35 protein-coding genes are annotated in these 47,044 nt (G+C 46.1%); 12 read left to right on the forward strand and 23 right to left on the reverse strand.

The window, feature by feature from the left end:
- The 6 genes from AC06MN_RS03735 to AC06MN_RS03760 all read left to right on the forward strand — a co-directional run.
- On the forward strand, nucleotides 1-333 hold a 333-nt coding region (locus AC06MN_RS03735; RefSeq protein WP_475671012.1), incomplete at its 5' end, for a T9SS type A sorting domain-containing protein.
- Between the two features lie 142 nt (nucleotides 334-475).
- The gene (locus AC06MN_RS03740; protein ID WP_475671013.1) at nucleotides 476-1,978 is read left to right on the forward strand and encodes a hypothetical protein; all 1,503 of its coding nucleotides are present in this window, start codon (nucleotides 476-478) and stop codon (nucleotides 1,976-1,978) included.
- Nucleotides 1,979-1,990: 12 nt separating this feature from the next.
- On the forward strand, nucleotides 1,991-3,265 hold the full coding sequence (locus tag AC06MN_RS03745; protein WP_475671014.1) for a T9SS type A sorting domain-containing protein: 1,275 nt from the start codon (nucleotides 1,991-1,993) through the stop codon (nucleotides 3,263-3,265).
- 176 nt (nucleotides 3,266-3,441) lie between these two features.
- The gene (locus tag AC06MN_RS03750; protein WP_475671015.1) at nucleotides 3,442-5,214 is read left to right on the forward strand and encodes a tetratricopeptide repeat protein; all 1,773 of its coding nucleotides are present in this window, start codon (nucleotides 3,442-3,444) and stop codon (nucleotides 5,212-5,214) included.
- A gap of 671 nt (nucleotides 5,215-5,885) precedes the next feature.
- Nucleotides 5,886-6,179, forward strand: a complete 294-nt coding sequence (locus AC06MN_RS03755; protein WP_475671016.1) for a nucleotidyltransferase family protein — start codon at nucleotides 5,886-5,888, stop codon at nucleotides 6,177-6,179.
- Nucleotides 6,163-6,510 (forward strand): HepT-like ribonuclease domain-containing protein, encoded by a 348-nt coding sequence (locus AC06MN_RS03760; protein WP_475671017.1) that lies wholly within the window; start codon nucleotides 6,163-6,165, stop codon nucleotides 6,508-6,510. The genes AC06MN_RS03755 and AC06MN_RS03760 overlap by 17 nt, the downstream gene beginning before the upstream one ends.
- Before the next feature lie 14 nt (nucleotides 6,511-6,524).
- On the opposite strand, the gene AC06MN_RS03765 is transcribed toward AC06MN_RS03760, so the two are convergent.
- Nucleotides 6,525-6,947 (reverse strand): SPOR domain-containing protein, encoded by a 423-nt coding sequence (locus tag AC06MN_RS03765; protein WP_475671018.1) that lies wholly within the window; start codon nucleotides 6,945-6,947, stop codon nucleotides 6,525-6,527.
- Nucleotides 6,948-7,185: 238 nt separating this feature from the next.
- Here AC06MN_RS03765 and ruvB point away from each other — a divergent pair, with 238 nt between their 5' ends.
- Complete coding sequence (gene ruvB, locus AC06MN_RS03770; protein WP_475671019.1) at nucleotides 7,186-8,220, forward strand: Holliday junction branch migration DNA helicase RuvB; 1,035 nt, start codon at nucleotides 7,186-7,188, stop codon at nucleotides 8,218-8,220.
- Nucleotides 8,221-8,652: 432 nt separating this feature from the next.
- Here ruvB and AC06MN_RS03775 read toward each other — a convergent pair whose 3' ends face one another.
- The 4 genes from AC06MN_RS03775 to dnaG all read right to left on the reverse strand — a co-directional run bounded on the left by AC06MN_RS03775 (nucleotide 8,653) and on the right by dnaG (nucleotide 14,017).
- Entirely contained in the window at nucleotides 8,653-9,351 is a 699-nt protein-coding gene (locus AC06MN_RS03775; protein ID WP_475671020.1) for a ComF family protein, read from the reverse strand.
- A 3-nt stretch (nucleotides 9,352-9,354) separates the two neighbouring features.
- Complete coding sequence (locus tag AC06MN_RS03780; RefSeq protein WP_475671021.1) at nucleotides 9,355-10,098, reverse strand: peptidase associated/transthyretin-like domain-containing protein; 744 nt, start codon at nucleotides 10,096-10,098, stop codon at nucleotides 9,355-9,357.
- 145 nt (nucleotides 10,099-10,243) lie between these two features.
- Nucleotides 10,244-11,986 carry a dipeptidase gene (locus AC06MN_RS03785; protein ID WP_475671022.1) on the reverse strand — a complete coding sequence of 581 codons (1,743 nt, stop codon included), beginning with the start codon at nucleotides 11,984-11,986 and terminating at the stop codon, nucleotides 10,244-10,246.
- Nucleotides 11,987-12,064: 78 nt separating this feature from the next.
- The gene (gene dnaG / locus AC06MN_RS03790; RefSeq protein WP_475671023.1) at nucleotides 12,065-14,017 is read right to left on the reverse strand and encodes a DNA primase; all 1,953 of its coding nucleotides are present in this window, start codon (nucleotides 14,015-14,017) and stop codon (nucleotides 12,065-12,067) included.
- Between the two features lie 244 nt (nucleotides 14,018-14,261).
- Between dnaG and AC06MN_RS03795 the strand changes: the two genes are divergently transcribed.
- On the forward strand, nucleotides 14,262-16,643 hold the full coding sequence (locus AC06MN_RS03795) for a T9SS type A sorting domain-containing protein (protein ID WP_475671024.1): 2,382 nt from the start codon (nucleotides 14,262-14,264) through the stop codon (nucleotides 16,641-16,643).
- A 166-nt stretch (nucleotides 16,644-16,809) separates the two neighbouring features.
- On the opposite strand, the gene AC06MN_RS03800 is transcribed toward AC06MN_RS03795, so the two are convergent.
- The 5 genes from AC06MN_RS03800 to AC06MN_RS03820 all read right to left on the reverse strand — a co-directional run bounded on the left by AC06MN_RS03800 (nucleotide 16,810) and on the right by AC06MN_RS03820 (nucleotide 22,924).
- The gene (locus tag AC06MN_RS03800) at nucleotides 16,810-17,646 is read right to left on the reverse strand and encodes a virulence RhuM family protein (RefSeq protein ID WP_475671025.1); all 837 of its coding nucleotides are present in this window, start codon (nucleotides 17,644-17,646) and stop codon (nucleotides 16,810-16,812) included.
- 143 nt (nucleotides 17,647-17,789) lie between these two features.
- Complete coding sequence (locus AC06MN_RS03805) at nucleotides 17,790-19,007, reverse strand: 6-phosphofructokinase (protein WP_475671026.1); 1,218 nt, start codon at nucleotides 19,005-19,007, stop codon at nucleotides 17,790-17,792.
- 241 nt (nucleotides 19,008-19,248) lie between these two features.
- Complete coding sequence (locus AC06MN_RS03810) at nucleotides 19,249-22,215, reverse strand: GH92 family glycosyl hydrolase (RefSeq protein WP_475671027.1); 2,967 nt, start codon at nucleotides 22,213-22,215, stop codon at nucleotides 19,249-19,251.
- 5 nt (nucleotides 22,216-22,220) lie between these two features.
- Nucleotides 22,221-22,520, reverse strand: coding sequence for a hypothetical protein (locus AC06MN_RS03815; RefSeq protein ID WP_475671028.1), 300 nt, complete (start codon nucleotides 22,518-22,520; stop codon nucleotides 22,221-22,223).
- Nucleotides 22,508-22,924, reverse strand: a complete 417-nt coding sequence (locus AC06MN_RS03820) for a hypothetical protein (protein WP_475671029.1) — start codon at nucleotides 22,922-22,924, stop codon at nucleotides 22,508-22,510. Before AC06MN_RS03820 ends, AC06MN_RS03815 begins: the two co-directional genes overlap by 13 nt.
- Before the next feature lie 340 nt (nucleotides 22,925-23,264).
- Between AC06MN_RS03820 and AC06MN_RS03825 the strand changes: the two genes are divergently transcribed.
- Nucleotides 23,265-24,752 (forward strand): T9SS type A sorting domain-containing protein, encoded by a 1,488-nt coding sequence (locus AC06MN_RS03825; protein ID WP_475671030.1) that lies wholly within the window; start codon nucleotides 23,265-23,267, stop codon nucleotides 24,750-24,752.
- Between the two features lie 82 nt (nucleotides 24,753-24,834).
- Entirely contained in the window at nucleotides 24,835-26,877 is a 2,043-nt protein-coding gene (locus AC06MN_RS03830; protein WP_475671031.1) for a T9SS type A sorting domain-containing protein, read from the forward strand.
- Between the two features lie 499 nt (nucleotides 26,878-27,376).
- On the opposite strand, the gene AC06MN_RS03835 is transcribed toward AC06MN_RS03830, so the two are convergent.
- The 9 genes from AC06MN_RS03835 to AC06MN_RS03875 all read right to left on the reverse strand — a co-directional run bounded on the left by AC06MN_RS03835 (nucleotide 27,377) and on the right by AC06MN_RS03875 (nucleotide 39,281).
- Nucleotides 27,377-28,891, reverse strand: a complete 1,515-nt coding sequence (locus AC06MN_RS03835; protein ID WP_475671032.1) for a sensor histidine kinase — start codon at nucleotides 28,889-28,891, stop codon at nucleotides 27,377-27,379.
- Nucleotides 28,892-28,941: 50 nt separating this feature from the next.
- Nucleotides 28,942-30,459: an RNA polymerase factor sigma-54 gene (gene rpoN / locus AC06MN_RS03840; protein WP_475671033.1), complete on the reverse strand. Its 1,518-nt coding sequence runs from the start codon at nucleotides 30,457-30,459 to the stop codon at nucleotides 28,942-28,944.
- 132 nt (nucleotides 30,460-30,591) lie between these two features.
- Nucleotides 30,592-31,998: an asparagine--tRNA ligase gene (gene asnS, locus AC06MN_RS03845; protein WP_475671046.1), complete on the reverse strand. Its 1,407-nt coding sequence runs from the start codon at nucleotides 31,996-31,998 to the stop codon at nucleotides 30,592-30,594.
- Between the two features lie 372 nt (nucleotides 31,999-32,370).
- The gene (locus AC06MN_RS03850) at nucleotides 32,371-32,808 is read right to left on the reverse strand and encodes a DUF5362 family protein (protein ID WP_475671034.1); all 438 of its coding nucleotides are present in this window, start codon (nucleotides 32,806-32,808) and stop codon (nucleotides 32,371-32,373) included.
- Between the two features lie 121 nt (nucleotides 32,809-32,929).
- A complete protein-coding gene (locus tag AC06MN_RS03855; protein ID WP_475671035.1) occupies nucleotides 32,930-33,118 on the reverse strand; it encodes a hypothetical protein in 189 nt (62 codons plus the stop codon).
- Nucleotides 33,119-33,152: 34 nt separating this feature from the next.
- Nucleotides 33,153-34,835 (reverse strand): energy-dependent translational throttle protein EttA, encoded by a 1,683-nt coding sequence (ettA, locus tag AC06MN_RS03860; RefSeq protein ID WP_475671036.1) that lies wholly within the window; start codon nucleotides 34,833-34,835, stop codon nucleotides 33,153-33,155.
- Between the two features lie 146 nt (nucleotides 34,836-34,981).
- Complete coding sequence (locus tag AC06MN_RS03865) at nucleotides 34,982-36,157, reverse strand: glycosyltransferase (RefSeq protein ID WP_475671037.1); 1,176 nt, start codon at nucleotides 36,155-36,157, stop codon at nucleotides 34,982-34,984.
- Nucleotides 36,158-36,609: 452 nt separating this feature from the next.
- Nucleotides 36,610-37,827 (reverse strand): glycosyltransferase family 4 protein, encoded by a 1,218-nt coding sequence (locus AC06MN_RS03870; protein ID WP_475671038.1) that lies wholly within the window; start codon nucleotides 37,825-37,827, stop codon nucleotides 36,610-36,612.
- 5 nt (nucleotides 37,828-37,832) lie between these two features.
- Complete coding sequence (locus AC06MN_RS03875) at nucleotides 37,833-39,281, reverse strand: LptF/LptG family permease (RefSeq protein WP_475671039.1); 1,449 nt, start codon at nucleotides 39,279-39,281, stop codon at nucleotides 37,833-37,835.
- Between the two features lie 238 nt (nucleotides 39,282-39,519).
- Here AC06MN_RS03875 and AC06MN_RS03880 point away from each other — a divergent pair, with 238 nt between their 5' ends.
- Complete coding sequence (locus AC06MN_RS03880; RefSeq protein ID WP_475671040.1) at nucleotides 39,520-41,253, forward strand: GIN domain-containing protein; 1,734 nt, start codon at nucleotides 39,520-39,522, stop codon at nucleotides 41,251-41,253.
- A 176-nt stretch (nucleotides 41,254-41,429) separates the two neighbouring features.
- Nucleotides 41,430-41,741 carry a hypothetical protein gene (locus AC06MN_RS03885; RefSeq protein WP_475671041.1) on the forward strand — a complete coding sequence of 104 codons (312 nt, stop codon included), beginning with the start codon at nucleotides 41,430-41,432 and terminating at the stop codon, nucleotides 41,739-41,741.
- Between the two features lie 38 nt (nucleotides 41,742-41,779).
- On the opposite strand, the gene AC06MN_RS03890 is transcribed toward AC06MN_RS03885, so the two are convergent.
- Genes AC06MN_RS03890 through AC06MN_RS03905 form a run of 4 tightly spaced genes read right to left on the reverse strand, consistent with a single transcriptional unit; the run spans nucleotide 41,780 to nucleotide 46,850 of the window.
- A complete protein-coding gene (locus AC06MN_RS03890) occupies nucleotides 41,780-42,946 on the reverse strand; it encodes a THUMP-like domain-containing protein (RefSeq protein WP_475671042.1) in 1,167 nt (388 codons plus the stop codon).
- Nucleotide 42,947: 1 nt separating this feature from the next.
- On the reverse strand, nucleotides 42,948-46,031 hold the full coding sequence (locus AC06MN_RS03895; RefSeq protein WP_475671043.1) for a hypothetical protein: 3,084 nt from the start codon (nucleotides 46,029-46,031) through the stop codon (nucleotides 42,948-42,950).
- Between the two features lie 7 nt (nucleotides 46,032-46,038).
- Nucleotides 46,039-46,404, reverse strand: a complete 366-nt coding sequence (locus AC06MN_RS03900; protein ID WP_475671044.1) for a hypothetical protein — start codon at nucleotides 46,402-46,404, stop codon at nucleotides 46,039-46,041.
- An 8-nt stretch (nucleotides 46,405-46,412) separates the two neighbouring features.
- Nucleotides 46,413-46,850 carry an NUDIX domain-containing protein gene (locus AC06MN_RS03905; RefSeq protein WP_475671045.1) on the reverse strand — a complete coding sequence of 146 codons (438 nt, stop codon included), beginning with the start codon at nucleotides 46,848-46,850 and terminating at the stop codon, nucleotides 46,413-46,415.
- Nucleotides 46,851-47,044: the final 194 nt, after the last annotated feature.

Genomic DNA, 47,044 nt, shown 5'->3' on the forward strand with positions numbered 1-47,044 from the left:
CACATCGTGACGAGTGGCACAAAGTATGACTATTCCGGGACGGTGTCCGGCTTTTTAAGCATCATCCATGATGAAACCGCCGATGTGGAGGAAAACGGTTGGGTTGTCCGCCCCTACCTCATCTATCCAAACCCGGTGAAAAACAGGCTTTCCATACATTTTTCGCCTGATGTGAAATTAGAAAGCATTGAGATTTTCGACCTGCAAGGCCGCTGCGTGGCAAATTCGCACACCGCTGAAATGGATGTGGCAAACCTACCTGCGGGGCAATATGTGGCAAAAATCACCCTTGAAGGCGGAAAGGTTTATTCGGACAAGGTGGTGAAGGAATGAATGTAGAGACGTTGCTGCAACGTCTCCAAAGAATAACAAAATGCTAATTATTAGAGACGTAGCACGCTACTTCTCTACAGGACAATCAATTAAATCTAATAATTTTAGAAAAATATCAACTAACACTTAAAATACACGGCCTATGAAAAAGTTTACCTTAATCTTCGCTCTCAGCCTGATGAACCTCATGGCCATCGGGCAAATCGTTCCGCCTTACTCGAACATCAACATTAATAATGTAGACATGCGCATTACGGGTATCGGCAGCAATTTCATCCTCTCGATAGACGACAACTTGCAGCAAAGCAACGCCTGTATCAAACATGAAGTTCCAGTTGGTAGCGGCTGCTCAACCATTTTCCAGAACGCCATTTGGATTGGCGGCATGGATAGCAACGACTCGCTGCATTTTGCAGGATTCCGTTTTCAGCAAGTCGGTGACGACTATTGGTCTGGCCCGCTTCGTTTGGCCGATGCCTCAACCGATTTGATGACCGTCTTAAAGCATCATCACGTTTGGAATGTCACGCGCGAGGAAATCGAACAATTCCGTCAGCACTATGCCGATGCAAACTACCAGATTCCTGCCGACATTCTTTCATGGCCTGCTCATGGCGATGAAGGCTTTGCCGAAAACCTCGCTCCATTTGTCGATGTCAATGGCGACGGACGTTACAATCCTGCAGATGGCGATTATCCCGACATCTGCGGCGACCAATGCCTGTATTACATCTATAATGACACATTCAACACGCACACCGAAAGTGGCGGCAAAAAAATCGGCGTTGAGATTCACGGCATGGCATACGCCTATTCCGCGCCCGAAAACGAAGCCTTGAACAACACCATCTTCTTCAATTACAAGTTCTTCAACCGTTCATCGGAAAACTATCACGATGTTTTCGTTGGCATTTTCGATGACTTTGACATCGGTTACGGCTGGGACGATTTCGTAGGTTGCGATGTTCAGCGAGGCGCATTTTTCGGCTATAACGGCGATGACGACGACACCGACCCGCAGGGCGAACATCAAGGTTATGGCAGCAACTGGCCCGTGCAGGTTTGCACCGTTCTGGCCGGTCCATACATGGATGCCGATGGCCGCGACAATCCTGATTATGACGGCGATTGCAACACGCTTTTCAACGATTCCTATCCTCTTGACAAATACGCCTACAACGGCTTCAATTTCGGCAATGGTGTTGTTGATGATGAGCGGCTTGGCTTATGCCACTTCTGCTACTTTGGCAGTTCTCCTGTGCCTAACGTCGACCCTTCAAATGACGTACAGTCCTACTTGTCAATGTCCATGCCTTTCCCTTATCATAATAATATTGGTCCCGATTGCATGTTTGCTTTCCCTGGCGACAGCGACCCTTGCAATTTCGGCACAAACGGCATTCACCCAAATGGAGGCTACAACCAAAACGGCCTCTACTGGACAGAAGAAGAACAAGGAGATACACCAAGCGACCGTCGTGCTTTTGGGTCAGTCGGCCCATTCACATTGAATGCAGGTGCGGTCCAGGAACTTGATTTCGCCTACACTACTGTGTTCAGCAACGAGACCCAAACACAGATGCAGCGCAAAGGTGCCTTCATCGACCAAATCAAGGATTTTTTCAAGAGTAATTTCACAAAATAAAGACTTAATATTATGAAAAACATATACTTAACAATCGTTTTGCTGGCCATGAGCCTTGGCACAATGGCACAGACATCCGTTTGGGATGGCAAACGCGAACTTTGGACACGCGGCGATGGTACGGAGGAATCGCCTTACCTGATTGAATCGGCTCAGAATCTGGCATTTTTGTCTTACATGTGCGCATGTGGTTTCGACACCTACGAAATGTATTTCAAACTTACGACCAATATTGATTTGAACGGCAGCGAGGATTTGCCTTGGCAACCGATTGGTGGGATTATGTTCACGGATTTCGAAACAGGATGTTCGTCAAGATCACAAACGGCAGATAATGCTTTTCACGGCCATTTCGATGGCGATGGACACCGAGTCTACAACATTTATGTCGATGCCTACAACAGCGGACTATTCGGGTCAGTCTATACCCAAAACGCTTCCATTGAAAATGTGAAAATAGTAAACGGTTATATCCAAGGTGGAAGAACAGCCGGCGGAATTGCTGGTCTTTGCAATGGTAGAATCCGCAACTGCATGAACGGAGCAGAAATCCACAGCGACATGTACGCAGGTGGCATTGCTGGCAGTATTTCGGACAGCATTTCTGAATGTTATAATGAAGGAAAAGTTGTTGGAGAAACCGCTGGCGGTATTGCAGCCATCTTATCAGGAATAGGGCCAAAAACTGTCATCAACTGCTATAACATTGCCGACATAAATGCAAGTATGGCATCTGGTGGAATAGTCGGATTTGAAATGGGAAAAATTTCGATAAAAAACTGCTATAATGTTGGAAATATCAGTTGCGACAGCATTTACGCAGGTGGCATGATAGGATTACAAGACGCTCAAACCGACACAATAGTCAATTCCTATTACCTAAACACTTGTGGTGCAGAAGGTTCTGGCATACCCAAAAACGATGATGAAATGCGCAACCGCGCTTTTGTCGATTTGCTGAACAACGAAACCGATGTCTGGTGCTTCGACCAAAACAATGTGAATCACGGCTATCCGATTTTAGGCTTCAACGATACGGATGTCGCTGAATCACAGTCAGAAACTTTCGGCATTTATCCGAATCCGGCCTTCACGACTTTGACCGTTGAAAACGGAAACGCATCGGAAATCAGTGTTTTCAATGCACTTGGGCAAAAGATAAAGCAGGTAACGGCACACGGCGAAAAAACCATCATAGATGTTTCAGATATGCCAAACGGACTTTACCTCATCATGTTAGGCGGAAAATCGGCTTCGGTTACACAACGTTTTATTGTAACACATTGAAGATTAGGATAATAAACTTTTTTGCATTTGCTTTGACATCCTGACTTATTGATTAGGATTCATGTTGTGCGGGCGGCCACGAGGCCGCCCGTTTTTGTTTATTTTCACTAAATTTACTCTTTTTGTCAATCTAAGCAATTGTTTTATTATTTTTACCGCTCAAAATCTGACAGCCCATGAAAACTAAGGCACTCATATTTTCATTTTGCTTATTGACGCTCGCTTTTTTTGCCTGCAAACGACAGACCAACACCTTCTACCCTTTCACCGAGGAGGAATCGCCCTTGCATTATTCGGCTTTCGACAAGGCCAACGCCCTGATGACCCTGCACCCCGACAGCGCCATGCTCATTCTCATGGGTGTCCACGATTCCGTGAGCCTGCACACGCTCAACCGACCCGATTATTTCGAGTTCCTGCTGCTCACCAACGAAGCCGCCACGCGCGGTCCAGTCGACTCTTTCCTTTTTGCGCAAATGCCTCGCATTCAGCATTTTTATGATAGCCTTCACCAGAAATATCCCGCTTCCGATGCACTTTCGCTCTTTTTGGCAAAATCCTATTACTGCATCGGCAACAACGAAGGCCACAGTGAACGCCCCGTGACGGCTTGCGAAAACTATTTTCAAGCCATCAGCCTGGCCGAAGAAGTCGATGAAACGCATTATCCTTTCGTAAATGATTTCATCGCATTGACTTATAACAGATTAGGCATAATTTTCTACGACAACGAATCATGGTCGATTGCCATTGACAACCTGAAAAAAGCCAACCTTTATTTCGACAAAAGAGACATGAAAATCGGTTCGGCATTCAACTATGAAACTATAGGTGAAATATTCTATCAGGCTGGAAATCAAGACAGTGCTTTATATTATTTCCAGATTGCCGACACCGCCATTGCAAAAGTCACCGATGTGGCCACCGATTTCAAAATCAGCCAGACCCTGATTGACAACAAGGCACGCTCCACATTTAGCATCGGCGAAAAGGAAGAAGCCTACAAAATGCTATATAATGCCATCGCCACATCGCCTGATGACATGGAACGCAAGCCCCACTACGGACTGCTTGCCGAGTTGTATTTCATGGATTCTCAGTATGATAGCGCATTGTTTTACTACGAAAAAAGTTTCCCTTTCAACCCATACGAGCGTACACGTATGCTGAACAATACCATTTCGCTCTGCTACAAAATGGGCGATTTCCAGAAAGCCGCCTACTATGCCACTTTCCTTGGTGAAGAAGTGGAGCGTTCCGAAACGAAACTCGCTCTGGTTCAGCAACATGAAAAGCACGTCAAAGATATGGAACTGCAAACGCAGCACGACACATCGTTGCGCAACAGCCTGAAAAACTACCTTTTCATGTTCATCGTGTTTGCCCTTATCGTGGTTTTGCTGCTGTTTTTCTACAAACGGCTTAAAAAACTGATGGTCAGCAACAAAACACAGCATCAGCAATCGTTGAGCGAAAAGGAAAAGCAGCTCAAGCACAAGGAGCAGGAACTGGAAATGACCAAGAAAAAACTCTCGTTCAAGGAAAAGCCAGGCGACTTTGCAGGACGCAAGGCACTTTTCGACCAGGAAGCCATCGTGTTGAAAATAAACAAATTGATTGAAAAAGCGAATGTCATGGCAAAAACCTTAAGCAGCCACGATGAAGCCTTGCTGAAAGACAAGGATGTCATGGAGCTGGTGAAAGCCGCCAATCAGAATTTCGATGATTTCTCCACTTTGCTGATGAAAGACTTCCCTCGCCTGACCATAAACGATGTGCGCTACTGCTGCCTGTTCTTCATGGGCGCAAAACAAATGGAAGCCGCCGCCCTGATGGGCATTTCGCAAAGTGGTGCCAACCAAAAATACCATCGTCTGCAGGAAGTGTTCGGGACCAAAGACCCTCTGGATTATTTCCTGAACGATTATTTCAAGAAAATCTACGGATAAGCTCCCAAAACCGTGTTTTCAATTTTTTGTTGTAACAATTTGATATTCAATTTGTTGTAACAATTTACTTATAATTACTTATAAATTTTATAATTAACAGAATTACAGTTAGTTATAAGAATTTACTTATAATTACTTATAAACTTTTTGGCCAAAATCTATTGACAAAATTTTGATGTCGACGTATTTTTGCATCAACAAAAACGCTCATTGAGCCTGTCGAAATGGCGGATGGAAAAGTGATAAAAAGAATGTCCCTTCGACACCGTCACACCCTTGAAAAAGGGTGTCAGGGAGCAACAACAGATCAACAAAATAAACAAAATAACAATTCAACAAACATGCAACAGTTTCGCGAAATATCATATATCTCCCGTAGAGGCGTGATGTCAGGCACGCCAATGTCAATCGCGCCTCTACTTTATTCGGATAATAAGTGCTTTGCTTTACATATATACGTCAGAACAGGCAACGCCAGTTGCCGCAAAGAAAAAAGTTCTTTTCATTGAGTATTGTTTGATTATTAGGTGTTTTTCGATAGGTTTGGGGCTCCCGCTTCAAACCTATCATTTTTCTGAAAGGTTTAGGTTGGTGACAAAACAAGAAAAATTCAGGACAAATTACATCGTTTCTCAAACACAATTGTTATTTTTGCGGCATAATAATTCAGAATGGACACTAACACCATTGATATAATAAGGAATTACTTCAAGTCGCAACCTGTTGAAAAAGCTTGGTTGTTTGGATCGTTTGCCCGAGGCGAGGAACACTCTGACAGCGATATTGACATTATGGTTGTTTTTGTTGATGGGGCGAAAATAGGATTCCGATTCGCAGGCATGGTTTGTGAACTTGAAGACTTGCTTCAGCGCAATGTCGATCTTGTGGTGGAAGGTTCTCTTTTGCCATTTGCTGCTGCCAGTGCCGAACACGACAAAAAACTGATTTATGAGAGAGCCAATTAGAGACAAAGGCAGATTGGAACATATTCTCGAAGCCATCAATAAAGCTCAGGAATACACCAATGGCATCAGCAAGGAACAACTGCTTGCCGATTCGCTGCGTACCCATGCAACAATCTATAACATTCAAGTGATAGGCGAAGCCGTCTATAAGCTTTCAACCGAATTTAAGGCGAACCATGCCGATACAAATTGGCGACAGATTGAAAAAATGCGACACATTCTTGTCCACGATTACTATCAGATCAATATGGACATTTTGTGGACAATCATAACAGATGACTTGCAACCGCTAAAAGAACAGGTGCTACTTTATATCTCAGAAATGCCTTAGGGAAAACAAAGGTTTCATTTCTCCTCAGTATTCATTTGAATCTTAGGCTGATAAATAATGTCGGAAGTGACGAAAGCCTCGCGGAACTGCGGCTTGATGCGGCGCAGACATTTTTCAGCCTCGACACGATTGCGGAAATCACCGACACGAAGACGGAAATATGGCTCGGCGTAAGTGAGATAAACCGGAATGTCAGGGAAAGCATTTTCAAACTTGCGCTTCATGGCCTCGGCATGTTTCAGGGCTTCGTTGCCGATTTCCATAAAAATATGAATGCGATAACCATTCGATGAACTGTCGATGGAATAAAGCTGTTTCTGTTTCTGAATCAAGGTTTCAATCTTCGAATCTTGACTAACATTCAGTGAACCACGATTTTGCGCATTACTCACGATGGCAAGCACAAGTATGAAAAGGAGGAATCCGAAACGTTTCATTGTCGTATTATTTTCAGTCTGCAAAATTACACTTTTTTATTATAAGTAGATGAGTAAAATTAGTTTACATATTGAAAACGAGGCAGCGAGATCACGAGACAACGAGGTCACGGGGATACAGGACATCTCGAAATCCCGAAGCCCCGAAACCTCGAAATCCATATTGAAGTTTAAATTTGAACAGTTACTTATGTGAAAATCCAATGAAAATCGTATTTTTGTGGCGAAATAACAAACGATGAACAGTAACCTCGACGCAAACGGATCACACCTCTCAAAGGCCGAAAAGGATTTGGAAAACGTCCTTCGTCCCGATGCCTTCAGCAGCTTTGCCGGACAAAAGCAAGTTGTTGACAATCTGCGTGTTTTCGTGAAAGCAGCGGCACAACGCGGTGAGGCTTTGGACCACACCCTACTTCACGGCCCGCCCGGATTGGGCAAGACGACATTGTCGCACATCATTGCCCACGAATTGGGCGTTGGCATGAAAATGACTTCAGGTCCCGTATTGGACAAACCTGGCAATCTGGCCGGTTTGCTCACCAGTCTTGAGCCAAACGATGTGCTTTTCATCGACGAAATTCACCGTTTGAGTCCCGTCGTGGAGGAATATCTTTACTCCGCCATGGAGGATTTCCGCATCGACATCATGATTGAGACAGGCCCAAGCGCACGCAGCATTCAGATTGAACTGAATCCTTTCACGCTGATTGGCGCCACCACGCGCAGCGGCCTATTGACGGCACCTCTGCGCTCGCGCTTCGGCATCAATTTGCGCTTGGAATATTACGATGCCCAGACTTTGTCGAAAATCGTGAAACGCTCAGCGGGCATTCTCAACGTGCCGATTGACGACACGGCGGCTTTCGAAATAGCACGCCGCAGCCGTGGCACGCCGCGTATCGCCAATCTGCTCTTGCGCCGTGTGCGCGATTTCGCCCAGATTCAAGGCAATGGCCGCATCGACATCGAAATTGCACGCATCGGCCTTACGGCTCTGAACGTCGACGAACACGGTCTCGACGACATGGACAACAAGATTCTCACTACGATTATTGATAAGTTCAAAGGCGGTCCTGTGGGCGTCAATACCATTGCAACCGCTGTGGGCGAAGACCCGGGCACCATCGAGGAAGTGTGCGAGCCTTTCCTCATTCAGGAAGGTTTCATCATGCGCACCCCGCGCGGCCGCGAATGTACCGATTTGGCTTACAAACACTTGGGCAAGACACGCTATTCAAGAACAGGTGATCTGGACTTGTTCAATCAATGATTTTATCAGAGCATTTTTTTAAGGATGAGAGAAACATGCAGGAAGTGTTTGCCAATGCGTTACGAAGATTCTGTATGCAAGCGCACTTTTGAAATAGAGATCTATCGAATTGTTTGAGCCAATTCTTTTTTCTGAACATATCGCCAAAATTAATTGGAATAACATCTAAAACTCTCTAATTGACTACGTTGAATCCTCGATTTCTCAAGTCCTTAATAAAAAAAAGGAGATGTAGACCTTTGTACGTAGGCTAGATGAGACTTCAATTTTGACAACTATAGATGAGGTCGGTGAGGTGGTTTCGGGTGTTTCAACGCCTCGATAAAACTCTGCGGTCACAAGCTCAGTATTCACTTGTTGAGACGGAGAAATGGATGAAGGAATGATAAAGATAGAGAGACGTAGCACGCTAAGTCTCTACACACAAATCAATCAATTCCCTGCGCAAGCCGCCGTAGCCGCGCTAATAGTGATGCCTGGAATGTTTTCAAATTTGTGGGCGCACGATTCAAGCGTGGCGCCCGTGGTCAGCACGTCGTCGATTAATAGAATGTGCTTGCCTTGCAGTTCTTCGGCGTGGCAGACCTGGAAAATGTCTTTCACATTCTGAAAACGTTCTTCCTTCGATTTTTTTGTTTGGGTCGAGGTGTTCACCACACGAATCAGGTATTTGTCGCCAATGGGAATGCCCGTGGTTTCGGAAATGCCGCTGGCTATCATCATGCTTTGGTTGTAGCCGCGTTTTTTCTCACGTTTTGGGTGCAAGGGAACGGGCACGAGATAATCGATGCCTTGGAAAAGCGGTGCATCCTTGATGCTTTCGCCCAACTGCTGGCCGAGGAAAACGCCGGCTTCCCAGTTGCCTTTGTATTTTAGTTCGTGAATCAGATGCTGCACCTTGCCTTGCTTGGCGAAAAAGAAACACGCCGTGACGGCATGAAATTTCACGCGGCCATAAAAACCTTGTGCTAAAGGGTTTTCTGGGTTCTTTTCGTAGCCTGTCTTGGGCAAGAGATAACGGCATTTCAGGCAGACGGTCTCCTCGTCTTTCAGCAAGGCATCGCCGCAAGCCGCACACACGCGCGGATAGAAAAGGTTAATGATGCAATCGAGCCATTCGCGGAATTTCATGATTTATTCTCCTAAGCGTATGTATTTCTTTTCCGATTTCTTTTTCTCGGGCTTCTTGTCTTCCTCATCGCCAAAATCATAGATTCGGTAATCGACGGAATAATCCAACGAGTCGGGCAAGAGTTCGTCGGTTCGGCCTTGTTCTCTCAGCACTTCGTTGAACATGCGCCTGTTGCGCAGAATGCGTGCCTGCCGACGGGCTTTTGCGTTGTATTTGTCGTAAAGGAACTGCAGCGGACTGGCCGTAACGGTCGGCATTCCGTTGTTGTTCACTTTCGGATGTCGTGTCCAGTAATCGTTGAGGTCTTCGTTCAGACGCTGAATTTCGCGTGGCAAGGGGATGGTCGGCATGTTGATGACCATTTCCTTAAAGGTGTTGTAGTCGTAATACGGCTTAATGTTGACCTCTTTCAGAGTGATGGTGTCGTGCGTGAGACGAATCAACAAAGTGTCATTTCCAGCCATTGTTGAATCCACGGGAATCAGTCTTCGCGAATAACCCACGCAACTCACCCAAAGCGTATCAACTTTTTTTGTCGGGACAAAAAACTCGCCGTTGCGGTTCGAGATGGTCCCGCAATGTGCCATCTTACTGATGACATGTGTGTTACGGACAGGAAAAAGACTGTCGGATGTAACCACATAACCGAAAATATGGAAGCGGTCGTTGTGCAAGGCATCTTCGCCCTGCGCCCATGCAAAATGGCAGCACGACAAAAGCAACGCTATGATGAGAAACCGCTTCAACTGATTTGAAATTTGGTGGTAAAAATACAACAAAAAACAAACGGAGGCTTTGTTTTTTTATTGCAACGCAAAATACAAAATGCCCATCTCGGTTGAGGTGGGCATTTGTCAGTTCAAACAATCAGCGTAAGCCAGCTTACAGCTATTAGTAAGCCTTATATTTATCGCCTGTCTTTTCAATCAGGATGCGGTAGTATTCATCACTATATTTCGGGTGTTCGCTGCTGATAGGCGTATACTTGTGATTCGGTTCATTAGGAACGGCTGTGTTGAGGTTGCCGTCCATGTATTTCATGAACAGGTCATGGTAGAGGTTTTTCCAAGTCTTGCAAAGTTTGGTGGCTTGGTTGTTGGAAAATTCGGTCAGCAGGCGGATGGCTTCCTTTTGGTTTTTGCAACCGTTGGCTCTGTTGTCCATGGCCGGAACTGTGTTATTCACCCAATCGGATTCTAATTTTGATTGTTCCTTTTCGATTTCAGGATGGATGTAGTCGTATTTGGTGTAGGCCCAGTTGCTCATCTGGTTGAAAATCCAGAAAGCGGAGGTCTCTGACCATTCGCTCATCGAGCCGTTGCCAACTCTGAAACATTCGGGAATTTCGGTCATGCAGGTATACATTGGGCAGTAGACGCAGTTGTCGGCATCGTCAACGCCGAACCAAATGATGCCGCCGAGTGGGGCAGGGTAGTAGCCACGGCATTGTGCCACGAATGAGAAACCGGTCTGTTGTGTAGCAGTAGTGCGTTCGTGAACGTAAGCAACGCCATCGACTTCCCAATCCATTGGGCGCCAACGATATGGGCAGTGGAACGGACCGGCACCGACATCTTGCGACATGTCTAATTCAGTGCCTTCCAAATGGTCGCGCATAAAGTCCATCACGTCGAGCACGCTGACTTTCTGCTTAGGCTGCACCCAAAGAGGCATGCGGTTGGTTGGGAAGTTGGCCGGGGTCTGGCACATGCCTGCCGTGTAAGGCTGGGCACGCTTGATGTTACGGCCGGTGGCATAGTCCCAGTATTCGTTCATGTTGTCAACGACTTTGTTGAACATGGCCCAAACGCGCAGGTCGCAGCCACGGACTGTACCAAAATCAGCCGGGCAATACACATCCGAGAATGAGAATTGTGCATCAGGACCATCATAGAGTTTGTTTTCCTTTGCAAAACTGATGACATCGTCGGCATAAACGCAATCGATGTTGGCATCCTTGAAGAGCTTGTCGATGTTCTTGTAGGTGATGCTGGTCTTGCATTTTCTTGAAGCCAACGGGAAAGTGGTGATGCGGGCTTGGTTGGCGTGACCTGAGACATAGCCATCGGGGATGCGGCGGGCGACCCAAACGGCGCCTTTGTTCTGTTTTCCTTTGCCAATCATTTCAAGAATCCAGCATTCTTCGGTGTCGGCGATTGAGAAGGATTCGCCTTCGCTGACATAACCGTAGGTTGCAACCAAATCGCCCATGATTTTGATGGCTTCGCGGGCAGTCTTGGCACGTTGCAAAGTGATGTAAATCAGGCTGCCGTAGTCGATGATGCCTTGACCTTCCCAAAGACATTCAAGGCCGCCGTAAGTGGTTTCGCCAATGGCGACTTGCCATTCGTTCATGTTGCCGACCACATTATAGGTGTGTGCCACCTGTGGAATCTGACCGCAGAACATGCCGCCGTCCCAGTCGTAGACATCGAGCATAGTGCCTTCAGGATAGTCGGCTGCTGGATAGTGATAAAGTTCGCCGTAAAGCACATGCGAGTCGGCGGCATACGAAATCATGCAGGAACCATCGGTTGATGCGCCTTTGGTAATCAGGAAGTTGGTGCAGGCATTGGCCTTTGGCAAAGCCACGGTCAAGACCAACGCAAGAAGCAGGAATAATGTTTTCTTCATTTTGCTATAATTTTAATTATTGTTCGATTATTGGGGACAAAGATAGGGTTTTATTCTGAATGGTGGAAAATTAACCACTCATTTTGCAATGACAATGCCCAACTCCTTGTTGAGTTTCAAACGGATGTCGTCGTAATCCTTCTTTTGCTTCAGCAGCATGAATTGGTCGGCGATGTCATCGGCAGTCTTCAGTTTTTCCTCGATTTCCTTTTGCCGGCTTTCGATGATGAGGTCTTTGTAACGGTAAATGGTTGACTGAACGGCCATTTTCAGCACATCTTCCTCTTTCTTCACGAAAATGCCGTGCTTCTCCCATTGGTCTAATTTGTAGGGCGTTGAGAGCAAATCGGCGGCCAATTGCGCAATGTCGGGGTCTTCGTGCGAAACGAAAAACTGGTCATTGGGAATGTTGTTGTCATCGATGGCCTGATTGAAAATGTTGAAAATCTTGCGGTTGGTTTCGTTTATGAAGGCGATGCCGTCGTTTAGTATGTCATCAACAATGAGCTGTGCGATGGAAAGTTGCTCCGTGACCAGATTGCCGTTTTCGTCTTCGCGTTCTTCCGAAAAAAAAGTGTTGCCATACATGAGCAGGAATTTCACCAGTTCGCGTTCCTGATAATAACCGGCAGGCAGTTGTTCCTCAATGTGTTCCTCTTCCTGCTTCGGCGCGACGGTTTTTTCATCGGGCAAAGCCTCGCCTTCCTGCCCAAGTTCTTTCTTGAACTTGGCTCTCAGCAACTTGTTGAGTTCGTTGGTGAGGGTCTGCTCAGGCATGTCGAGCAATCGGCTGCACTCCTTGACGTATGTGACGCGGAAAATATTGTCAGGGATGACGGAAATGGTCTCCACAATGTCGCGAATCACCTGGCCGCGCTTAATCGGGTCGTTTTCAGCATCTTTCAGCAGCAATTCCGTCTTGAAACGCAAAAAATCCTTGGCATTGTCGTGCAGATACTGCTTGACTTCATCAACTGAAAAATCCTTTCCGAAAGTGTCGGGGTCGTGTTCGGGAGGCAGCACCACCACGCGCACGTTCATGCCTTCGGCCAGAATCATGTCAGTGCCACGCAAAGCGGCATGCAATCCGGCGGCATCGCCGTCGTAAAGCATGGTGATGTTTTTCGTGTAACGTTTCACCAGCTTGATTTGCTCCATGGTCAGCGAAGTGCCTGAACTTGCCACAACATTCTCGATGCCAATCTGATGCATTCGCAAGACATCGAAATAGCCTTCCACCAAAATGCAACAGTCCTCTTTCACAATGGCCGATTTGGCGAAATAAATGCCGTAAAGCGTGTCTTTCTTTTGGTAGATTTCCGATTCAGGCGAATTGAAATATTTGGCAATCTTCTTGTCGGTGAACAAAGTGCGGCCACCGAAACCAACCACCTTGCCCGTCACATTGTGAATCGGGAACATGACGCGGCCATGATAGAAATCGTAAAGGCCGTTCTTGCCTTCCTTTGTGAGGCCCATTTCCATGAGCAACTCCTTGGAATAGCCGTTTTTGATGGCGTGCGAAGTGAAGGCATTGTCGGGCAGCGGACAGTAGCCCAACTGAAAACGTTCGATGATGGGATTGAGGAAACCGCGCTCGCGGAAATAAGCCAGTCCGACCGTTTTGCCTTCGTCGTTATTCCACAGTGAATCAGTGAAGTACTTGTTGGCAAAGTCGTTGATGTTGAACATTTTCTCGCGGTGGCTCTGCGCCATGATTTCGTCCGCCGAAAGTTCCTTTTCCTCAATCTTGATGTTGTATTTCTTGGCCAGATAGCGCAAGGCCTCGGGATAAGTGAAATGCTCGTGTTCCATAAGGAATTTGGCGGAGTCGCCAGCTTTGCCACAGCCGAAGCATTTGAAGATGTTGCGTGCTGGATTCACATTGAAAGATGGCGTCTTCTCGTTATGGAAAGGGCAGCAGCCAATGAGATTCGACCCGCGTTTTTTCAAGGTCATAAACTCACCGACAACTTCCTCAATGCGAGCGGCTTGCAATATTTCTTCAACTTTTTCCCTTGGAATGGCCATGATTGAAAATTTGATGGCAAAAATAGTGTTTTTTTCTTTTGGTCGTAATTTGAGAGAAAGCTATTGGGTGTTGTTTCAATATGAAAAAAGATTTGCAAATTTAATTTAACGCAGGTTCGATATAAGCAATCGAAAGATAGTCAGCAGCTTATTGCGCTTCCAATTTCGGGAGCCTTTTTTTATGCCCAATTTTCAAAAAAGACTATCTTTGCAGCATTATTTTGAAAATTCAAATTCTATCAACATGAAAAAGATAATCATCACGCTCAGCATCATTGCACTGGCCATCAGCAACATGATTGCAGGCCCTGTCGACCAACAGACCGCCCAGCGCATTGGAGAAAATTTCCTGAAGACCACTTCGCTTGGACAAAAGGCGGACATTCAGCTCAATCTCGTTTCGGCAGCCCTTACCAAAGGCGCAATCGATTACTACATCTTTAACCTTAAAGGCGAAAAAGGCTTCGTCGTTGTTTCGGGCGACGACCGCGTGAAACCGATTTTGGCCTATTCCACTGAAGGCAGCTACTCGACAACCGATGTCGCTGATGGTTTCCGTTTTACTTTGAACAGCTATCGTGAAGAAATTCAGTATGTCAGAGAGCACAACATTGCCGCCACGCCTGACATCGTTGCCGAATGGCAGTCTATTGAAAAGACAGGTTACATTCGTCAAAACCGCAACCAGAGAAGCGTTGACATTCTTTTGGAAACCACTTGGAATCAAAACTATCCTTACAACAGCCAATGCCCTGAAGACGAAGGCGGCAACAACGGTCATGTCTATGCAGGTTGCGTGGCAACGGCTATGGGACAAGTCATCAACTACTACAACCACCCGACCCGCGGCACAGGCTCGCACAGCTATACGCCTGGCGGTTGGGGCTACCCAAGCTATCCAACACAAACCGCCAATTTCGGCCAAACCGACTATCACTTTGAACTCATGCCGCACGACCTCGATTCGCTCAGCACCGATGAAGAGATATTTTACGTTGCCCAACTGCTGCATCATCTCGGCATCTCCGTCGAAATGATGTACGGTCCCAATGGCAGCGGTGCCTATTCCGAATATGTGCCGGATGCTTTGCACAGTTATTTTGGTTTCACCAACGGCAACCTCATTTATAAAGACGGCTACTGGGGTGGCGGCTACACCAACCAGGAATGGGCCGAAGCTCTGAAAGGTGAGCTTGATCAAAGCAGACCTGTCTATTATGCCGGCCAAGATGATAGCGGCAACGGCGGTCACGCCTACGTTTGCGACGGCTATGATGGAAACGACTACTTCCACTTCAACTGGGGCTGGAGCGGCCGCGATAATGCCTTCTGCGCCATCGGTGCCCTGAACACCACCAAATATGCCTTCAACTCATCAAACAACGCCATTCTCGACCTCTATCCTCAAACCGAGAACTACAACCAACGTCCTGATAGAATCGAAAAACTTGAAATCACAGAAAACGACAGTCACAATGGTGTCACATTGACTTGGAACAATCCTGCCAACGACCTCAGCGGCAATGCCTTGACTTCAATCGACACGGTTTTTGTCCGTCGCAATTTCGAAGTCATTGCCACTTTCACCAATGCTGAAGTAGGTGCCGAAATGAGCTACAGCGACATCGTTCCCGAAAGCCGCATTTATGAGTATTCCGTTTTCGTGAAAAACAGCGTTGGCGCCAGCATTCCGGTTTACCAGAAAATCCTCATTGGCGAAAAATGCGACATGCTCTTTCAACTGAACGACTCAGGCAACGATGGCTGGAAAGGTGCCGCCATCTCCGTCGTCGACGAAAACGACAACCGTATTGCCATCATCACCATGGAAGATGGTACCGAACAGTTGAAAAACGTGCCGCTGCTGCGTGGCAACTTGCGTTTCTTCTGGAATCACGGCTGGTACCATACCAACGAACAATACGACACCGATTTTGAATGTTCTTTCCGCGTCATGGATGCCGAAGGCAACGAAATCTTCGTCTCGCCAAGCGAACTCACTGACGGCGAACTCTTCGCTTATAATAACGATTGCGAACAACCTTTGGATTGCTCCGCACCAGAAAACCTGACGGGAGAATTTTTCATTACCTTCGAAGAGCAGGGCGTGCTTTTAACCTGGACAGCCACCAATTCAGCAAACCGTTATTTCGTTTATCGTAGCGTTGACAACGAAAACTACGAAAGGATTGCCGAAGTCGAACCTGGCAATTGCGGTATGATGGACTATTTCGACGACATGGCTGGATATCAACAGGCTTCTTTTTATTATCGGGTCACAGCCTTCTACAGCAACGGTGACGAGACCTGCGAATCGGAGCCAGCACATGCTCTTTATGAGCCGGAAAACGATTATGTCTATATCTATTTCATCATAGAAGCTGTTGAGGAGAATGATGCAGAGGCAAATGTTTATCCCAACCCGACAAACGGATTGCTCAACATCAATGCCAACGGTCTGCAGCACATCACCATCACCAACCTGATGGGACAAATCGTTTGCGACCAAAACGCTGATGCTGATTTCATTACAATCGACATGAACCAATATGGCAACGGCGTTTACATGGTTCGCATCGAAACTGCAAACGGCATATCACTGCAAAAGGTGAATGTGATGAAATAACCTTTTTGCGTTCCGTAGAGACGTTTTGCAAAACGTCTCTACACGCGGCAACAAATGAAAAGGCCGAGATTCTACAGAACCTCGGCCTTTTGTTTTTCAGCCAACGAAACAATGCCATGCCAATCAAATTGTGAGAAAAAATGGAATAAGCGATATTCTTAAACAATCAAGGATTTAATCGGCCAATGATTTCATTTGCAGGCATCTCCATCTTTGAGAAGGCAAACCAGCGCTTACCCAAGTCTTTAAGGGAAGCACCTATATGAAATACATTATCGTCAATTATCAAAAACCTGTCATGTGACTTCGCAAAAACATGCAATTCTATTGCTTCAAATTGGGCATTGTGTTTTTTCAGGGCTTCGGCAAATGATGGCGACACTTTCTGCGTGTAGATTTCTGCACTAACCTCTTTGCTTCGTTCCGCTAACTGAAGCAAAACCGTTTCATCCACATAATTATCAATCAGCACAATGCAACGTTTTGCAGAACGAATCAAGCCATTGACAAAGCCGAAAGGTTCCAACATATTGCCATCATAAAAGATGCCCTCAACAGGAGGCAACGATGTACGCACAAAAAAGTCAATCTTATTTTCGGTCTCGGCGACTCGCTGTTCCAACCTCTCGAAGCGTTGGTTGATTGAATAACCACGCAACAAGTAGTCTTTCAAAACTTTATTTGCCCACTGGCGGAATTTTGTCGCATTTATGGAATTAACACGATAGCCAATAGAAAGGATTGCATCAAGATTATAGTATTTGACTTTATAAGTTTGTTTGCCATCATTACCCATATATTCCAAAATGGAATATGTGCTACTTTCTTGCAATTCTCCCGAAGAATAAATGTTTTTCAAATGTTTTGAAATAGCAGGCTGTCCCACATTAAACAGACTCGCAATTTGAGCCTGTGTTAGCCAAACCGTCTCGCCCTCAAGTCGTACTTCAAGCTTTATTTCCTCGTTAGGCTGATATAATATGATTTCGTTTTTCGCGTCCATTCAAATGGCTGATACTATGACATACTCTCAGTATTTGCTTTGCAAAGATAAACATTTTCAGTTTACCGAACTTTCTATGGAAAGATTTCAAAAAAACGAGGCTCTCAGGAACCTCGTTTTTTTCATTATTCAGCCAGCGAAAATTACCATTTCAAAATCTTTTTGAAATCGTAATCTTCTGGCGTTGGCAGATAATCCTTGGCCTGAATGTAATCGTTTGGCGAGATGTACTGCAGACCATCGTTGAAAATCAGTTCAGCCTTCGGGCCGTTCAGGTTGACGAGACGCGGCTTAATCTTGCCGTTTTCGTCTTCCACATCCTTCAGGTAAAGCGGCAGAATTTCACCCTTCGGGTTGGTCGTCACCATGGCGCCGGTAACGCCTTGGTCGAAGAGTTTCTTCACGCCGTAGCCCAGCAACGAACAGTATGTCAAATCGTAGCCGTTAGGTTCGACGCAGCGGATGCCGTAACCGATTTCAACCGGACGGCTCTTCACATTCAGACCTAACATCTTCAGATGCTGCTGCAGCAACACATTGAAAATATGAGCCTTACTGACATTACCCAACTCAGGATGGCCATGTTCGTCGTAGGTGAAAGCCACGCCTGATTTCTCGATTTCATCGTCACTCATGAAGTGGAACACGCCTTCGCTGATGACCACGACACCGTAATTGACGCCCAAAAGTTTGCGCTTCACGATGGAACTCACCACCAACTTGATGATGGCATCGAAAGTGACTTCCGTCTTGTTGAACATTTCAGGGATGACCACCATAGGGCAATGGCAGGCCGAAGTCATGCCGAATGCCAAGTGACCAGCCTCGCGGCCCATGGCCGAAACCACAAACCAGTTGCCGCTGGTGCGGGCATCTTCGTAGATGGTCTGCACCAAATGCACGGCGGCATCCTTTGCGGAATAATAGCCGAAAGTAGGGCTGCCTTCTGGCAAAGGAAGGTCGTTGTCGATGGTCTTCGGGACGTGAATGTTCTGGATTTTCACATTGTTGCCTTCCAAAAACTTGGAAATGCGGTTAGCCGTCGAAGCCGTATCGTCGCCGCCAATGGTGACCAACAGTTTCACGTTGTTCTTCACGAAGAAATCCGTGTTGAATTCCTCGTTTTTCGGTTTGTAGCGGCTCATTTTCAGGGCAGAACCACCTTGTTTCAGAATTGCGTCGGCATAAAGGAAATCCATGTCAACGACATCGGGATTTTCCCTAAAAAGGTTCTTGTAGCCTTCGTTGAGGCCAAGCACGCGGTAACCATCCTTCAGGAAGGTCTTAGCCACCGTGCTGACTACCGTATTGATACCAGGGGCCGGACCACCGCCAGCCAAGATAACTACTGAGTCTTTCATGCGATTAAGTATTTAGTAATTGTTATTGTGTTTCAAAATAAAAAAGTTCAAAATTGTTCAAAAAGACCAAAATGAGATTCCCACCTTCGCGGGAAATGCTTTGCATTCGACGTAGTCAATGACGGCCTCAAAAAAAAGGCCGTCAAAGCGTCTAAAAAATCAATTGTCTAATTAATGTCAAAATATCAAAGAGTCTAATTGTCAAACAGTCTAATTGTCTAATCGTCCAATTGTCCACAAATCACTCGATTATGATTTCATCGCAGAACAACCACGCCTTGTCGCCAGCGCCGACATGCCAATCGGGGCAAACGCCCAGATTCTTTGCCACCATCTTGATGTAGCGTGTTTCACATTCCGGACGCACTTCCATTTCCTGAACGTAGGAACCGAGTTCATCCTCCGGCAGCGTGTTTTTCACCTTGCCAACGCTCTTGAAATTCTTTCCGTCGTCAGAAATGAAATATTCGACTTCGGTCGGCATGAAAATCCAAGAATCCTGATCCTGGAAGAAACTGCCAGCCACACGGTTCACCCTTTGACTGAGGCCCAAATCGATGGTTGCCACCAAGTCGACACCATGATAACCTTGCCAGCCGCCCGTGCGGAAATTCTGTCCGCCACGCAAACGGTCAATCAAAGCCTTGTCGCCACCTGCCTCATACTGGTTGGAATAAGCACTTTCGACCGTTACAATACGCTGCGCATCAATATAATGATAGTGTGCATCGACAGGTCTGCTCCAGCGGCCATCCTGCAAAGCGGCAACCGTGATGACGGTGCTTTCCTTCACATAGAAAGGCTCGGTGTAAAGCATGGCATTTTCATTCGGTGCCGTTTCATCCAAGGTGTAGTAAATCTGAACGCCTTCAACCGGATGGCTCATCGAGACCAAAAGACTGTCGAAGAAGGTATCCGATTCGGCATTAATCGTCGGGACAATGACGATATTTTCAGCGGGGATACGCATCACCGGACAGTTTTCAGGTTGCGTTGCCCATTGCGAATCAGGATTGTCGGTCATGGTGAAAACCAATTCGCCGCCAGCATACACTTCGTCGAAATAAATGTAACTGCGGTCCAAAGCCTTGCCGTTGAGTTTCACCGACTTCACATAACGGTTGTGAATGTCAAGATTCTCGGCAAGAACCGTAAACTGCTTGCCGTTTTCGAGGCTCAAAGTCACGCGGTCGAAGCGCGGCACACCTAAAACATAATAACCCGAACCAGGCGTAGCCGGATAGAAGCCCATGGCGCTGAACACAGCCCAAGCCGACATCTGGCCGCAGTCTTCGTTGCCCGAATAGCCGTCGCGTTCATCGGTATAGAAATCGTCCATCACCTGATTCACATACTTTTGCGTCATGGTCGGACGACCGATGAAATTATACATGTACACCGTGTTGTGACTCGGCTCGTTGCCGTGGGCATATTGGCCAATCAAACCCGTGATGTCGGGCTGCACGCGTCCCGAAAGTTCAACCGAAGTAGTGAACAATTCATCCAACTTCTTGCCATAGGCTTCCATGCCGCCCATCATGTCGATGTGCGTGTTGACATCCTGCGGCGCAAAGAAACCATATTGATAGGAATTGGCTTCCGTCAAAGTGAAATTCACCTGACTTGGGTCGAAAGGATGCATGAAGCCACCATTTCTGCGGCCTTGGAAGAACTGATTTTCAGGATTGTAGATATTCTTATAGGATTGTGCCCTTTCATAGAATTCATTGGCGATTTCGGTCTTGCCCAAATCCTCGGCCATGCGTGCCACGCACCAATCGTCGTAGGCATATTCCAGTGTCTTTGAGGTGCCTTCGCCTTCCATGTCAATTGGTAGGAAACCATATTGCGCGTATGGCTTCAAACCGAAAGCATCGCGTTTCGAGCAAGCCACCATGGCATCCAAAGCCTTTTCGGCATCGAAATCGCGAATGCCGTTGAAATAAGCATCGGCGATGACCGGAATGGCGTGATTGCCAATCATGCAATAGGTTTCGTTGGCAGCCAATTCCCAAACCGGAAGCACGCCCCCCGTCTCGTAATTATTAATAAAGGTGTTGATGAAATCGAGGGTGCGTTCGCGCTGCATCAGGCTGAACAGCGGGTGCAGACTGCGGAAAGTGTCCCACAATGAGAACACCGTATAAATCGGTCTTTCCGACTGATGGACCTGCAAATCGTGGGCGCGGTAACGGCCATCGGCATCGCTGAAAAGGTTAGGCGCGACCATGGTGTGATACAAAGCCGAATAGAAAACGGTCTTGTCGCTTTCCGAATTGCCTTGCACATCGTAGCGTTTCAGTTCGGTATTCCATCTGTCGTAGGCTTTCTGTGCCAAAGCATCGAAATCGAAATCGCCATCGGCAAGTTCATTCTTCAAGTTGTTCTTCGCACCATCCACATCGACGGCTGACAAGGCGATACGCATCACGATCTGCTCACCTTCCTCGGTATCGAAATCGAAATAAGCCTTGATGTTGTCGCTTTGCAAAGTGCCATCGTTATCAGCAATGGCGCCGTGGTCGAACATCGAATAAGCCTTGAACGGCTTTGAAAATTCGGCATAGAAATAAAGGTATTGGTCTTTTGCCCAGTCTCTTGTGCGGCGGAAACCGCTGATAGCGTTTTCACCTTCAATGGTCAGTGAGGATTCGTAGACATCCTCGTCATCGACGCCTTCCACCAAATCGAGCAGCACATGGGCATCAGCCGATTGCGGGAAAGTGTAGCGGTGCATACCCACGCGGTCGCCCGTGGTGAGTTCCACCTTCACATTATAGTCATCCAAAAGGACAGAATAATAGCCCGCCTTGGCATCCTCGTTTTCATGATTGAATGATGAACGATAACCCGTCTTGGTATCTTCGGCAATGCCTTTGTCCAGTTTCACTTCGCCGACAACAGGCATGAAACGGAAATCGCCATAATCGGCGCAACCCGTGCCGCTAAGATGGGTGTGGCTGAAACCCAAAATGGTCTTGTCGGAGGTGTGATAGCCCGAACAGCCGTCCCAGTCGTTCATACGCGTATCGGGGCTAAGCTGCACCATGCCGAAAGGCACCGTAGCGCCAGGGAAAGTGTGGCCGTGGCCGCCAGTGCCGATAAACGGGTCGACGTAAGCAGCGGCATCTTCAATAGGATTGACTTCTTGTTTTGTCTGACATGCTGCCAAAATGAGGAGCATCAAAGGGAGGATAAGTTTATTCATATCAATTAGTTATTATTGTTCATTTTTGAATAGATAATATCAACCACATGCAATTCTTTGCCTTTCACATAATATAAGACAGACGACTTTGGATGTGTTGGCATGATTCTGTATTCAACAGCATTGATGATTTTATAAAATTTTCCAATACCAGGTGATGTGGCAATTGAACTCAATGCGTCATTAATATTATTGATAAACGTTCTTGCAAATTGTTCACCATATCCATTGTTCTTGTACCATTCCAACGTGTCCATAACAGCCATTATTGCAGCTGGTTCCCATATTATGCTTAATGATTCCATGAATCAAGCATTTTATCAATTTCACACATCATTTGCTCATGAGGCAGACCGCCCTTCTGCTCAAACTCTTTCCTTGCTTCACCAATCGCTTCATCCAACGCCTCCTCCGAATCGTAAACATGGATCGGCATCGGTTGCCCGATGAAATAATTGTGTTCTTCCAAATAGGCAATGCGCTCAGCATCATAATGTTCCAAGGCATATTTTCTGGCCCGCGAAACTTTCTCATTAAACTGCCGTTTCATTTCTCCTTTCAGAAACACGAAAACATTATTCAGCACATTCATATCTTCCTGCGTCTCAACATAACTGATAATCTGCGAGCGCAATGCCGAAATGTCGCTGACAGTATAATATGGAGCAGCCGGTTCACCTACCATCGATTCATTTTCATTGTATTCCATAGCACCTATTATAATAATTTGCAAAACTACATAAATTTCCGAGTCTTGCAAACGAAATAATAAAACTACTCATGCAAGGTAGGAATGCAGACTTCCCCTCTCCTTGTCCAGACTGTAAAAAAACATTAATTTATCCATAATTTATCCATATATCATCCATTACTCACCCAATAATTAATGGTTATCTATGTGTTAATAATCGTTAAATTATGTATTAATTCCGACTCCGTCATAGTCTGGTCTGGCTTGGGGGATTATCTGGCAAACAGGTGAGCAAAATAGGCTTGCGAAGCAATAATAATTTCATAATTTTGCAAAGAATTTAAAAAATCATACTTCTATGAAAAAATTATCCCTTGTCGTAGCACTGCTACTCGCCAATTTCACTTTGGCTCAAGCCCAATGGATCAGTCCGGGCAACGGAACGACCTACACAATGGCCAGCCTCGCCGATGACAGCGAAGGCTGCGTCGAATTTGTTGAAGGAGGCACCTTCCGCATCAACAACGACCTCACCATTTCGGAAAACGACAGACTGGTCATTGCTGATAACGAAGACATCGTTTTGGTCAACGACCAAGTCACCGTCACCATTCAAGGTTCGTTCAGCTGCCAGCATCACGACAGTTATGTCGAAATTAAGGCTGAAAACGATGGACACTACAACCTGCGTTTCGAAAACGCCACCGGCTGTCTGCTCAACGGCATCAAGTTCAAGTATGGCGGCGGTTTCATGATCATCGAAAGCGAGGTCGTTTTCAACGACTGCTATTTCGTTCACTTCAACACGCAATCGAACAATGCAGCCGTCAACTACATGAATTGCGGCCCTGTTTTCAAAGGCTGCACCTTTAAAAACAACGACGGCGCTGCCATTGCATCAGGCGTGAACGTCAACGGATCGCCAACCATCACAGATTGCTATTTCTTCAACAACGTCATCACCAACCAGAACCTGCCGCAGATTAATCTCGGTCCCGGAGCCGAAGACTCCATCCGCATTGTCGGCAACACCATCGAAGGCAACCACTACAGCATGTCGGGCGGCATCGCCATCACCGACCTGATGGGAACTGGCAGCACCAAAGTCCTGCTCAAAGGCAACGAAATCAAGAACAACCGTTACGGCTACAACCAGCAGGGCATGGTCATCAGCTCGCTCATCACCGACAACCTTTTCATCGACAACGATGCAGAGGTTGACCCGATGAACGGCGGCAGCGGCATCAGCATCTACGGCTATTCGACCGACATGAAAGCCAAGTTGCGCCGCAACACCATCACCGGCAACCAGTGGGGCATCACCGCCATCTATTACAACGACATCGACATGGGCACCGAAGACGACTGGGGCTACAACATCATCAGCGACAACCACAACGACGGCTATGGTGAGGATGCCGTTTTCGCCATCTACAACAACAGTTTCAGCGACATCAGCGCCATTGGCAACTATTGGGGCACTGATGATGAAGCCGAAGTTGAAAACGTAATCTACCACTTCCCCGATTTAGGCGAAGGCTACGGCACCGTCACCTACCTTCCTTTCCTTCAGGACGACCCGACCAGCGTCAGCCAACACTTTGCCGCCAATTGTGGAATCAACGTGTTCCCTAACCCAAATCAGGGCAGATTCACCATCAACTGCATGGCAGGAAACGCCCAAATCGACATCTTCAACACGATGGGACAGCTTGTATTTACTGGGCAACTCAAGGAAGGCGACAATTCCATCGACCTCAGCCACCTGAATTCTGGCATGTATTTTGCAATGGTAAACGGCAATGAAATAATTAATCAAAAAACAACCATATTAATTACCGAATAAGAAAAAAGCACTATATTTGCAACCCATTACATACGAATGTAAACACACTATCAACAATTTAATTAATTAAATTACAAACAAAATGAAAAAAGTATTGTTACTTTCCCTCATCCTCGCAGTAGGTATGACCGGCTTCGCACAGACGAAGAATCAAGCAATTAAGGCTCCTAAGCTGAAGGTTGGCACCGCCGACGTTCACAAGAGAGCAATGGGCAAACAGGAAGCTGTTCAGGCTTACCAGTATCTGCCATCATCAATCAGCGTCGCCAGCACAAGATACGAAGAATTGTGCGAATTCGAAACAATGATTACGAACTACGACCTTCAAGGCAATGGTTTCGTTGCTAACCGTATGGCTCGCTTCCAGGATGGTACCGTTGGCGTAACCGCTACTTTCTCACTCGCTGGCACCGCTGCCGCTCCTGACCGTGGTACAGGTTACAACCTCGTTTTGCCTGATGGCGAATTGCTCTTCCCTGATGGCCCAGAAGCACGCATTGAAGAAGAAAAGACCGGTTGGCCTTCATACGCACAGTGGGGCGAAGACGGTGAAATCGTCGTTGCTCACACCAGCGTCGGCACCATGGTTTGCTACACCCGCGAAAAGAAAGGCGAAGGCGAATGGACAAGACACGAAATTCCGAACCCAAGCCTCGGCGCTACCGCTGAAGAATTGACTTGGCCAAGAGTCATCACTTCAGGTCCTAACCACAACATCATCCACGTCATCGCTGCTGACCAGGATTCAGACAACACGGCTATCACTTACACTTACTATGCAAGATCAACCGATGCTGAAAACTGGGAAGTCGGCTTCATGCCTACCCTCGAAGAAGACGGCGAAGAAGGTCTCTACAGCGCTGACTACTATGCACTGGCAGCCAACGGTAACACCGTTGCCATCCTGCTCACCGGCGACGTCATGGCTCACACCTACATCCTGAAATCAACCGATAACGGTGAAACCTGGAATAAAATCAAGGTTTGGGACAACCCATACGCTGGCATGGACTGGGAAACCGACGAAGCATCACTCTTCGGTGAAGACAATGCAATGTATGGCCCAGAAACAGGTGCCATCTGCATCGACAACAACGGCATGGTTCACGCTGCTTTCTCAAGCCACCACTACTTCCATCCTGAACTCGGCACATCATACCAATTCTATTATGGCATGTCAGTCGACGGTATCTTCTACTGGAACGAAGAAATGTATCCAAACGGCACTGTCACTCCTCCAGTTTGGGACTATGACGGCGACGACGGTCACGTTCACGTTGAAGGCACCAGCCACGACTGCTTCCGTTTCTGGTGGCCAGCTGACAATGCAGGCGAATACATTGTCCGTAACTTCGACCAGCCAATCGCTGGTTTCATTGATCCAGTTATGGCTTCAGAATGGAACAACGACAGCTTCTACTATGAAGACTACTACGGCTACTGGCAGGGCGCTTCAGCTCTTCCGGCAATCTGCGTTGACGAATCAGGCGCTATCGCTATCGCTTTCAGCTGCCCAGACGGCAACCGCCAACTTTACGATGCCACTTACTATTACAGAGGTGTTTTCATGAGCTACATTGATGTTCCTTACACTATCGGTGATGCTTACGACGAAGAAAATCCTGGTGGCTGCTACTACTACAACGAAGAATGGCTTATGGAAGACTTCATGCACATGCAGGAAGAATGCGTTGCTGTCAGCTCAATTCAGAACACCACCAACAAGGAATTCTGGATTTCTTACCAAGGTGACGCTCTCTGCGGTTTCGGTATCGGCAACTCAGCTACACAAGGTGGTATCGACGACAACACCATTTGGGCCATGAAAGTCATTCCTGCTATTCCTAACCTCAGCACAAACGAAGCTGTCAACCCATTGACTTCAATCAAGGTTTATCCTAACCCTGTAACCGATGGCAATGCTACATTCGAAATCAACGCTGCACAGGCTTCAGAAATGAACATCGCTATCTACAACATCACTGGCCAGAAGGTTATGGAAAAGACCGTCAACGCTGCTCTTGGTTACAGCCAAGTCAACCTCAGCAACCTCAACAGCGGCATCTACTTTGCTACTGTCAAAGCTAACGGTTTTGAAAACACTGTTAAGTTTGTTGTGAAATAAGTGACACAATAATAACTTTCTAAGAAAGGAGGCCGGAAGGTCTCCTTTCTTTGTTTATGCAACTATATACTTGTAGACCTTCGGATTTCATCGAGTTGCCACCTGCCAATTAATAAGACTTCGGCAACCAACATAGGTTAAATAAGTAGGGGAGCAAAATTAGTTTACATATTGGTTCGGGGCTTCGACATCGTCACACCCTTGGAAAAGGATGTCAGCAACCTGATTTGCAGCTCATTGAGCCTGTCGAAATGAGAAGGTGTTTTTGCAAATTAATTATGAATAGTTACTTAGTAAATAGTTGCCATAATCATTGTAAATTCAATGGCTTCTGAAGAATTAAACGAAAAGTGCTATACTTTGGAAGAATCGAAACGGCTGCTGACTGAATTTTCATCCTGAAAATTGTTTCGGTGTATTGTAAGTGACTCAGAAATTGAATAGGTAGAGACCTAGCGTGTTATGTCTCTATTTTTTTGAGATAATGTGATGGAAAAACTCATACTGTCTTTTTCAAGACAATCCTAAACGTAGTTCCTTGATTGACAACGGAATTCTTGACGAAAATCTTTCCTTTGTGGTATTCTTCGATGATGCGTTTTGCCAACGATAAGCCCAAGCCCCAGCCACGTTTCTTGCTCGTGTAGCCCGGATTGAAGACTTGCTTCCACCTTGATTTTGTAATGCCTTTGCCCGTGTCGCTCAGGTCAATGATGATTTGTCCGTCTTCTTCAAACAGGTCTAAGGTGATTTTTCCATGGTCGCCCATAGCATCAATGGCGTTTTTGGTGAGGTTTTCCAGCACCCAGCGGAAAAGCGATGGTATCAGCGGCACGATGAGTTCGTCATTCGGCATATTGATTTCAAACTCGAATTTCTTTGAGAAGCGCTTTTGGAGGTAATCCATTGTGTCCCAAACCAGTGCAATGATGTTTGTCGGCTCAAGCACAGGCACTGAACCGATTTTCGAGAAACGGTCGGCAACGATTTGCAGCCGTTCGATGTCTTTTTCCATTTCGTTAGTCCCGACAAATGGCTCTTCCTGCATCTTCATCAGTTCAATCCAACCCATAAGCGATGAAAGCGGCGTGCCGAGTTGGTGCGCAGTTTCCTTGGCCATGCCGGCCCACACTTGGTTTTGTTCCGAACGGCGTGCATAACTGAAAAGCATGTAGGCGATGAAGAGGAACAAAGCCACGACAACTATCAGAATGATAGGGTAGTAGCGCATCTGGTTGATGAGGTCGGAAGTGCGGTAGAAAACGTAGGTTTTCCCTTTGTCGATGGATTCAACCTCAATGGGCTGGTTTTCGTCGCGCATGGCTGCAAGTTGTTTTTCGACATAATCGCCGTTTTGCATCAAGGCGGAGTCTAAGTTGCCGTAACTGATGATTTTCGTCAGATCTTCATTTATGACGATGACTGGTGCGCCAACCGAATTGGTCGTGATGTCATTCATGAAACCATCGAACATCTCATCCAAAACAGCCTTTAACTCGGTGTAAATCAGCGACTCGTTGTAATACAGCCATTGCACTTCGGTAAAACCGGTATTGATTTTTATTGGCTCGAATTTCGAGTAGGCCTGTTTCATTTCATCATCGAAATGCGTTTTGCCTTCTTGCGATGCGGGTAGGTTGCTCGAAAACATGATATTACCATGGTTGTCGGTAATGACAAGCGGGATGCTGATGTTGTTTCGGATGATGTCTAAATAGATGCCAGTGTTGTCATTTCGGCTGAAATCGAGCACTTCGTGATAAGCCTTGGCAAGCAGTTCCACGCGGAGTTGTTCCTGTTCGCTGACATCGCCGAAAAACTCTTCGGTGTATTTCATCATTAGCGCGTGCTGCTCCATGGCTTCGGCCCACAGTTTTACCTGATTGCTTTCCTGCCGCGCAATGGATTTCACCAGATTGTTGGTGTACCACAGCGAAGCACCCACAATCATCAAAGCGAAAACGGCCAAAATCCATTTCCAATGCTTTTTCTTTGTATAGAGATTCGCTTTCACGATATGATAAACGTGATCCTGTCCGCTTTATTGCATTATGCGGCAGGACTTTAGATTTCTTTTCTCATGCGGGCGACGGGGATGCCAAGCTGTTCCCTGTATTTCGCCACGGTGCGGCGTGCAATCGGATAGCCTTTATCTTTCAGTATTTCCATCAGGGCCTCGTCGGTCATAGGCTTTTTCTTGTCTTCTTCGTCAACGCAATCTTGCAGGATGCGCTTGATTTCGCGTGTCGAAACCTCTTCGCCTTCGGTGTTGGTGATGCCTTCGCTGAAGAAGAATTTCAGCAGGAAAACGCCGTAAGGTGTCTGAACGTATTTGCTGTTCGCCACGCGCGAAATGGTGGAAATGTCAAGTTCGACTTTGTCAGCTATATCCTTAAGAATCATCGGTTTCAACTTTGTTTCATCGCCTGTCAGGAAAAACTCCCGTTGTTTGTCGATGATGGCTTTCAAGGTGATGTAGAGCGTCTTCTGCCTTTGCTGGATGGAACCGATGAACAGCTTTGCGGAATCGATTTTCTGCTTGACGAACTGCACGGCTTCCTGCATACGGGGGGTGTCTTTGTAGTTGGAATATTCTTCAAGCATGTTGATGTATTCCTTGCTGACGCGCAATTCGGGCATGTTGCGGCTTTCTAACGAAAGTTCGATGATGTTGTCCTTTACATAAACAAAGAAATCAGGGACGATGTAGTGCGAGTTTTTCGTTCCGGTCGATGAGGTGTCGCCGGGTTTTGGATTGAGTTTCAGAATCTCATCAATGGCGGCTTTCAGTTGCTGGTTGCTGACTTCCAGTTTCTTGACAATCTTGTCGTAGTGTTTCTTGGTAAACTCTTCGAAACAGTCTTTTACGACGGTGATGGCCAGGCTGTAGTCGTCGAAGGGATTGTCTTCCTGAAGCCTTTCCAACTGGATGAGCATACACTCCTGAAGGTCGCGTGCGGCGATGCCGGGTGGGTCGAGTTCCTGCACGATGGCAAGCACTTCCGCAACTTCTTCCTCTGACGCTTCAATGTTTTGGGTGAAAATCAGGTCGTCGACGATCTCTGAGACCTTGCGGCTCATGTAACCATTATCATCAAGATTGCCAATGATATAGGCACCTAAAATCTCCTGCTTTTCAGTCAATTCGCGGTAGCCAAGCTGTTGCAACAGGTATTCTTGGAAAGTAGTCTCGCTTGAAATTGGCGTTTCGTAGTCTTCATCATCGCTGCTGCGGTTGTTGACTTGCAATTTGTAGGAATAATCGTCGATGTCTTCGTCTTGGAGGTAATCCGTGATGTCGAATTCTTCTTTCTCATCGAAAGCGGGTTCTTCTTCGCTTTCATTATATTCCTCGTTTTCAGCATCTTCACCATTGTCGTTGTCTTCATCGGCAACGGATTCGTTGTCTTCAAATTCTTCGTTTTCGCTGGCATCTTCCAAAGCCGGATTGGCCTCGATTTCTTCCTTGATGCGTTGTTCGAGTTCAATAATAGGGAGTTGCAGCAGTTTCATAAGCTGAATCTGCTGAGGCGAAAGTTTCAGTTCCTGCCTTTGGGTCTGTGTCAGTTTCTGATTCGACATCGTTTTTCGTTTTTTGTAGGGACGCACCGCGTGCGTCCGTCTGTAGAGACGCGATTTATCGCGTCTAATATGAAAAAATTGAAATTATGAATAGAGACGCGATGAATCGCGTCTCTATTCATAAAATTATCATTAATACAAGCAATTCTTAGGTGTACGAGGGAAGGCGATGACGTCGCGGATGTTGGTCATGCCGGTAACGAACAGGATAAGACGCTCGAAGCCAAGACCGTAGCCTGAATGAGGCACGGAACCGAAACGGCGGCTGTCTAGATACCATTGCATCGATTCTTCCGGAATGCCGACTTCGTGCATACGGTCCAGAATCTTGTTGATATCGGTTTCGCGTTCCGAACCGCCAATGATTTCGCCGATGCCAGGGAAGAGCACGTCCATGGCGCGGACGGTCTTGCCGTCTTCGTTCTGTTTCATGTAGAAGGCCTTGATTTCCTTAGGGTAATCGGTCAGGATGACAGGCTTTTGGAAGTGCTTTTCAACGAGGTAGCGCTCGTGTTCCGACTGCAGGTCGATGCCCCAGCCCGTGACAGGATATTGGAACTTGCCTTTCTTGTTGTAGTTGCAGTTGCGGAGGATGTCGACGGCTTCGGTGTAGGTCAGGCGGACAAAGTCGTTTGCGAGAACGAAACGCAGTTTGCTGATGAGTTCCATCGACTTTTCTTCTTCTTTTTTGCCTTTTTCTTCTTCCTGCAAACGCTTGCTAAGGAATTGAAGGTCGTCCATGCAGTTATCCAAAGCATACTGAATCAAGTATTTCAGCATTTCTTCGGCCAGATCCATGTTGTCGTTGATGTCGAAGAAAGCGACTTCAGGTTCAATCATCCAGAACTCAGCCAAGTGGCGGGTGGTGTTTGAATTTTCGGCGCGGAAAGTAGGGCCGAAGGTGTAAATCTTGCCCAATGCGGTGGCGGCCAGTTCGCCTTCCAACTGACCCGAAACGGTCAAGTTAGTTGGCTTGCCGAAGAAGTCCTGCTTGTAGTCGACCTTGCCCTCTTCGGTGCGTGGCGGGTTTTGCATGTCCAAAGTGGTGACTTGGAACATTTCGCCGGCACCTTCACAGTCTGATGCGGTAATCAACGGCGTATGGATGTTGACAAAACCTTTGCTGTTGAAGAACTGGTGGATGCCGAACACCATGGCGTGACGGATGCGCATGACGGCACCAAAGGTGTTGGTGCGGAAACGCAGGTGAGAGATGTCGCGCAAGAACTCCAATGAGTGTTTCTTGGGTTGCAAAGGATATTCGTCAGGGTTGGCAGGACCGAAAAGTCCGATTTCCTTGACGGAAAACTCCACGTTTTGCCCGCTTCCCATCGATTCGACGAGTTTGCCGGTAGCCCAAAGTGATGCGCCAGCGTGCATCAAGGCGAGTTTTTCTTCTGGAATCACGTTCAAATCGATGACCAATTGTAGGTTGTTGATGGTTGAGCCATCGTTAAGGGCAATGAATGCCACGTTTTTGCTGCCGCGCTTGTTGCGCACCCAGCCCATTACAGTAATCTCATTGTCAGATGCTTGCATCTGCAAGGCTTGCTTTATCTCTACTCTTTTCACGATTGTAAGTTTTTTATTCTTGATTTAATCTGCAAAGGTAGGTAAAAAAGGCAAGTGTTGGTCATGTTTGGGATTGAAAAATGAAAATAGGCAATAATATACTTTTAGACCCAGGATGAAAGATGCAAGTTGAAAAAGCCGAAAGGCTGATTTGAATCGAGCGGTTGCGAGATTCAGAGGAGGATAAGGTAAAGTTTTATGGGTTTTGGATGTTTTGGTTATAAAGAGGACAAATCGTATATTGTTGTCTTCAAAATAATGCTGCAAAGAAAAAGTTTTTTGAAATTTGGGCATAAAAAAAGGCTCCCGAAAATGGAAGCCTTGTATGGGGAAAAACAGTCAATAGCCTATTGCAATTGCTGCAATCAGTGCGAAAAGCATGATTATTACAGCAAATATAAGCATGACGATTGTGTAGATGCCCATGAATTTCCAATAGGATTTGGTGTTTTTCAGGAATTCGACCATTTGTGCGTTGTCGTTGCTTTCAACTGCGGTTTTGGCAGCCTTGACTGCACGGAAAATGTAAATAGTCGGGAATACTATTATGCCGGCAAAAATAAGGTAGAAAACGCCTGTTGTAATCGCAGTTATGCCTTTGATTTCCGGCATCAATGTGTTGACGAGAGCTGAGTCTCTCGACATGAATGAGATTGCCATAACGACCAAGCAGACAATTCCGATAATCATAATGATACCGAAAAGCTTCATCCATTTTCTGGTTTCGTTAACATAGACTTTGCATTCTTCAAGTTGCTTGAGTTGATTTTCTTCCATAGTGTTTAATTTTTAAGAGTTAGTAAATGTATTTACGGCAACAAAAATAGAAAGTTTTTCATTATGCACAAAAAAAGAGCCTCAAAAAAGAGGCTCTTGAATGAAATTTTTTCAAGATGGTTTATTTGAACCAGCTTGTGAGGCGTTCCTTTGCGAAAAGGTAGTAAACGATGAGGCCAATCCAGCTTGTTGCCAAAAGGATAACGATGGAAATGATTTTCCCGGCTGTGCCGATGTTCATTTTGAGGATTTCCAAAACGGCCTTGATGCAGAGGATGATACCTACGATGTAGATGATTTTTGCTATCATGACAAGATGAATTAAATGGTTAGTAATATTATGTTTAATCAACTTTCAGTTTCTTGTATCTGAAGCGTTTCGGCTCGCTGTTGCCCAAACGTTTCAGCTTGTTTTCTTCGTATTCCGAGTAGCTGCCTTCAAAGAAATAGACCTGCGAGTCGCCCTCGAAAGCGAGAATGTGGGTGGCGATGCGGTCGAGGAACCAGCGGTCGTGGCTGATGACGACAGCGCATCCGGCAAAGTTTTCAAGACCTTCTTCCAACGCACGCAACGTGTTGACATCGATGTCGTTGGTAGGTTCGTCCAAAAGCAGAACGTTGGCTTCCTGTTTCAAGGTGAGGGCGAGGTGCATGCGGTTGCGTTCACCGCCTGAAAGCACACCGGCTTTTTTCTGCTGGTCGTTGCCGTTGAAATTGAAACGCGAAACGTAGGCTCTCGAGTTCATGCTGCGTTTGCCCAACTGGATGAGTTCGTTGCCGTCGGAAATGACTTCCCAGACGGTCTTCTCGGGGTCGATGTCGGCATGCTGCTGATCGACATAGCCGATTTTCACGGTCTCGCCAACTTCAAAACTGCCCGAATCGGGCTTTTCCAGTCCCATGATGAGGCGGAAAAGCGTGGTCTTGCCGGCACCATTCGGACCGATGACACCTACAATGCCGCCTTGTGGCAGACTGAAACTGAGGTTCTCGAACAGCAGTTTGTCGCCGTAGGCTTTCGTTATATTGTTGGCTTCGATGACTTTTGCACCGAGGCGGTCGCCATTCGGAATATAGATTTCGAGTTTCTCTTCCTTTTCCTTCACGTCTTCGTTGAGCATCTTTTCATACGATTCCAGACGTGCCTTGCCTTTGGCATGACGTGCTTTTGGTGCCATTCTGACCCATTCCAGTTCGCGTTCCAAGGTCTTACGGCGTTTGCTCTCGGTCTTTTCTTCCATAGCGAGGCGGGCGGTCTTTTGGTCAAGCCAAGAGGAGTAGTTGCCTTTCCACGGAATGCCTTCGCCGCGGTCGAGTTCGAGAATCCATCCGGCAACGTGGTCGAGGAAATAACGGTCGTGGGTGACGGCAATCACGGTGCCTTTATATTGCTGCAAATGGCTTTCCAGCCATTGGATGGATTCGGCATCCAAATGGTTGGTAGGTTCGTCAAGAAGCAGGATGTCAGGTTCTTGCAACAACAAGCGGCAGAGTGCCACGCGGCGGCGTTCGCCTCCCGAAAGGTTCTTGACAGGCGTGTCGCCATCAGGACAGTTCAAAGCATCCATGGCGCGTTCCAGTTTGCTGTCGAGTTCCCATGCATCGTGGGCTTCGATGAGTTCGGTGAGTTCGCCTTGACGCTCAATGAGCTTGTCGAAATCGGCATCAGGTTCGGCGAATTTGTTGTTGATTTCCTCGTATTCCTTGAGCATATCAACGATTTCCTGCACGCCTTCTTCCACCACTTCGCGGACGGTCTTGTTGTCGTCCAATTGCGGCTCCTGGTCGAGCATTCCAATGGAATAGCCGGGCGAAAAGACCACTTCGCCGTTGTATGATTTTTCCTTTCCTGCAATGATGCGCAGCAAAGTCGACTTGCCGGCGCCGTTCAGGCCAATGATGCCGATTTTCGCTCCATAAAAGAAGGAGAGGTAAATGTCTTTCAGGATTTGTCTTGACGGTGGAATGACTTTGCTTACGCCGACCATCGAGAATATGATTTTTTTGTCGTCAGTTTGTTGTGCCATGTATGTTGTGTTGTTTGGTGTTTAAATGTTGAATTGTTTTTGCGTTGGTTTAATTGAAATTCGTATGAGCAAAAATATTGTATTTCTTTTGATTGTGCAATAAAATTCAAAAAAATATACTGCGAAAAGTGGTTTAAAAATCATAGTTATCGCACTGCATCTTTCATTGCCTCTTCCATGATTTGCGTGGCTTTGCCCCAATCGTAGACGCGGTTCGTGAAGTCGAACCCGTCTTGGGCGATTTGTTTTGCGCGGTCGTTGTCGGTCAGTAGGGTAATGATGTGCTGCGCCAGTTCTTCGGCGTTGCTGCCAACGAGGATTTCCTTGCCGTTTTTTGCGCCCAACGAGCCGTTGGCCAAAGGCGTAGTGATGCACGGCAAACCCATCGACATGGCTTCCAAGAGCTTGTTTTGCAAGCCTGTTCCGATGCGCATCGGGGCAATGAAAATGCGGCTTTGGGCGTAGGCATCACGGATGTCGTCGAGCCAGCCGCTGATGATGATGTTGTCGCAAGCGGCTTTCTTGACTTTCGGGTCGGGCGTGGCGCCTGCAACGTACATTTTTGCGTTCGGAATTTGTTTCCAGACAATGGGCAAAATCTCATTGGCTAAATAATCGACGGCATTCACGTTAGGCGCATAGCTCATGTTGCCGGTAAACACAATGTCGTATTTCTTTTCCTTTTCCTGTGGGGCGAAAAATTCGTGATCGACGCCGTTGGGGATGATGAGGATTTCGTTTTTCTCTGGATGTGGAATCAGTTCGCGATCGGGTTCGCTGATGATGGTCTTGACATCGAAATCATCGAAAATAGCGGCTTCGTAGCGTTTCAGGCGGCGATATTCCATGCTGAAAACAGGTCGCGTGATAGGCGATGCAATGTCGGCACGACGTTTCATGCCATACGAGAAAACATCTTGATAGTCAATGGTTTTCGGAATGCCTTTTTTGCGGATATATTCAGCCACGCGCAGTAGTTGTCCGAAAAGCATATCGGGTTTGTATTTGTCAATCAGCGCATTGATTTTCTTCGCAGCCTTGCTGTTGTAGAAATAGCCGCATTGCATGGGCAGGCCTTTGAGAAAGGCTCTTGTCAATCCGAGGACGATCTGCGGCTTGCTGATGCTGATGAAATTGATGGATACGCAAAACGGCTGCAAGGTCTGGAAAGCCCGCTGCTCGTCGGTTTTCGGGTCATCGTTGAGGGCGCAAAGCACGATTTCGTTGTGCTTGGCAAGTTGCTTTATCTGATTGAATGCGCGTAACTTGTCGCCTTTTTCAAGCGGGTATGGAATGCGTGGCAGTAATACGAAAATCTTCATTTCATCAGAAATTTGACGACAAAGGTAAGGAATTTCCGTTTTAAAAAATAACCTGTAACGGAAATAGATGTTTTTTCGCTTCGCTAAACGCTAATTCCCATAAATGAATCATAAATTATTGAAAACTATAATTAGATTCAAAATTTACAAAACTATTTTATCTGTAGTTTGTTGAAAATCAGCGTAATCAGTGTAATTTGCGATTCTAAAAATCATGTTCCGCCATGGCGGTAAAGAGTAAATTCGGAGTAAATTAAAGAGTAAATTTTGGAGTAAATTTCTTTTCGTGCGCCTGCCAATCTGTCAATTCATGCGCTGTTCCCTGCGCTTGTCGAAGGGCGCATCCAAAAATTTATCTGTATAAATCCGTAAAATCTGTAGTATATTAAAAATCAGCGAAATCAGCGGTTCAAAAAACCTCTGTGCAAATCAACGGCATCAGCGAGAGAAAACTACATGAACGTAATCTTGCTCGAAGGCTTGATTTGTTCGTAGAAAAGCAACAGCCTTTCAATGATTTTGCGGTTGTCGTAGGTTTCTTCCACGAGTTTCCGCGCTGCCTTGCCGATTTCCACGGCCATTTGCGGGTTCTCGTTGATGCGTCGGATGGCTTCAACCATCTTGGCCTTGTTTTCGGCAATAATGATGTTGACATCTTCATCATAAAGGATGCCTTCGGCGCCGACCAACGTGGTGATGACGGTCTTGCCCATAGCCATCGACTCGATGATTTTGATGCGTATACCGCTGCCCGAAAGCAAAGGGACAATGGCCACATCGTGGTTGGCTACAAATTCCCTGGCACTTGGCACCTCTCCGATGACATCGACATGCTCGTTTTTCAGTGTTTTAAGCCATTCGGGCATGTTGCGTCCTGCAAGGTGATACACGAAATCGGGGACTTTTTTCAAGGTGTCGGGCAAAACATCGTTGATGAACCATCGTATGCCTTCCTCGTTGGGCATCCAGTTCATGGAACCGATATGATAGAATTGTGGCTTGTCGTCAATCTCGTAATTAGGCACATATTCCTCGGAATAAACGCCATACGGAATGTCGATGATGGGCTTTGAGCAGTATTTTCTGAAAAAAGCTGCATCTTTGGGTGTGATGGCGGCAATGCCATCGACGGTTTCCAAAGCATTAAGTTCATATTCGCGAAGGGTTTTGGCCAAATGATTGAGATACCAACGTTTAGGCGGGAATTTGGTTTCCTTTGCTGTGCGTTCCCAAATCTTATGTTCCACATTGTGCGCCCGCAGAACGATTAAAGCTTTCGAATGTTTCCTTATGGTTTCTATGTAAGGTGTCATGTGAAGCATTTCGAGCTGAACGATGTCGAAATGTTCCGACTTCAGTACTTCGGTGAGGCGCTTGGTGAAATCTCTTGAGATGAAACGCTCAATGTTGTACGATTTTTTGGTGAAAAGGTTGAGCAAAGCATTCAAAGGCTTCACTCTCAAATCAACATCAATGAGTTCAATGCCGGTCTTGGCCTTGTATTCTGCCGGAATATCGGCTTCGGTCACATTGTATTTCCTGTTGTTGACGGCTAAAATCTTCACTTCATGACCCGCGTTGAGCAAGCCTTGAATGATGCTGTTCATGGCCATCGGACCACCTTCCGTGGCTGGATATGGGGGCTTATTGCACAATAGTAGGATTTTCATGGCTGTTAGGATTTTGAATGAAGATGCGTCAGTTTTTTGAAAGCGTTTCTCCAGCTGTCGGCATCCAGAAGGGCCGAGTCGGATGTGGCCTTGATGGTGAGGAAAACACCCACAGGGAAAAGTATGATGGACGATAGCCACACACCGACAAACATGTTCAGGTCGCCGGCTACGGCCACGCGCTCGGCGGTCATGGATGTAACCCAGTAGACGACAAAAAACAGGACAGAGATGACGGTCGGCAAGCCCAATCCGCCCTTTCGGATGATGGTGCCTAAAGGTGCTCCGATGAAGAAGAAAATCAGGCAGGCTATGCTGAGTGTGAATTTCTTGTGCCACTGCTTGTGGTGTTTCCTGATGTTTTCGGTTTGCGACTTGAAGTCGGAATTGTTGAAGCTGACATTATCTTTGGCATTCTGTGCGCTTCCAACAGCCATGCTGACAACGTCGGCTTTTGAGCCAGGATTGAGATTGTCGATGAGCGGCCATTGCAAAAGGAGAGAGCTGTCAGCTGCCACACTGTCTTGCGTGATGACAGTGGTGTCTTCAGCGCGTGAATTGTAGTTGCTCATCCTTTTCCCGAAACTTTCGGTGAACATTTTCTGCCGTTCGTCGTATCTTGTCCGCAATGAATCCAAAGCCGTGCTGAGTTGGTGAATGTTCATCATTTCATGGTGGGTCTTGTAGAGGTCTTCGCTTGTGTGATTCATGTCGAAATCGGCAAGGCTGAACTTGATTTGCTCTTCCTTGAAGGCCATGCGTTCAAAAGGTCGCCTCGTCTTGTAGTCGTTGTCAGTGGTGACATCGGTGTAATTGAAGCCGTTGTAAAGCGTGAAAATGATGTTGCGGCGGTTGGGGCTTAGGGCCATCATGCCCGAATCGGCACTCATGATTTTCGTGTTGCCTTCGCGGTCGGTGTGGTCGTAAATCTTGACACCGTAGATGTGGCTTCCGTCGTCACCTTTCTTATTAATATAGATGACGTAATCGTCGATGTCGCGGTAATAGATGCCTTCCTTGATGTCGAAAGCCAGTTTCTGGGTGCGCACATCGACAAGTAAAATTCTGGCTTTCAGCGTGGCTACGGGAATGATGCTGTTGGAGAATATGAAAGCTATTCCGCTGAGGAAAATCGAGAAAATCATGAGCGGACGCATCACGCGCCAAATCGAAATGCCCGATGCTTTCATGGCTGCCAGTTCGTAATGTTCGCCGAAATTGCCGAAACACATCAGCGAAGCCAAAAGCAATGCCAATGGTAAAGCCATAGGTACAAAAGTGATGCTCATGTAGAAAAACAGTTTCAGCAAAATGCTTGCTTCCAGGCCTTTGCCGACCATTTCATCGATGTAAAGCCATAGAAACTGCATGAGCAGGATGAAAATCACGATGAAAAACGTGAACAGGAAAGTGCCCAAAAACGACTTTACAATATATTGATACAGTTTCTTCAAAGAGATTCCGATTTAAAAATGCAAAGGTAGGAAATTTTGCGCCATGTTGTAACTTTTCTTTCTTTTCGCCGTAATAGGAGTGTTTTTGATGGACAAATGGACGATTAGACAGTTTGACTTATGGATGATTAGACGATTTGACAATTTTGAATTTATACAACTGATTACCGAATACCGAGAACTGATAACTGAAAACTGAAAACCGACAACTGATTACTAACAAACAAAACATAAACGTATGAAAACAGGATTTATTACAACAATGCTGCTGCTTTTCGCCGCAGGAATGGCGCAGGCGCAAGACAACGAAGCCAAAATTGAAGGCAATCCGAATGTGAACACCATCGTCGTGAACACCACTGGTGATGTCACCATTTATCAAGGCGACAAATTTGCCGTGAGATGGAACGACGAAATGGTTCGTTACAACATGAATTTCGAGATGAAGGACAGCGTGGTCTATCTTTCGGGCATCGACAATTTCGAGGTTACAGTTCCATCCTTGAAGTACCTGAAAGTCAATTCGTGTGGCGATGTCGTTGCACATGATGCCCTTGCAGGGAAAAACCTATCCATTTACAATTTCGGAGCTGGCGACATTGACTTGAACCTGTCTTATTCCAACATCTACCTGAAAAATGAAAGTGTCGGTGATGTCACTTTGCGTGGCGATGCTACCGCTTTGATGGTGGAATCGTCAGGTGCGGGCAATTTCAATGCCGTAAAACTGAATCATTCCATTAGCTTTGTGAATGTCACAGGCATTGGAGAGGGCGATTTGGGCAAAGTCCGCAAGATGGTCTTTGTCCATAATTCTAATAAAAATGCCGGTCAGATTTCGGATAATTGCCGCATTGCTACCAGTTTGGGTTCTCCCATTGTTTTTGAACAGGTTGGTTCAAGTTGGCGAATAAAAGGCTACGAACATCTCGACATAACAGAGGTGTCAGATGAATTGTGTGCCGCCGCTCCATTCTTCGACAACGAACAGCATCGCAATTGGAATACCTTTGAAATTAAAGGAATGGAAAAAAACGCCGAGAATGTTGGTGCAAAAACTGACAGGGAACAGCTTGACGAGGATTTGGGCAATCTGGTGAAGGACATAACCCAAGGCATTGTGAAAGGCTCGCGTGAAAATTGGAGCGAAGACCAATGGAACGATTGGGGCGACAGCCTTGATCTACGTTTCAAGGAATATGAAATGGAAGCCAAGAAATTCGAGATGGAAGCGAAGAAATTTGAAAAGAAAGCAAAGAATTTTGAGAAAGACATGCAGAACAATGTCCAAAACACAAAAGGAGGAAGCCACTTCCTTGAACCGAACTGGGCCAGTTTCGGATTGGGTCTGAACACCTTGCTGACACCTTCATTGAACCAGGATTTTGACGAAGGCTATGAATTTCTGGAACAAAGGCCAATGAAAAGCCTGTATTTTGAAGTGAATTGCTTTGGTGCGGGTGTGGCTTTCGACAGAAATCACAAATCCGGCATTTTTACGGGCTTTGGCTTCTCATTCAACAGGTTTTTCTTCAAAAACCCAATCGTTTTGGTGAACGACCCCAATCAGCTTTCGGCTTCATGGATTGATGAAGACCAATATAAAATGAGAAAAAGCCGTTTGGTGACGATGTATTTCAATGTGCCACTCATGCTTGAATTCAACCCGACAAGAGATTTCTGCATCGAAGCTGGCGTAACGGGAGGCATCAGGCTGTTTGCCGTAAACAAAGCGTACTACGAATACAAGAACGTCGAGCAGCTGATTCCCGACGCAAGCAGACGGAACCGTGGTTTCAGAGAAAGGGATTTCGGACGCTACAGCACCAGTCTGTTCAGCCTTGAAGGTTCACTGAGAGTTACTTACGATGATTTCGGTATTTTCGTCAACTACGACATCCTGCCTGTATTCGACACGAACAAAGCCCCTGATTTGCACGCACTTTCATTTGGCTTCACCTTTGTGTTCTAAACGCTGAAATGTTTGAATGAAGTCAATTTGTAATTTTATGTAATATTGAAAACCTGCTTTTTGAATGTATAGGTGAACGATAGTTTGCCTATACATTTTAATTTACGGAAAAAGGACATATTTTTGAGCGGCAATAAACTTGAATTTTGTACTTTTGCACCTCCAAATTTTAAGTCATGTATCAAATTTTTAAAGACCAACTCGAAAAATCAAAGTTAATCCTCACAGGTGTGAAAAGGAACCAGCGTCTTGGAAGGGAATCTGGTGCCAGCGAATCTATTTTATTGAAGATGGAAGAAGACTGCAAGCGTTTGGAAGCTTTGTCAGCCGAACTCGACAAGATGCAGGAAGAGGCCCGCAAGAAGAGCGAAGAGGCTCACGCTGCCATGGAAGTGCTGAAAAAGCACACCCTGCAAGTCAAGAAATCCATCAAGGAAAAGTACGATCAGACCTGGTGGTGCAAGTTCGGTATCCCCGACAAAAGATAAATTGCTATCCATTTATTGAAAAAGAAAAAGCCTGGTTTTCAGGCTTTTTTCGTTTTTATGAGCACCCTTTCTTCGCCTTTCAAGGTTGTGGCAAAAAGGTAAGTTTCATCGCCATCAGCAATTTTCAGCGTTTTGCGTAACTCGGCAACCGAAAGCGGAAAATTCCTTACCGCAATGCTGGCTTTCTTTACTCCATCCAGCAAAACCTGTTTCACCTTTTTATTATAATGCGCCCAACCTTCCACTTCGAAAATGCGGCCCGGAAAGTCAGAAACATAATCATCAGAAGTGTATAAATTGCTGTTTTTATGCAATTTAAACGTATTGGTGCGCTTTGCCAACGACTTGAAAAAACCACCTTTCATAATCGCAGCATTGGGTTCATAAAGATAACGTTTCACGCCATCGGCCAAAGCCAAATTGCAATTTTGCTCCGCTTCAAAAGCGAAATCCATTTGCGGCTGTTGACTCAAAAGATTGGAACAAACAAAACGAATAGTGCCTTCAAAGCCTCTTTCAAGTATGAAAATCAATTCCTTACATTCATTTGCAACCGCAACGATATGGGCTTCCTTCACATGATTCAACTCGCTCAGGGCTTTTGATATATCGAGCATTGGAGAAAGTTTAATCATCACGGTTTCAGCTTTTTCAAGCATGATTTGCTGCAATTGCACCACATCGGGCGTGCAATCGGAAATGGAAACGGTTTTCCGCCCGTATTGGTCGCGTCGCGCTGGGTCAATGAAAATGCAATCCATTGGTTTGCAATGCAATAGAAAACTTTCCGAAGTTTCGTTCCACACTTGAATCGGACTTTGCAAAACTTCAAAATTATGCCGCGCAAGTTCGCATAAATCGGGATTCATCTCCACATAATGCGCTTGCTCAAAATGCCTTGAAATGAAATGACAGTCGATGCCAAGTCCGCCTGTCAAATCTGCGAAAGTCTTGCCTTTCAGCAAATTGGACTTGTAATTTGCCGTTGCTTCCGACGAACATTGTTCAACAGAAAGATGAATGGGAAACAGCAAATTATCGTTTTCGCTCCACGATGGCACTTTCTTTTGCAGAATTTGCCGCGCTTCGATTTGACGCAAGGCCAAAGGCAAATCGACATCGGCAGGCGCTTTTTTCAAAGCCAGTTCCCTGACATCAGCCGAAAGATTCTCCTTGACAAATCGTTGCGTAGCCTCATTCAACATATTACAAAACATTGTCTTTCAGCGATGCTGCGATTTTCCGTTTCAATTCAAGCGTCATGTTTTCGGTGTCGCTGCGGCGTTCAGGGCGGTAAAGATTCTTGTACTTGCAAGGTGCCAAAGAGAATTTCAGATTGCCAAGACTGCCAGAAATATCCAAGCCCAAACGCGTAGGCAAAGGCGAATCGGTGACGGAAATGTGGTAGCTGCAGGTCTTGTCGAGATTCTGTCGGCCCGAAGCCACGGCCTTGTATTTTCCAATTGAAATCATGAACGGATACAAATCGACTTGATCCTTGAAAACCGTCATCTGCAAATCCAAACTGTCGATTTTATAATTGCCATCAGTGCTAACACCCAACATATCAGTGATTTTCGTAAACGAAAGCTGGTCGTTCACGGTCAAGTTCTGGCCCTCAATATCAGCGGCGGCACGCATTGTGGAGACCTTCGGCTGATAATTGGATTTGAGGTAAGTCTCGGCTGCAATGTGAAATTCAGCCTGTCCGTCGAAAGTGCGCAACATTGGAACCAGCGTGTCGATGTAAGGAATCATCGTCAGCAAGTCGTTGATTTGTACGTCCAAAAGGTGGAAATCCATGCCGAGGAAAAGGTGGTTTTTGCGCGGCGAGCGGTACATGGCAGTGAGTTGCATTTCGGCAGCCTTGTTGGTAAAACCGATTTCCTGCAAAATCAAAGTGCCGTCTTTCACGGTCATTTGTCCGCCAAGATTATTCAGGTCGAAATTGTCGTAAATGGCATTTTTCGTCTTGACGCCAAAGTAAAAATCGACACCTTTCGGCACGATGAAAGGATTGTCTTCCTTGCTGACAGTTTCGTCCATTGCCAACGAATCCGGGTCGCTGCCCAAGCCTGATGTCAAATCCATCAATTCATTGATATTCAAAAACTCAGAAGTCAATTGCAGTTCACCTTTCATCAGATTGTCGTTGTTTTCAATCCATTCCTTAATGCCCACCACGTTACCTTCCAAACTCATATCGGACTGCCCGATTTTCACGGTGCTCTTCTTGAAGCCCAATTCATGCGAATTGAACAGGAAATCAATGTTCGGGACATAAATGGTTTCACTGATGCCATCAACTTGAACCTCAGCGTTTTTCAGCGAAAAATCAGCCTCTGGATTCCATTTGTTCAGGAAATCGTTTTTCGTGTTATCCTGATGCGCAGCCGCCGTCACTTTCAGCGATTCGGTATTGAGCAGATAGGCCTGCCCCATGTTGGCATCGAGCTGCTTGCTGTCGAAAGTAACGCGTGCGTTCAAGTCCTTCGGTTTTTGCTTCGAAGGCGTCGTCACAAAAGTAATCGACGGCGAATTGGCATTGACCTTAATGGTATCATAAACGAAATCCAACTTGCTGAAATTCAGGTCGGCATTCAGGTTCATCTTCCCTATCTCGCCGGCAAAATCATCGGCGGTCGCACTCAGGGCGAAATCGTTCAGCTTGGCATTCATTTCCTTGCCAACTTGTGCCGTCAAATTGCCGCTTGCCAGCGCGATATAAGCGCCTTTGCGACCTTTGATTTTACGCGAAGCAGGCAAAGTGAGATTGATATCCAGTTTCGACGCCACAGCGTGAATGGTGTCCATATCGAAAGCAAAGTTCTTGATTTTCAGCGTTCCATTGGCTGTCAGGCGGTTGAGGTTGTAATCGTCCAAAGATTTCATCAAATCATCCAAAGTGAATTTTGCATTCAGATTGACATCGGTGCGCCCCTGGATTTTCATATTCTTCGGCAGAAAACCCTTAATGTCGGCCATCGGCAAATCAGCCTTGGCATTGAGGTCAAAATTCAAGTTATCGGTCAAATCGTTGACAAAACCACTGACATTCAGTTTTGTATCGTGGAATTTTGCTGTCAATTGAGAGACTTCGACATTCGATTTTTCGTTGAGATTCAAATCTAATAAAGCTTGCAAATCGACATCGGTAAACGGATAAGGCAGACTCGGAATATTCACGGAAGCCTTATCGGTCAGCACTTTGGCCGTAATGAGCGGCATTAAGGAATCGTTAAATGTTCCTTTCACCTGCGCTTCGGCGATGGAAAGCCTTCCGGCAAACTCCATGCTGCTCAATGAATTAGCGACTTTTTCGGGCAGATAAGTCATCACATCTTCGACAATCAGCGTGTTGGTGTTAAGGTTCAAGTCCATGTTGATGTCACCGTTTTTTGCCATTTCAACATCGCCAGCGAGATTGATAAGATATTCATTCAGAGTAATTTGCGCATCATCAAGTGTGCCCGACATATTGTCGAGGTTGAAATGCAAAGGAAGCGTCAGATCCAGCGCATCGTTGTTCAGGTAATCCTCACCCAAATTCAGGCAAATGTCAGGCGTAGCCAGCTTCAGCGTGCCGTCAATTTGGTTGAAATCATTCACATTACCATCGAAATCAAGTGATAAAGCATTGGTTTTCAAGTTAATGCTTTTCATGTTCAAAGCAAGGTTTTCGGCTTTCAAGGCCAATTCGGCATCAATATCGCTGTCCTTCATATTGCCTTTCACATCAAGATTGAGGTCATCGGCATTGGCCAGCATATTTGAGCGTGCATCGGTGTAAATGACCTTGGAGTTTTTCAACTTAACTTCTTCAAGATTAACAAGATAATTAAAATTTGAGGATGTCGTATCGCTGTTTTCCGATGTCTTGAAAACATTCAGATTGTTATTGCCGTTTTCATCGGTATACACGTTGGCGAAAGCATTCTCCAGCACGCATTTCCTGACCACGATTTCATCTTCCTTCAAAAATTTCTTCAAATCCGCTGATATAATCAGCTTGTCGATATTGGCCAGCGTATCGGACGGTGAGCCTTGCATCGGGTTGATAAGTGCCACATTGTCAATCACTACGCCGATGTTCGGGAAAGTCTTGAAAATCGTCAAGTCGGCTTTGCCCAACTGCACCTCGCAAGTGACAAATTCGGGCACATATTTTTTCACAAGACTGGTAAGTTTACCCGATGAAGTCACCACAGAAAACGCAATGACAACCGCAATGATGACAAGACCGACAATCGACAACAGACTGATTCCTATTATTTTAAGTGCTTTTTTCATAACTAAATCAATTGACTCTCACAAAATTGTGGCCGAAACCGTAATCATCTACATAATTGAAATTGTTGGGATCGAGTTTAGTAACAGTATATACTTTTGGTAAAACCGCCCCCATTTCAACAAGTTGATGTTCTTGAAGAAGCCGCGTGCCGTTCAAAGTCCAGGAAAAAGGCTGGGCTTCCGCTTCGGTGACGTCATCGGCAGTGTCCCAGGTTACACCCGTTCCATCGGAATCGTAGCGCTCGTAAACCGTTCCATCGCGCCATTTGCCGTATATCTGGTTGGCATCAACATCGGTGTTTTCCGTTGGATTACAAGAACTTACAAAAACCATCAAAAGGCAGCCGATGATGAGAAAAAGATGCTTTTTCATAGTGTTTTTCATTTAGATTCTAAACTTATCGTTTCTATTGCTTTAGCAATTATTTTATCGTGGTCGAAAGCCAAAGGCGGCAGATTTTCGAGCGCAAACCATTGTAAATTAGCCGCATCGTCGCCAGCCGTGGCCGTTTTTCCGAAATTGTCGATGCCCCAGTAGGCAATGGTGATGGTGCGGTGCCGCGGGTCGCGTTCGAGCGCACCGAAAGCATACAACTGATGCAAATCGATGTCTTCCAAATGCGTCTCTTCCTGCAATTCCCGTGCCGCAGCCGCGTCAAGGTCTTCGTCCATCTCGACAAAACCGCCCGGCAAAGCCCAACAACCTTTGAAAGGATTGTTGCCACGCTCAATCAAAAGGATGTGCCAACTGTTATTTATCTTTCTGAAAATCAACGAATCAGTTGTAACACATGGTCGAGGATATTCGTAGCAGTACATGATTTGATATTTTTTGCAAACATAATCAAAAAACAAGTTTTCAAGGAATTTTGTGGTAGTGTTTCAAACAGTGTGTCCGAAGTCTGTTGACTTCAGGGATGCGATGCAAAATTAGACAATAGTTTTCATATTTGTATCAGTTGGTGAAAAAATCGTAGTTTTGCCATGCGGCCGGACGAGGGAACGGGCTCTGC

The organism is Candidatus Limimorpha sp. (assembly GCF_056203535.1).

Bases quoted from the DNA above. Each gene is read 5' to 3' on its own strand.
- AC06MN_RS03895 (WP_475671043.1), bottom strand. From the start codon at position 46,031: ATGAAAAAAGCACTTAAAATAATAGGAATCAGTCTGTTGTCGATTGTC.
- AC06MN_RS03885 (WP_475671041.1), top strand. From the start codon at position 41,430: ATGTATCAAATTTTTAAAGACCAACTCGAAAAATCAAAGTTAATCCTC.
- AC06MN_RS03870 (WP_475671038.1), bottom strand. From the start codon at position 37,827: ATGAAAATCCTACTATTGTGCAATAAGCCCCCATATCCAGCCACGGAA.
- AC06MN_RS03890 (WP_475671042.1), bottom strand. From the start codon at position 42,946: ATGTTGAATGAGGCTACGCAACGATTTGTCAAGGAGAATCTTTCGGCT.
- rpoN (WP_475671033.1), bottom strand. From the start codon at position 30,459: ATGTCGAATCAGAAACTGACACAGACCCAAAGGCAGGAACTGAAACTT.
- AC06MN_RS03830 (WP_475671031.1), top strand. From the start codon at position 24,835: ATGAAAAAAGTATTGTTACTTTCCCTCATCCTCGCAGTAGGTATGACC.
- AC06MN_RS03850 (WP_475671034.1), bottom strand. From the start codon at position 32,808: ATGGAAGAAAATCAACTCAAGCAACTTGAAGAATGCAAAGTCTATGTT.
- AC06MN_RS03740 (WP_475671013.1), top strand. From the start codon at position 476: ATGAAAAAGTTTACCTTAATCTTCGCTCTCAGCCTGATGAACCTCATG.
- dnaG (WP_475671023.1), bottom strand. From the start codon at position 14,017: ATGGCCATTCCAAGGGAAAAAGTTGAAGAAATATTGCAAGCCGCTCGC.
- AC06MN_RS03795 (WP_475671024.1), top strand. From the start codon at position 14,262: ATGAAAAAGATAATCATCACGCTCAGCATCATTGCACTGGCCATCAGC.
- AC06MN_RS03800 (WP_475671025.1), bottom strand. From the start codon at position 17,646: ATGGACGCGAAAAACGAAATCATATTATATCAGCCTAACGAGGAAATA.
- AC06MN_RS03755 (WP_475671016.1), top strand. From the start codon at position 5,886: ATGGACACTAACACCATTGATATAATAAGGAATTACTTCAAGTCGCAA.
- AC06MN_RS03760 (WP_475671017.1), top strand. From the start codon at position 6,163: ATGAGAGAGCCAATTAGAGACAAAGGCAGATTGGAACATATTCTCGAA.
- AC06MN_RS03900 (WP_475671044.1), bottom strand. From the start codon at position 46,404: ATGAAAAAGCATCTTTTTCTCATCATCGGCTGCCTTTTGATGGTTTTT.
- AC06MN_RS03865 (WP_475671037.1), bottom strand. From the start codon at position 36,157: ATGAAGATTTTCGTATTACTGCCACGCATTCCATACCCGCTTGAAAAA.
- AC06MN_RS03745 (WP_475671014.1), top strand. From the start codon at position 1,991: ATGAAAAACATATACTTAACAATCGTTTTGCTGGCCATGAGCCTTGGC.
- AC06MN_RS03855 (WP_475671035.1), bottom strand. From the start codon at position 33,118: ATGATAGCAAAAATCATCTACATCGTAGGTATCATCCTCTGCATCAAG.
- AC06MN_RS03815 (WP_475671028.1), bottom strand. From the start codon at position 22,520: ATGGAATCATTAAGCATAATATGGGAACCAGCTGCAATAATGGCTGTT.
- AC06MN_RS03775 (WP_475671020.1), bottom strand. From the start codon at position 9,351: ATGAAATTCCGCGAATGGCTCGATTGCATCATTAACCTTTTCTATCCG.
- ettA (WP_475671036.1), bottom strand. From the start codon at position 34,835: ATGGCACAACAAACTGACGACAAAAAAATCATATTCTCGATGGTCGGC.
- AC06MN_RS03820 (WP_475671029.1), bottom strand. From the start codon at position 22,924: ATGGAATACAATGAAAATGAATCGATGGTAGGTGAACCGGCTGCTCCA.
- AC06MN_RS03905 (WP_475671045.1), bottom strand. From the start codon at position 46,850: ATGTACTGCTACGAATATCCTCGACCATGTGTTACAACTGATTCGTTG.
- AC06MN_RS03810 (WP_475671027.1), bottom strand. From the start codon at position 22,215: ATGAATAAACTTATCCTCCCTTTGATGCTCCTCATTTTGGCAGCATGT.
- AC06MN_RS03805 (WP_475671026.1), bottom strand. From the start codon at position 19,007: ATGAAAGACTCAGTAGTTATCTTGGCTGGCGGTGGTCCGGCCCCTGGT.
- AC06MN_RS03765 (WP_475671018.1), bottom strand. From the start codon at position 6,947: ATGAAACGTTTCGGATTCCTCCTTTTCATACTTGTGCTTGCCATCGTG.
- ruvB (WP_475671019.1), top strand. From the start codon at position 7,186: ATGAACAGTAACCTCGACGCAAACGGATCACACCTCTCAAAGGCCGAA.
- AC06MN_RS03785 (WP_475671022.1), bottom strand. From the start codon at position 11,986: ATGAAGAAAACATTATTCCTGCTTCTTGCGTTGGTCTTGACCGTGGCT.
- AC06MN_RS03880 (WP_475671040.1), top strand. From the start codon at position 39,520: ATGAAAACAGGATTTATTACAACAATGCTGCTGCTTTTCGCCGCAGGA.
- asnS (WP_475671046.1), bottom strand. From the start codon at position 31,998: ATGCAAGCATCTGACAATGAGATTACTGTAATGGGCTGGGTGCGCAAC.
- AC06MN_RS03750 (WP_475671015.1), top strand. From the start codon at position 3,442: ATGAAAACTAAGGCACTCATATTTTCATTTTGCTTATTGACGCTCGCT.
- AC06MN_RS03825 (WP_475671030.1), top strand. From the start codon at position 23,265: ATGAAAAAATTATCCCTTGTCGTAGCACTGCTACTCGCCAATTTCACT.